We start from the raw sequence: 57,671 nt of genomic DNA, 5'->3' as shown, positions 1-57,671 counted from the left end.
TATGGCTCGCGTAAAACGTGGTGTGATTGCACGTGCACGTCATAAGAAAATTTTGAAACAAGCTAAAGGCTACTACGGTGCGCGTTCACGCGTATACCGCGTTGCCTTCCAGGCTGTTATCAAAGCAGGTCAGTACGCTTACCGTGACCGTCGTCAACGTAAGCGTCAGTTCCGTCAGCTGTGGATTGCACGTATCAACGCAGCAGCACGTCAGAACGGTATTTCTTACAGCAAATTCATCAACGGCCTGAAAAAAGCCTCTGTTGAAATCGACCGTAAGATCCTGGCTGACATCGCGGTATTCGACAAAGTGGCATTCACTGCCCTGGTTGAAAAAGCGAAAGCAGCTCTGGCGTAAGCCAGTTGAAAGAGGGAGCTTGTCTCCCTCTTTTAATTTCTGCCATATCAATCTGTTGACATTTTTACTGGTGGGCTTTTCAATAGTGAAATTCGCCATTAAGCCTCAGGGTAACGCAAGCATGAACGCTGCCATTTTCCGCTTCTTTTTTTACTTTAGCGCCTGAATCAGAGGGGCTTTGCGCGTAAGAAAAGAAACGGAAAATCAACGCCAGAAGCCTCCATCAGGAGGCTTTTTTTATATCTGCCGTTTATGGGTCTGTTTCAAGTGGCAGGCGACACAGCGCCCGGCCGGCTCCGGTAAGCGCCATGCGTGTCACCTGAAACAGAAGAATAACAAGACAGAGTTCAACAAACCGGCGCAAGCGCCGAATAACGAGGAAAACCATGCCACATCTCGCAGATCTGGTTGCCAGTGCAAAGGCGGCCATAACCAGCGCCCAGGATGTTGCCGCGTTAGATAACGTACGCGTCGAATATTTAGGGAAAAAAGGGCATCTGACCCTTCAGATGACCACCCTGCGCGAGCTGCCGCCAGAAGAGCGTCCGGCCGCGGGCGCCGTTATCAACGAAGCCAAAGAGCAGGTGCAGCAGGCACTGAACGCGCGTAAAAACGAACTCGAAAGCGCGGCGCTGAACGCCCGTCTGGCCGCGGAAACCATTGACGTTTCGCTCCCAGGCCGTCGCGTTGAGAATGGTGGTCTGCACCCGGTCACCCGCACCATCGACCGTATCGAAAACTTTTTCGGCGAGCTCGGTTTTACCGTGGCGACTGGCCCGGAAATCGAAGATGACTACCACAACTTCGACGCGCTGAATATTCCAGGTCATCACCCGGCGCGTGCCGACCATGACACCTTCTGGTTCGACGCGACGCGCCTGCTGCGCACCCAGACCTCCGGCGTGCAGATCCGCACCATGAAAAACCAGCAGCCGCCGATCCGCATCATCGCGCCGGGCCGTGTATATCGTAACGACTACGATCAGACCCACACCCCGATGTTCCACCAGATGGAAGGGCTGATTGTTGATAAAAACATCAGCTTCACCAATCTCAAAGGCACCCTGCACGACTTCCTGCGCAACTTCTTTGAAGAAGATCTGCAGATTCGTTTCCGTCCGTCTTACTTCCCCTTCACCGAGCCTTCCGCGGAAGTGGACGTGATGGGTAAAAACGGCAAATGGCTGGAAGTGCTGGGCTGCGGCATGGTGCATCCGAACGTCCTGCGTAACGTCGGCATCGACCCGGAAGTTTACTCCGGTTTCGCCTTCGGTATGGGCATGGAGCGTCTCACCATGCTGCGCTATGGCGTGACCGATCTGCGCGCTTTCTTCGAAAACGATCTGCGTTTCCTCAAACAGTTTAAATAAGGGCAGGACAGAACAATGAAATTTAGCGAACTGTGGTTACGCGAGTGGGTTAACCCGGCCCTTGACAGCGATGCGCTGGCGAATCAAATCACCATGGCGGGCCTTGAGGTTGACGGCGTTGAGCCGGTCGCAGGCGCGTTTCACGGTGTGGTTGTGGGCGAAGTCGTGGAGTGCGGTCAGCATCCGAACGCCGATAAACTGCGCGTCACCAAAGTGAACGTCGGCGGCGAGCGCCTGCTGGATATCGTCTGTGGCGCGCCGAACTGCCGCCAGGGCCTGAAAGTGGCGGTGGCGACCATTGGCGCGGTGCTGCCGGGCGATTTTAAAATCAAAGCGGCGAAACTGCGCGGCGAGCCGTCTGAAGGCATGCTGTGCTCCTTCTCCGAGCTCGGGATTTCCGACGATCATAACGGCATCATCGAATTGCCGGCAGATGCGCCGATCGGCACTGATATCCGCGAATATCTGAAGCTTGACGATAACACCATCGAAATCAGCGTTACTCCGAACCGCGCCGACTGCCTCGGCATTATCGGCGTGGCGCGCGATGTCGCGGTGCTGAATGCGCAGGCCCTGAGTGCGCCGGAAATCGCGCCAGTCGCCGCGACCATCAACGACACGCTGCCGATTCAGGTTGACGCCCCCGACGCCTGCCCGCGCTATCTGGGCCGCGTCGTGAAAGGCATTGACGTGACCGCGCCGACCCCGCTGTGGATGCGTGAAAAACTGCGTCGCTGCGGTATCCGCTCTGTCGACGCCGTGGTTGACGTTACTAACTACGTACTGCTTGAGCTGGGTCAGCCGATGCACGCCTTTGATCTCGACCGTATAGATGGCGGCATCGTGGTGCGCATGGCGAAAGAGGGCGAGACGCTGACGCTGCTCGATGGCAACAACGCGACCCTGAACGCCGATACGCTGGTCATCGCGGACCATAACAAAGCGCTCGCGATGGGCGGTATTTTCGGCGGCGAACACTCGGGTGTGAACAGCGAAACCCGCAACGTGCTGCTGGAATGCGCGTTCTTCGCGCCGCTCGCCATCACTGGTCGCGCGCGCCGTCACGGCCTGCATACCGATGCCTCTCACCGCTACGAGCGCGGCGTTGACCCGCAACTGCAATTCCAGGCGATGGAACGCGCGACGCGTCTGCTGCTGGACATCTGCGGCGGCGAAGCCGGCCCGGTTATCGATGTGACCAGCGAGACGAATCTGCCGACGCGCGCCACCATCACGCTGCGTCGCAGCAAGCTTGATCGCCTGATCGGCCATCACATTGCGGATGCGCAGGTGACGGATATTCTGACGCGTCTGGGTTGCCAGGTGACCGAAGGGCAGGGCGAATGGCAGGCTGTCGCGCCGTCATGGCGTTTTGACATCGCCATTGAAGAAGATCTGGTAGAAGAAGTCGCCCGCGTCTATGGCTACGACAACATCCCGAACGAGCCGGTACAGGCGTCGCTGGTGATGGGCGACCATCGCGAAGCAGATCTCTCGCTCAAGCGCGTGAAGACGCTGCTTAACGATCATGGCTATCAGGAAGTGATCACTTACAGCTTCGTCGATCCGAAAGTCCAGCAGTTGCTGCATCCGGGCGAGGACGCGTTGATTTTGCCAAGCCCTATCTCCAGCGAAATGTCGGCGATGCGCCTCTCTCTCTGGACCGGCCTGCTCACCACGGCGGTTTATAACCAGAATCGTCAGCAGAGCCGCGTACGTATCTTTGAAGCGGGTCTGCGCTTTGTGCCTGATACGCAGGCAGACCTGGGCATCCGTCAGGATCTTATGCTGGCAGGCGCCCTGTGCGGCAACCGCTATGAAGAACACTGGGATCTGGCGAAAGGCGGCGTTGACTTCTACGATTTGAAGGGGACGCTGGAGTCGGTTCTGGAACTTACCGGTAAATTATCTGAAATTGAGTTCCGTGTGGAAGCCAATCCGGCCTTGCATCCTGGTCAAAGTGCTGCCATTTATTTACAAGGCGAACGTATTGGTTTTATTGGCGTTGTCCATCCAGAGCTTGAGCGCAAGCTCGACCTGAATGGTCGCACCGTGGTGTTTGAGCTGCTCTGGAGCAAGGTTGCCGACCGTGTCGTACCGCTGGCGCAGGAGGTTTCCCGCTTCCCGGCGAACCGCCGCGACATCGCGGTTGTGGTGGCGGAAAACGTACCGGCAGCAGATATTTTGGCCGAATGTAAGAAAGTTGGCGCAAATCAGGTAGTTGGCGTAAACTTGTTTGACGTGTACCGCGGTAAGGGTGTTGCGGAGGGTTATAAGAGCCTTGCCATCAGCCTGATCCTTCAGGATACCGGCCGTACACTCGAAGAAGACGAGATTGCCGCTACTGTTGCGAAATGTGTAACGGCACTAAAAGAGCGATTCCAGGCATCATTGAGGGATTGAACCTATGGCGCTTACAAAAGCTGAAATGTCAGAATATCTGTTTGATAAGCTTGGGCTTAGCAAGCGGGATGCCAAAGAACTGGTAGAGCTGTTTTTCGAAGAGATCCGTCGCGCTCTGGAAAATGGCGAGCAGGTAAAACTCTCCGGTTTCGGTAATTTTGACCTGCGTGATAAGAACCAACGTCCCGGACGCAACCCGAAAACCGGTGAAGATATTCCCATTACGGCTCGCCGTGTGGTTACCTTCCGCCCGGGGCAGAAGTTGAAAAGTCGCGTAGAGAACGCTTCGCCGAAAGAAAGCTAATCTGACCTGACCAAAAAGGCCGCATCGCGCGGCCTTTTTTCTTTGCCCTGCGTAAAGAGAGCCGTAAAATCAAAGGCATGAAATCTCAACTGGCCTCACTTCCCCTCTGTATTCGCACCCAACGTCGCCGCGAAAAACGCGTGCTGGCGGCGCTTTCGCTTGCGCTCATGCTGGCAATCGTCGTCAGCCTCTGCGCGGGCGATCTGTGGCTCTGGCCGACCGCATGGGCTGGCGAGGCGGGAAAACTGTTCGTCTGGCAGATTCGCCTGCCGCGCACGCTCGCGGTGGTGCTGGTCGGCGCGGCGCTGGCGCTCTGCGGCGCTATGATGCAGGCGCTTTTTGAAAACCCTCTGGCAGAGCCAGGCCTGCTTGGCGTCTCAAACGGCGCGGGCGTTGGGCTGGTGGCGGCGGTAATGCTTGGCGGCGGCGCGCTGCCGGGCTGGACGCTCGGGCTGTGCGCTATCGCAGGCGCGCTTCTTGCCACGTTGATACTACTGCATTTTGCCAGGCGTCATCTCTCCACCAGTCGAGTACTGCTGGCGGGCGTCGCGCTCGGCATCGTCTGTAGCGCGCTGATGACCTGGGCGGTTTACTTTTCTACCAGTCTTGATCTGCGCCAGCTGATGTACTGGATGATGGGCGGCTTCGGTGGCGTCGACTGGCAGCAGGGCTGGCTGATGCTGGCGCTGCTGCCAGCGCTGGCGTGGGGCGGCCTGCAGGCGCATGCGCTCAACCGGCTGGCGCTCGGCGAAACCTCCGCGCGTCAGCTCGGCCTGCCGGTCTGGCTGTGGCGTAATCTGCTGGTTATCGCCACCGGCTGGCTTGCGGGCGTCAGCGTGGCGCTGGCGGGCGCCATCGGTTTTGTCGGTTTAGTGGTGCCGCATGTGCTGCGGCTGTGCGGCATCGCCGATCACCGGGCGCTGCTGCCCGCCGCGATGCTCGCAGGCGGCGGGGTGCTGCTGGTCGCCGATATTCTCGCGCGCCTGACGCTGAGCGCCGCGGAATTGCCGATAGGCGTGGTTACCGCCACCCTGGGCGCACCGGTATTTATCTGGCTATTATTAAGGGCTGGACGCTAGTTCCATAACACCATCCTTCTAAGGGGAAGCTATGCAACACGACATTCTGAATACCGAAGTGACCACCATTGACGGTGAAACCATTTCGCTTGAGCAGTACAGAGGTAAAGTGCTGCTTATCGTCAACGTGGCCTCGAAGTGCGGCCTGACGCCGCAATATGAGCAACTGGAAAATATCCACAAGGCGTGGGAGCCATCCGGTTTCCGCGTGCTTGGCTTCCCGTGCAACCAGTTCCTGGGCCAGGAGCCGGGCAGCGAAGACGAAATCAAAACCTTCTGCAGCACCACTTACGGGGTGACGTTCCCGATGTTCAGTAAAATCGACGTCAACGGCGAAAACCGTCATCCGCTGTACCAGAAGCTTATCGCCGCAGCGCCCAAAGCCGTCGCGCCGGAGCAGAGCGGTTTCTATGAGCGTATGGCGAGCAAAGGCCGCGCGCCGCTCTACCCGGACGATATTCTGTGGAATTTCGAGAAATTCCTCGTGGGTCGTGACGGGCACGTTATCCAGCGCTTCTCGCCGGATATGACGCCGGAAGATCCTATTGTGATGGAAGCGATTAAGCTGGCGCTGGCGAAATAATGCCGGCATTGCTGCAGCTGTGCGACGTCGCGGTGGGTACCCGTCTGGGGCCTGTCACCGCGACGCTTGAGGCAGGCGATATCGTCCATCTCGTCGGCCCCAACGGGGCAGGTAAAAGCACGCTGCTGCATCGCATGGCGGGCCTGGCGGACGGCGGTGGCGATATTCTCTTCGACGGCAAACCGCTCGCGTCTTTCAGCGCTCCTGCGCTCGCCTGCAAGCGGGCGTATCTCTCCCAGCAGCAGACCCCGCCCTTCGCGATGCCGGTCTGGCACTACCTCACGCTGCACGGCGGTGCGCAGTGCGGCGCGGCGCTGGAAGCGGTCGCCCGGTGCCTGATGCTCGACGACAAGCTGACGCGTCCGGTCAATACGCTCTCCGGCGGCGAATGGCAGCGCGTACGCCTGGCCGCCGTGATCGTGCAAATTCACCCGCTTAATCACGCTGAAGGCAGGGTGCTTATCCTTGATGAGCCGATGAACAGTCTCGACGTTGCGCAGCAGGCGGCGTTAGACCGGCTGCTCGTTACGCTCTCCCGGGCAGGCATCGCGGTCGTGATGAGCAGTCACGATCTTAACCATACCCTGCGCCACGCATGCCGCGTCTGGCTGCTTTGCGAAGGAAAATTGCTGGCGCACGGGCCGCGTGACGAGGTAATGACGCCCGCAAGGCTCGGTGCGGCCTACGGGCTGCCGTTTCGCCGGTTACAGGTGGACGGCCACAGCCTGCTTATCGATACACTCTGAGCGCGGCCATCTTGCCAGCCGGCGCGCTGGCGGCTACATTAGCGAAAAATCATAAGGCCAGAGGATTTGCCTGAAAAATGCGGCTATGGATCTTTCTTGTTGCGACGCTGCTGCTGGCGGGATGTAGCTCCCACCGCGCGCCGCCGCCGAACGCACGACTTTCCGACTCCATCACCGTGATTGCCGAACTCAACGACCAGTTGAACCACTGGTACGGCACGCCTTACCGCTACGGCGGCATGAGCCGCGGCGGGGTAGACTGTTCCGGCTTCGTGATGATGACCTTCCGCGATCGCTTCTCGCTGATGCTACCGCGTGAAACGCGCCAGCAGGCGGAAATCGGCACAGAAATCGATAAAGACGATTTGCTGCCGGGCGATTTAGTCTTTTTCAAAACCGGATCGGGGCAGAACGGCCTGCACGTCGGGATCTACGACACTGACAACCAGTTTATCCACGCCTCCACCAGCCGCGGCGTCATGCGCTCATCGCTCGATAACGTCTACTGGCGCAAAAAATTCTGGCAGGCGCGTCGCATTTAGCGCCCACCCGCCGCGCCCGCGGCGGGTGTACCCTTCCACGCCCCGAGCGGGCTTTTTAGCCATTCTGCGAAGCCTTTCACGCCGGTCTGCACGGTTTCCCTTCTATAGTCTGTAGGCTTGAGCGCGCGCTCATAACCATGCGGGCAGAGATAACAGGGGGAAAGGCATGACCGAACGGACGATGAAAATAGCGATTATCGGCGGCGGCAGCAGCTACACGCCGGAGCTGGTGGAAGGGCTGATAGCCCGCAAAGAAACCATCGCGCTGCATGAGCTGGCGCTGGTGGATGTCGAAGCCGGGCGCGAAAAGGTGGAGATTATCGCGGGCCTGACGCGCCGGATGCTGGCGAAAAACGGATTGTCGCAGGTGTGTGTATCCGTTCATTTTACGCCGGATGAGGCGATCCGCGGCGCGAGTTTTGTGCTGACGCAGCTGCGCGTCGGTCAGTTGCCCGCCCGCGCCGCCGATGAACGCCTGGGTCTGAAATACGGACTGATTGGCCAGGAGACCACGGGCGTCGGCGGGTTCGCCAAGGCGCTGCGCACCATTCCTGTCATGCTCGATATCGCCCGTAAAGTGGAGACGCTCGCGCCGCAGGCGTGGATCATTAACTTCACCAACCCGGCGGCGATCGTCACCGAGGCGGTACAGCGCCACAGCAAGGCGAAAATTATCGGGTTGTGTAATGTGCCCGTCACCATGCATCACATGATAGCCGCCATGCTGGGCGAGCCGTCAGCCGAAGTGGCGCTGCGCTTTGCCGGGCTTAATCATATGGTGTGGGTGCATCAGGTGACGGTGCGCGGCGAAGACCGAACGCAAACGGTGCTCGATAAACTCTGTAACGGCGCGACCCTCACCATGAATAACATTCAGGAGGCGCCGTGGCCCGCGCCGCTGCTGCGCGCGCTTGGCGCTATTCCGTGCCCGTATCACCGTTATTTCTACTTAAGCCGCCAGATGCTGGAAGAAGAAATCGACGCGGCGCGCGGTCGCGGCACTCGCGCGGAGCAGGTAATGGCGGTCGAGCGCGAACTGTTTGCGTGCTACCAGGATCCGCAGCTGGCGCACAAACCGGAGCAGCTCAGCTTTCGCGGCGGTGCCTTCTACTCTCAGGTGGCGCTGGAGCTTATCGATGCAATTCATAACCACCGTGGCGCGATGCTGGTCGTCAACACGGCTAACCGCGGCGCCATTCACGGCCTGCCGGATGACGCCGTGGTGGAGACCAACTGCGTGGTGGACGCGCAGGGCGCCCATCCGCTGGTGTTTGGCGCGCTGCCGCCCGCCATGCACGCCTTAACGACCCAAGTGAAAACCTATGAGCGGCTCACCATCAAGGCGGCGGTCGAAGGCGACCGCGCCAGCGGTCTGCTGGCGCTTATTACCAACCCGCTGGTGGGCGACGCGACGCTTGCGCAGGCGCTGCTGGACGAGGTGCTGGCGCTCAACCGCGACTACCTGCCGCAATTTCGGGAATAACCCCCCGGCGCGATAATCGCCACTCATGAAATGCGCAGCAAATTTGGCGCGTCAGTGACCACCGCGACTATCGCGCCGATTTTGTTCGTGCACGGTTAACCCACCTCCACTTTCCCATTAGCAAAATGTCCCGGTTCAACGCGTAAAAATTACCGGCTTGTGAGTGTCAGCCGTAAATATTAATGTCAAAAATGACGGGGCGCGATTCTGTAAAGGATCGACCCGGCACTGGTGCCAAATGAAATACCAGGATAAGCTCTTTCTGTAAGGAGTATTCTGAAATTGGCACCGAAACGGCTGGATAAATAGTTTAACAGAATCAATCAGGTTGCACGTGGTAGTAACTTAATCCAGTATAGCGGGCTCCTATTAATAACGCGCAGGGCAGACAATATGATTGTTTCGCTCGATACACGGTATCAGTCTCATCTGCTGTTCGCCCCGATCGCCCATCCGTCAGGGGGGCTGCTGGGGATGGAAGTTATCGCCAATTTCACCAGCCTGAATGCGCAGGTGCGCTTCCCCACGGAATTCATTATCCCGCGAATTAATGCTGAAGAAAGATTAATGCTTTTTTACGAAAAAATAAGTTTGATCGAAAAATGGCGCGAGGCATTTATAAAAAACGCGCTGTTCGCGGTGGTAAAGATTGATCATAAGATAGCCAGCGCTATTTTATCCAGCCCGACATTACGGGCGCGTCTCGCGCAATTACCGTTTCTGGAATTAGGCATTAATGAGAATTTTCCTGAACTTAATAAAGGTAAAGAAAATAAAGCCATCTTTTCTTTATCTCGTTATTTTCCGTTAATGCTATGTAACTTCGGTGCCGGCGCCGCGACAGGACGTGCCATTTTCGACGGACTGTTCCGGCGCGTGGCGCTCGACAAAACCTTTGTCCAGAAACGGCGCGCAGGCGGCATGTTTGAGCCTTTTATGTACGCTATCGCCAACCAGGTCGGGCCCTGCTGCCAGACGCTGATCCTGCCCGGCGTCGATAACGACGAAGCGCTCCATGAGGCACGCAGCCTCGGCTTTAACGGCGTGCAGGGCGCGCTGTGGCCCGCTATGGATGGTGAAACGCTGGTCCTCACCCTTGCGATGACGCAATAACCTTAAACCTGCGCTGTGTTTAAGGCCTCCATAACGCACTACACTTAGTGCAGGAGGAGCCATGAGCCAAAATCCCCACTTTACCGCCACCTGGCGCGATGAACTGCCAGGTTTTTATACTGAACTCACCCCTACGCCGCTCAGTAACAGTCGCCTGCTGTGCCACAACGCACCGCTGGCGCAGGCGCTGGAACTCCCGGATACGCTGTTTGACTATGAGGGGCCGGCGGGCGTCTGGGGCGGCGAAACGCTGCTGCCCGGTATGGCGCCGCTGGCGCAGGTTTACAGCGGTCACCAGTTCGGCGTCTGGGCCGGTCAGCTCGGCGACGGTCGCGGCATCCTGCTCGGCGAGCAGCAGCTCAGCGATGGCCGCAAGGTTGACTGGCACCTGAAAGGCGCGGGGCTGACCCCGTACTCCCGCATGGGCGATGGCCGCGCGGTGCTGCGCTCCACGGTGCGCGAGTTTCTCGCCTCCGAAGCGATGCACGGGCTCGGTATTCCCACCACGCGCGCGCTCAGCATCGTCACCAGCGACACCCCGGTGCGGCGCGAAACCACCGAGCGCGGCGCGATGTTAATGCGCATTGCCGAAAGCCACGTACGCTTCGGGCATTTCGAGCATTTTTATTACCGTCGCGAGCCGGAACAGGTACGCGAACTCGCGCAATATGTTATCGCGCACCACTTTGCGCATCTGGCGCAGGAGGAAGACCGCTTCGCGCTCTGGTTTGGCGAAGTGGTGACGCGCACCGCAAAGCTGATGGCGAGCTGGCAGTGCGTCGGTTTCGCCCACGGGGTAATGAACACCGATAATATGTCGGTGCTCGGGCTGACGATGGACTACGGCCCGTACGGTTTTCTCGACGACTACAACCCGGGCTTTATCTGCAACCATACCGACTATCAGGGCCGTTACGCGTTCGACAACCAGCCGGGCGTCGGGTTGTGGAATCTGCAACGTCTGGCGCAGGCGCTCTCACCGATTATTCCGGCGGAGCGGCTTAACGCGCTGCTGGATGAATACCAGCCCGCGCTGCTGCGCGAGTGGGGCAAACAGATGCGCGCGAAACTCGGCTTCACCGTCGAGAAAGAGGGCGACAACGACTATCTGCGCGAGTTACTGACGCTAATGGCGCGCGAGGGGAGCGACTACACGCGCACCTTCAGAATGCTGAGCGTCACCGAGCAAGGGGCGACGGCCTCGCCGCTGCGCGATGAGTTTATCGATCGCGCGACGTTTGACGCCTGGTTTGCGCGTTATCGCGCGCGGTTGCAGGAAGAGGGCGTGGAAGATGACGCCCGCCAGCGGCTGATGAAATCCGTCAATCCGGCGCTGGTGCTGCGCAACTGGCTGGCTCAGCGTGCTATCGAGGCGGCGGAGCGCGACGACGCGAGCGAACTCTCGCGTCTGCTTGACGCGCTGCGTAACCCCTTCGCCGATCGCGACGATGACTACACGCATCGTCCGCCGGACTGGGGAAAACATCTCGAAGTGAGTTGTTCAAGCTAGGCACATAAAAAAGGGAAACCCGTCGGTTTCCCTTTTTATTTCGCGTGGAAGGCTCCGCGCTCAGAGGCGGCTTTCAACCGCGTCGGCAAGGCGCTCCAGCAGGATTTCGCTCTCCTCCCAGCCGAGGCACGGGTCGGTAATCGACTGACCGTAGGTCAGCGGCGTGCCGGGAACGATTTTCTGGGTGCCTTCGGCGATAAAGCTCTCCACCATCACGCCCGCCACCTGTGTTGAGCCTGCGCGGATCTGCCGGCAGATATCGTCACAGACGTCGAGCTGACGCCGGTGCTGCTTCTGGCAATTACCGTGGCTGAAATCCACCACCAGCCGCTCCGGCAGGTTAAATTCGCGCAGCGCTTCGCAGGCATCGTTAATGGCCTGCGCGTCATAATTCGGCGTTTTGCCGCCGCGCATGATGATATGACCGTAGGGGTTGCCGCTGGTCTGGTAAATCGTCATCCGGCCATGTTTATCGGGTGAGAGGAACATATGGCTGGTGCGCGCCGCGCGGATGGCGTCCACCGCGATACGGGTGTTGCCGTCGGTGCCGTTTTTAAAGCCCACCGGGCAGGAGAGCGCCGAGGCCATTTCACGGTGGATCTGGCTCTCGGTCGTGCGTGCGCCGATGGCGCCCCAGCTGATGAGATCGGAAATATACTGCCCGACCACCATATCGAGAAACTCGGTAGCTGTCGGCACGCCCAGCGCGTTGACCTCCAGCAGCAGGCGGCGTGCCTGCTCAATACCGTGATTCACGCGGTAGCTGCCGTTAAGATCCGGATCGGAAATCAGCCCCTTCCAGCCGACCACCGTGCGCGGCTTTTCAAAATAGGTGCGCATGACGATTTCCAGCCGGGAATCATATTTTTCCCGCAGTTGCGCCAGGCGGCCTGCGTAATCGACCGCCGCGCGGGTGTCGTGAATCGAGCAGGGCCCGATAACCACCAGCAGGCGCTGATCGTCGCCATTAAGAATTTTTTCAATACGGCGGCGGGCGTCAAGCACATGGCCTGCGACCGCCTCCGTGACGGGATAGCGCGCGGCAAGCTCAGCGGGTGTCACCAGGCTGTCGATGCGTGCCGTACGAAGTTCATCGGTTTTAATCATGGGTGTCTCAGAATCTGTTGCTTCATCGGCATCAGCGCCGGAAGTGATGGGCATCACGATAAACCAATCTGCCCTGAATTCAAGGCTATTGACGGATTCATCAGGCCACGTAACGCCACCGTAACACAGATTGTTGCACCTTTGTACTAGTTTATCAGTACATGCGTCGGCTAAGACCCATGATGTCGAGAATTTTGGTCGCTATCTCTTCTACCGAATAGTTAGTGCTGTTGAGGTAGGGGATCTGGTGTTTGCGATAAAGCGCTTCGACTTCAGCCACTTCCAGACGGCACTGGCGCATGGAGGCATACCGGCTGTTTTCACGCCGCTCCTCACGAATAGCCGCCAGCCGCTCAGGGTTAATCGTCAGGCCGAACAGCTTATGCTGGAAGGGGCGCAGCGCTGCGGGCAGGTTCAGGTTATCCATGTCGTCGGCAATAAAGGGGTAGTTGGCGGCCCGGATGCCGAACTGCATGGCGAGATAGAGGCTGGTGGGCGTTTTACCGCAGCGCGACACGCCAAGCAGGATCACCTGCGCCTGGTCGAGATTACGCATTGAGATGCCGTCGTCGTGGGCGAGCGTGTAATCGATCGCCGCGATGCGTGCGTCATATTTGGTGATATTGGCCGGGTTAAGGCCGTGGGTGCGGTGAGCGACCGGCGTCGGGTCGAGCCTTAACTCTTCCTGAAGCGGAGCGACCAGCGCCTGAACGATATCCTGGCAAAACCCCTGGCTTTGCAGAATGATGTCGCGCACTTGCGGCAGCACGATGGAGTAGAACACCAGCGGGCGCACGCCGGTCTGCTGGTAGATGGCGTCGATCTGCTCTTTTACCGCTCTGGCGCGGCTTTCATTTTCCACAAACGGCAGGGTAATGCTGTTGATGCTGACGGGAAATTGCGACATCACCGCATGGCCTAATACCTCAGCGGTAATCGCGGTGCCGTCGGAAATATAAAAAACCTGGCGATCAACAACACTATCCATGGTATCTGTCCTTAATTCAGGTTGAGTATCGTCTCAAGCATAAAATAATGCCCGAGCGTGAGGCATGGCATTTCTCTCATTTTTTGAAATGAAACGCTGTTTTTATTTCTGCCAGAAGACGCGTTTCATCTCATGAATATCACTGAAAATCATAGACCAAAAGAGTATCCCAGCCTAATCAATCAGTTACCAAATGCAGAATTTGTCTGAAAATTTGAAATTTTCAATTTGCTTGAACGATTCACCGTTTTTCCCGCCGCCTTTTCTATGCCAGGCTAAAACGGCTGTCAGGTGTTTCTTAATCCCGTTCATATATCATAAAAGGATTGCTTCGATGTCCAACAATGGCTCGTCATCGCTCATACTTTGGTATAACCAGCTCGGCATGAATGATGTAGACAGAGTTGGGGGCAAAAACGCCTCCCTCGGTGAAATGATTACTAACCTGTCCGGTATGGGCGTCTCTGTGCCAAACGGGTTTGCGACCACCGCCGAGGCGTTTAATCAGTTCCTCGAAAGCCGTGGCGTCAACCAGCGCATCTATGAACTGCTGGATAAAACCGATATCGACGACGTGACCGAACTGGCGAAAGCCGGCTCGCAGATCCGTCAGTGGATAGTCGATACCCCTTTCCAGCCGGAACTGGAGCAGGCTATTCGCGACGCCTACGCCCAGCTTTCCGCCGATGACGCCGAAGCCTCCTTTGCGGTGCGCTCCTCCGCCACCGCCGAAGATATGCCGGACGCCTCGTTCGCCGGTCAGCAGGAAACTTTCCTTAACGTGCAGGGTATCGACGCCGTCATGGTGGCGGTGAAGCACGTCTTCGCCTCGCTGTTTAACGACCGCGCCATCTCCTATCGCGTGCATCAGGGCTACGATCACCGCGGCGTGGCGCTCTCGGCGGGTGTGCAGCGCATGGTGCGCTCGGATCTCGCCGCCTCAGGCGTGATGTTCTCCATCGACACCGAATCGGGCTTCGATCAGGTGGTGTTTATCACCGCCGCGTATGGCCTTGGCGAAATGGTAGTGCAGGGCGCAGTCAACCCGGACGAATTCTACGTACATAAGCCGGGCCTGGCGGAAGGCCGTCCGGCGATTGTGCGCCGCACGATGGGCTCGAAAAAAATCCGCATGGTTTACGCCGACACGCAGGAGCACGGCAAACAGGTGCGCATCGAAGATGTGCCGCAGGCCGATCGGGACCAGTTCTGCATCACGCCGGACGAGGTGCAGGAGCTCGCTAAACAGGCGGTGCAGATTGAGAAACACTACGGCCGACCGATGGATATCGAGTGGGCTAAAGACGGCCATACCGGCAAACTCTTTATCGTGCAGGCGCGCCCGGAAACCGTGCGCTCGCGCGGCCAGGTGATGGAGCGCTACACGCTGCATTCGCAGGGCAAAGTGGTGACCGAGGGTCGCGCTATCGGGCATCGCATCGGCGCGGGCACCGTGAAGGTTATCCACGACATCAGCGAAATGAACCGCATTCAGCCGGGTGATGTGCTGGTCACCGATATGACCGACCCGGACTGGGAACCTATTATGAAAAAAGCGGCGGCTATCGTGACTAACCGCGGCGGGCGCACCTGTCATGCGGCGATTATCGCCCGTGAACTGGGCATTCCGGCGGTTGTTGGTTGCGGCGACGCCACCGAGCGCATTAAAGACGACGAGAAAGTCACGGTCTCCTGCGCCGAAGGGGACACCGGCTATGTCTACGCCGATCTGCTGGATTTCAGCGTGAAAAGCTCAAGCGTAGATACCATGCCGGATCTGCCGCTGAAGGTGATGATGAACGTCGGCAACCCGGATCGCGCGTTTGACTTCGCCTGTCTGCCCAACGAGGGTGTCGGCCTGGCGCGTCTCGAATTTATCATTAACCGCATGATTGGCGTGCATCCGCGCGCGCTGCTGGAGTTCGACCAGCAGGAGCCGGCGCTGCAAAACCAGATCCGCGAGATGATGAAAGGCTTCGACAACCCGGTTGAGTTTTATGTCGGGCGTCTCACCGAAGGTATCGCGACGCTCGGCGCGGCGTTCTGGCCAAAGCGCGTTATTGTGCGTCTGTCTGACTTTAAATCCAACGAATACGCAAATCTGGTGGGCGGCGAGCGTTATGAGCCGCATGAAGAGAACCCGATGCTGGGTTTCCGCGGCGCGGGGCGTTACGTGGCCGACAGCTTCCGCGACTGCTTCGCTCTGGAGTGCGAGGCGGTGAAACGCGTGCGTAACGACATGGGCCTCACTAACGTTGAAATCATGATCCCGTTCGTGCGCACCGTGGATCAGGCGAAAGCGGTGGTGGACGAGCTGGCGCGACAGGGCCTTAAGCGCGGTGAGAACGGGCTGAAAGTGATTATGATGTGCGAAATCCCGTCTAACGCGCTGCTGGCCGACCAGTTCCTTGAGCACTTTGACGGCTTCTCGATTGGCTCCAACGACATGACACAGCTGGCGCTCGGTCTTGACCGCGATTCTGGCGTCGTCTCGGAACTGTTCGACGAGCGCAACGAGGCCGTGAAAGCGCTGCTCTCCATGGCGATTCGCGCCGCGAAAAAGCAGGGCAAATATGTCGGCATCTGCGGTCAGGGGCCGTCAGATCACGAGGACTTCGCCGCCTGGTTAATGGAAGAAGGGATTGATTCGCTCTCGCTCAACCCGGATACGGTGGTGCAAACCTGGTTAAGCCTGGCAGAGCTTAAGCACTAGTAGCAATATATTTTAAAAACCCGCCTGATGGCGGGTTTTTTATTTTGGGCGAGTAATTTGCACCCCATCACAAATACGGGAAAAAGCAAAAAATCATAAACTGGCTGTGGATTTCTGCAATTGTTGGGGGGCGACGCGTTCACAATACTTAGGCCTGATATCGCACCCGTGGTTTGCGTGCGAGACAACACGCTTTCTAACGTTGATAAGGCCAATAATAATGAACCTCACCTCTGCTCTTACGACAAAAGATAAAATAGGATACGGCTTAGGCGATATGGCGAGCGCGCTGGTCTGGCAAACCGCGACGCTATTTCTCGCCTATTTTTATACGGATGTTTTCGGTCTGCCCGCAGCGATTATGGGCACCATGTTTTTACTGGTCAGGGCGGTGGACGCGTTTGTCGATCCCTGCATCGGCGCGCTGGTGGACCGCACCCGTACTCGCTATGGCCGTTTCCGCCCCTGGCTGCTCTGGTTCGCCATTCCTTTCGGCGTGAGTTGTCTTATTACTTTCTATGTGCCACAGGCTGGCGAAACCACGAAAATCGTTTACGCTTGCGTCACTTACAGCATCCTGAGCCTCGTTTACTCTGCCATTAACGTGCCCTATTGCGCCATGCCCGGCTCGCTGACCATGGACCCACGCGAGCGCCATTCGCTGCAATCCTGGCGCTTCGGGCTCTCTTTTATCGGCGGGCTTATTGTTACCGTGATTGCGCTGCCGATGGTCGACTGGCTCGGCAGCGGCAACGCGCAGAAAGGCTATTTCTACGCAATGGGCCTGATGGGCGCGCTCGGCGTGGTACTTTTCTTTTGCTGCTTTTTTATGACCCGCGAGCGTTATCTGCCGGTGAATGACGCCAGCAGCTCCATGCTGAAAGATTTAAAACTGCTGGCGGCTAACAGCCAGTGGCGCATCATTTTCCTGTTTAATATTTTACTATTAACCGCTGTGGTCACGCGCGGCTCCGCGACAATGTATTACGTGAAGTATGTGCTGCTGCGCCCGGATCTGGTGTTTTTATTTATTGTCGCCGGCATGGTGGCGAATCTGACCGGCGCGTTATTATCAGAACGCCTGCTCGGAAAATATGACCGCGTGCGTTCTTATCAGTGGACCATTATTAGCTTTGTGGCGCTCGCGGCGCTGATCTTCTTTATTCCCCCAACCGCCGTCTGGTTAATTTTCGCTATCAATATTGTCTTCAGCTTTATTCAGAACCTCACCACACCGCTGCAATGGACCATGTTTTCCGACGTGGTGGACTATGAAGAACACCGCAGCGGACGCCGCCTTGACGGGCTGGTGTTCTCAACCGCGCTCTTCGCCATCAAGCTCGGCCTGGCGCTCGGCGGCGCGGTGGTGGGCTGGATCCTCGGCATGGTCGATTACCTGCCAAACCAGGCCACGCAAAGCGCCAGCGTGCTGACCACCATTAACGCGCTGTTCACGCTTATCCCCTGCGCGCTGTTTTTACTGATGGCGCTACTGCTCTGCTTCTATCAGCTCAGCAGCCGTCGCGTGGCCGCTATCGCCGCGGAGCTGGTGCAAAAGCGCCAGGTGCGCGAAGACACCGCCTCTCTCAAGCCTGCAATTCAGGAGTAACCGATGACTATCTATAAGGACCCAACCCGTCCGGTGGCTGAACGCGTCGCCGATTTGCTCGCCCGCATGACGCCGGAGGAGAAATTCGCCCAGATGCACGCTTACTGGCTGGTGCTGTCGCCGGAGGGCGACCACCGGGAGCGCACCGATCTTAGCGATGAGTTTTCCGGCGCGACCCAGCAGGCGGCGCTGGCCGAGCGCCTGAAACGCGGCGCGGGGCAGATAACCCGCCCGCTCGGCACCCATATCGTCGCGCCGCAGGAGGGCGTGCGCGCCGCCAACCGGTTGCAGAAAATGCTGGTGGAAGAGACGCGGCTCGGCATTCCCGCCATGTTTCATGAAGAGTGCCTGGTGGGGCTGTTATGCAAAGACGCGACGCTGTTCCCGTCGTCGCTTAACTACGGCTCGACCTGGGATCCGCAGCTGGTGGAGCAGGCGGCGCAGGCGATAGGGCGCGAAGCGCGCGCCGTTGGCTGTCATCAGGGCCTCGCGCCGGTGCTCGATGTGTCCCGCGACGTGCGCTGGGGCCGCACCGAAGAGACCTTCGGCGAAGATCCGTGGCTGGTGGGCGTGATGGCGACGCACTACGTAAAAGGACTTCAGGGGCCGCAGCGGGATCTGCTGGCGACGCTCAAACATTATGTGGGGCACTCTTTCAGCGAAGGGGCGCGCAACCATGCGCCGGTTCACCTCGGCTTTTGCGAACTTAACGACACCTTCCTGCTGCCGTTCGAAATGGCGATTAAGCTGGCGCAAGCGGGCTCCGTAATGCCCGCTTATCACGATATCGATAATGTGCCGACCCACGCCGATGATTTTCTGCTCACGCAGGTGCTGCGCGAGCAGTGGGGCTTCGACGGCATTATCGTCGCCGACTACGGCGGCGTGAGCCTGCTGCATCAGCATCACGGCGTGGCGCAGGACGCGGCGCACTCGGCGGCGCTCGCCTTTAACGCGGGGCTTGATATCGAACTGCCGAAGGATGACTGCGCGCGCCATCTGGCGGACGCGCTGGCGCGTGGGCTTATCACGATGGAAAAAGTAGATGAGATTGTGGCGCGCGTCTTAACCGAGAAATTCCGTCTCGGGCTGTTTGAACATCCGTATGCCGATGAAAACAGCATTACGCTGCAGAGCGACGAGACGCGGCGCACCGCCCGCGAGGTGGCGGCGCGTTCGCTGACGCTGCTTGAAAATAACGGCGTGCTGCCGCTTCAGGGCGCGCCGCGCGTGGCGGTCGTCGGGCCGACCGCGGACGATCCGCTGGCGCTGCTGAGCGGCTACAGCTTCCCGGTGCATCTCATCATCAGCGATATGCTGGAGCAGACAAGCCAGGTGACGACGCCTCTTGCCGCACTGCGCGAACAACTCGGCAGCGCGCTCACGGGCTATGCCAAAGGCTGTCATATTATTGAGAAACGTATGGCAGGCGCGCCGGTGTTCCCTGGCGACAGCGGCGAAAAACCGATGCAGCAATCGCCGGTCTCAGACGACGTGTCGCTCATCCCCGAGGCAGCGGCGCTCGCTGCGGAAAGCGACGTGGTGCTGGCGTTTGTGGGCGATCTTTCCGGGTTGTTCCAGAGCGGCACTGTAGGTGAAGGTTCCGACACCGACAGCCTGCAACTGCCGGGCGTGCAGCAACAGCTACTGGAGGCGCTGGTGGAGACCGGCAAACCGGTGGTCGTGGTGATGACCGGCGGGCGGCCCTATCATCTTGGCGGGCTGGAGCCGCGTGTGGCCGCCTGGGTAATGGCCTGGGCGCCAGGCCAGGAGGGCGGACATGCCATTGCCGATCTGCTTACCGGCAAGGCAGAGCCGCAGGGTCGGTTAGTGGTATCGGTACCGAAAAGCGCAGGCGCGATGCCTTACTACTACAACCATAAGCTGAAAAGCGGCGGCACGCCGTATGCGTTTCACTTCGGCTCGCGTTACCCGTTCGGCTACGGCAAAACCTGGACCGAATTCCGCTACGGCGCGCTGGAGATAGCCCGGTCGCGGGTGCCGATGACAGGCGAGGTTGATGTATCGGTCACTGTAACCAACAGCGGTGCTCAGGCGGGCAGCGAGGTGGTGCAACTGTATGTACGCGATAAAGTGGCGTCACTGGTGCGCCCCGTACAGGAGTTGAAGGCCTTTGGGCGTGTCTCGCTGGCGCCTGGCGCCACGGCACGGATGACGTTTCGCGTGCCGGTCGATATGCTCAATTTCACCCGTCGCGATGGCGCGCGTATCGTCGAGCCTGGCGAGTTTGAAATACGCGTTGGGGCTAATAGCGGCGATATTCGCAGCTGCGGCACCATTATCGTTGAAGGCGAAACTCAGGAGCTTGGAAATAGCTGGCGGATGCTGAGCGAGTGCTTTATTGAACAATAATTAGCCAGTTAAAGAATAAAAAAAAGCCCATCGTGGGAGATGGGCAAAGACTACACACAGCAATTCGTTGTTTCACTCAGGGGATTTCCATGTTTATAAATCAAGGCGTTGATTTATAACCGTGGATTAATAGTAGGCTTATCCATTTTTTGCGTCGATCAGATTCGTCTCAATAGTTCAGCGTTAATGAATTATTAACGCGGCAAAGGACGGAATTTACGATAAATCACGGGTCTGACCAGTAGGGATGTGAAATAATTAATAAGTAATACTTAAGTAAAAGGCGGGTTTCCCCGCCTCCATTTATTTATTTACTTTCTCTTTCTCACTTTCTTCCAGCGCCTCGATCACAATTTCCGAATTATTCTCCGGGAGCGGGGCTTCACGCACCCACACCGAGAACAAGCGCCAGGAAACCGCCAGCAGCACCGGGCCGATAAACAGGCCAATCATCCCGAACGCGATAAGCCCGCCGATAACGCCCGACAGGATCAGCACCATCGGCAGATCCGCACCCATGCGGATAAGCACCGGACGAATAACGTTGTCGAGCGTGCCGACGACCGCGCTCCAGACCAGCAGCACGGTGCCCCAGGTGGCATCGCCGCTCCAGTAAAGCCAGATAATCGCCGGCACCAGCACCGGCAGCGGGCCAAGCTGCACCAGACAGCTTAAGATCATCACGACGGTCAGGAGCGTGGCGTAAGGGATGCCAGAAATCGCAAGCCCGATACCGCCAAGCACGCCCTGCACCAGCGCCGTGACCACCACGCCGAGCGCCACGGCGCGGATCGCCTGGCCTGCCAGCACCACCGCCGCGTCGCCGCGTTTTGAGGCCAGGCGGATAGCGAAGTGGCGAATGCCAAAGGCCACCTGCTCGCCGCGCCAGTAGAGGAGGGCGCTGAACAGCAGCATCAGGCCGCAATGCATCAGCAGTCTGCCGATATGCGCGGCCTGGCCGATAAACCAGCCGGTCGTCGTGCCCAGATACGGCCGCACTTTCGCCATGATGGCCGAGCCGCCGCTCTCCACCAGGTTGTGCCAGCCGAGATACAATTTATCGCCCACATACGGGATGCTGTTGAGCCACGCCAGTTCCGGAATGGTCATCTGGCCGGAGGTCAGCCAGTGAATAAACGGCGCGCTGTTATCCACGAGGCTGTTAACCAGCAACGCTACCGGAATCACAAACAGCATAATGAGCATCAGAACCATCACCACTACGGCCAGTGAGCGTCTGCCCCACAGCATCTTCTGCAGCCGCAGCAGCAGCGGCCAGGTGGCGATGACCACCGTGCCTGCCCACGCAAACCCCAGAATAAAGGGCTGCACAATCCACAGGCAGGCGATGATCATGACCGAAAGAAACAACACGGACAGCAGAATTTGCGGCACGTCCATGGGCTGTCGAAGTTTTACCATAAACCACATTCACCTTTTGTCATACGCGTTACGCCCAAAGCGGCGTTCCCGCCCCGGTCGGGGCGCTCATATGATGAGTGATTTCCGGGCGTTTGGATAGCCGCTGCCCCGGCGCATTTCTGGCGGGCGTGACATATAAAAATGTGATACAACCTTGAATGCGCAACGCAAACGATAACTTCCAACATCTAAATGTCAGGCAGGGTCAAGATCCATGATCCCACAAATTTCTCAGGCGCCAGGGCTGGTACAGGTGGTGCTGAACTTTTTGCAGGCACTGGAGCAACAAGGTTTTACCGGCGATACCGCCACGAATTACGCCGATCGCCTCACGATGGCGACCGACAACAGTATCTATCAGCTCCTTCCCGATGCGGTGATTTTCCCCCGCTCAACCGCTGACGTGGCGCTGATGGCGCGCCTCGCCGCCGAACCCCGTTTTACATCGCTGATTTTCACTCCGCGCGGCGGCGGCACTGGCACCAACGGCCAGTCCCTGAACCAGGGGATCGTCGTTGATATGTCGCGCTATATGAACCGCATCATCGAAATCAACCCGGAGCAGGGCTGGGTGCGGGTCGAGGCTGGCGTCATTAAAGATCAGCTCAATGAATACCTGAAGCCCTATGGCTACTTTTTTTCGCCGGAGCTCTCCACGAGCAACCGCGCCACGCTTGGAGGGATGATCAACACCGACGCCTCCGGGCAAGGCTCGCTGGTTTACGGCAAAACGTCCGATCATGTTCTCGGCGTGCGGGCGGTGCTGCTGGGCGGCGATATCCTCGACACCCAGGCGATGCCGACCGCCCTTGCCGAAGAGCTGGGCCGCGCGCAGACCACGCTCGGGCGTGTCTACCACACCGTGCTGGAGCGCTGCCGCGAGCAGCGCGCGCTGATCCTTGAGAAATTTCCAAAGCTCAACCGCTTTCTCACCGGCTACGATCTGCGCCACGTTTTTAATGACTCACTTTCAGAATTCGACCTGACCCGTATTCTGTGCGGATCGGAAGGCACGCTGGCGTTTATCACCGAAGCGCGGCTCGACATCACGCCGCTGCCGAAAGTGCGCCGTCTGGTGAACGTGAAATATGATTCGTTTGACTCGGCGCTGCGCAGCGCGCCGTTTATGGTCGAGGCGCAGGCGCTCTCTGTCGAGACCGTCGATTCGCGCGTGCTGAACCTGGCGCGCGAAGATATCGTCTGGCATTCGGTGCGCGAGCTGATTACCGACGTGCCGGATAAAGAGATGCTCGGGCTCAACATCGTCGAGTTCGCCGGGGATGACGAAGCGCTTATCGACGGGCGCGTTGCGGCACTCTGCGCGCGTCTGGATGAACAGATGGCCGGCGGGCAGAGCGGCATTATCGGCTGGCAGGTTTGCCAGGAACTCGCGGGCGTCGAGCGCATTTACGCCATGCGTAAAAAGGCGGTCGGTCTGCTGGGCAATGCAAAAGGGCTCGCCAAGCCGATTCCTTTTGCCGAGGATACCTGCGTGCCGCCGGAGCATCTGGCTGATTACATCGCCGAGTTCCGCGCGCTGCTGGATAGCCACGGCCTGAGCTATGGCATGTTCGGCCACGTTGACGCGGGCGTGCTGCACGTACGCCCGGCGCTGGATATGTGCGATCCGCAGCAGGAGATGCTCATGAAGCGCATCTCCGATGACGTCGTCGCGCTCACTGCCCGCTATGGTGGGCTACTGTGGGGCGAACACGGCAAAGGTTTTCGCGCCGAATACAGCCCGGCGTTTTTTGGCGACACGTTGTATGACGAGCTGCGGCGCATCAAGGCGGCATTCGATCCGGATAACCGGCTGAACCCCGGTAAAATCTGCGCGCCGTATGGCCTGGACGCGCCGATGATGAAAGTGGACGCGGTGAAGCGCGGCACGTTCGACCGGCAGATCCCGCTTGCGGTACGCACTTCCTGGCGCGGCGCGATGGAGTGCAACGGCAACGGCCTGTGCTTTAACTTCGACGTGAAAAGCCCGATGTGTCCGTCGATGAAAATCACCAGTAACCGTATTCATTCGCCGAAAGGGCGCGCTACGCTTGTGCGCGAATGGCTGCGGCTGCTCTCGGATCGCGGCCTCGACCCGCTACAGCTTGAGAAAGCGCTGCCGCAAAAGCGCGCGAGCCTGCGCTCACTGATTGAGCGCACCCGCAACAGCTGGCACGCGGGGCGGGGCGAGTACGATTTTTCGCACGAGGTCAAAGAGGCGATGAGCGGCTGCCTCGCCTGTAAAGCCTGCTCCACCCAGTGCCCGATCAAAATCGACGTGCCGGAATTCCGCTCGCGCTTTTTGCAGCTCTACCACACGCGTTATCTGCGTCCGATGCGCGATCATCTGATAGCGACCGTCGAGAGCTACGCGCCGCTGATGGCCCGCGCGCCGAAAACGTTTAACTTCTTCATGAGCCAGCCGTGGGTGCGCACGCTTTCCGAGCGCCATATCGGCATGGTCGATTTGCCGTTGCTCTCGACGCCAACGCTCCAGCAGCAGCTGGTGGGGCATCGCAGCGCCGGGATGACGCTTGAAGAGCTGGAGCGGCTGCCGGAGGCGGACAAAGCCCGCACGGTGCTGGTGGTGCAGGATCCGTTCACCAGCTATTACGACGCGCAGGTGGTGGCTGATTTTGTTCGATTGTGCGAAAAGCTCGGCTTCCAGCCGGTCGTGCTGCCGTTTTCACCTAACGGTAAAGCGCAGCACATCAAAGGTTTTCTCCAGCGCTTCGCGAAAACCGCGCGTAAAACGGCCGATTTCTTAAACCGCGTGGCGGCGCTTGGAATGCCGCTGGTGGGCGTCGACCCGGCGCTGGTGCTCTGTTATCGCGATGAATATAAGCAGACGCTTGGCGCGGAGCGCGGCGATTTTCACGTGCAGCTGGTGCATGAGTGGCTCACCACGGCGCTGGCGGCGCGTCCGGCTGCGCCGGTTGCTGGCGAGCCGTGGTATCTCTTCGGCCACTGCACCGAAGTGACCGCGTTGCCAGCCACTGCCGGACAGTGGGCGGCGATTTTCGCGAAGTTCGGTGCGAAACTTGAAGGCGTGAATGTCGGCTGCTGCGGGATGGCGGGCACTTACGGGCATGAGGTGAACAACCATAAGAATTCGCTCGGCATCTATGAGCTCTCCTGGCATCAGGCGATGCAGCGGCTGCCGCGCGCCCGCTGCCTTGCGACCGGCTATTCGTGCCGCAGCCAGGTAAAACGTATCGAGGGCAGCGGCGTGCGCCACCCGCTCCAGGCGCTGCTGGGGATGATTGTATGATCTGGCGGCGCACCGCCACGCTTGAGGCGCTGAACGCCATGGGCGCCAATAACATGGTCGGGCTGCTGGATATCCGCTTCACCCGGCTTGATGACGCGGAGCTTGAAGCCACCATGCCGGTGGACAGCCGTACCCACCAGCCATTCGGCCTGCTGCACGGCGGTGCGTCAGTGGTGCTGGCGGAAACGCTCGGTTCGGTAGCGGGCTACCTCTGCTGCGAGGGCGAGCAAAACGTTGTCGGGCTTGAGGTCAACGCTAATCATCTTCGCAGCGTGCGTAGCGGCCGCGTGCGCGGCGTCTGCCGCGCGGTGCATGTCGGGCGTCGTCATCAGGTGTGGCAGATAGAAATCTTTGACGAGCAGAACCGGCTCTGCTGTTCATCACGGCTCACCACGGCAGTGGTGTAATGATCTCCTGACCCGGCGCTCGCCGGGTTTTCTTTCTCCTTATTACCAGCCATAACCGCCCTTTACGCAAACCGCCTCTCCACAGGGGCGCTATTATATAAATAGGTATAAACGATACATCTTTTGTTGCGGCGCTATCGTCACGTGTTAATTTCTGCGTTTCGTTTAATAAGACATTGATAAAAAACATTTTTCAGGCGTCATTTTTGCCTGCTGCAGGCTCTCAGGGAGGGTCTATGCTTAATAAAAGTGTTCAAAAAGTGCCTTTAACGGGAATACCCCTGATCCGCAGAGGTTGAAGTGATAATTATTATCACTAACATAGCGTTATCGCCTGACAGGCAATCACTCCAGGAGGCAGACCTATGGAATCACAAGCAGGTACGTTCAACCCCGCAGAGTTCAGCTGGCAGGGCCTGACGATGACGCCAGACGCGGCGAAACATATTCGCGACTTAATGGCGCAGAAACCGGGTCTGCTGGGGGTGCGTCTTAGCGTGAAACAGAGCGGCTGCGCCGGGTTTGGCTATGTGCTGGACACGGTCAGCGATCCTAAAGACGACGATCTTGTTTTTGAGGCGGAAGGCGCGCGCCTGTACGTTCCGCTTCAGGCGATGCCGTTTATCGACGGCACCGAAGTGGATTACGTGCGCGAAGGCTTAAACCAGATTTTTAAATTCAATAACCCTAAAGCGCAGCACGCGTGCGGCTGCGGTGAAAGTTTTGGGGTCCAGGCGGAGTAATTATGTCCCGTAACAGTGAAGCAACTGACGATGTCAACACCTGGAGCGGCCCCCTGAACTATAAAGAGGGCTTTTTTACCCGGCTTCAGACCGATGAACTGGCGCACGGCATCAACGAAGAGGTAGTGCGCGCCATTTCCGCTAAACGCAACGAGCCTGAGTGGATGCTTGAGTTTCGCCTGAACGCCTACCGCGCCTGGCTTGAGATGGAAGAGCCCCACTGGCTGCATGCGCATTACGACAAGCTCAATTATCAGGATTACAGCTATTATTCCGCGCCGTCCTGCGGTCATTGCGACGATGCCTGCGCGTCCCAGCCGGGCGCCGTTCAGCAGCCGGGCGGCAACAGCAATAGCTACCTGACACAGGAAGTGGAAGAGGCGTTTAACCAGCTCGGCGTACCGGTACGCGAAGGCCGTGAAGTGGCGGTGGACGCAATTTTTGACTCCGTTTCCGTTGCCACAACTTACCGCGACAAACTGGCGGAGCAGGGGATTATCTTCTGTTCCTTCGGCGAGGCTATCCACGATCATCCGGAGCTGGTGAAGAAATACATCGGCACCGTCGTGCCCTCGAACGATAACTTCTTCGCCGCGCTGAATGCTGCGGTCGCCTCCGACGGCACCTTTATCTATGTGCCGAAGGGTGTGCGCTGCCCGATGGAGCTTTCCACCTATTTCCGCATCAACGCGGAAAAAACCGGCCAGTTCGAGCGCACCATCCTGGTGGCGGATGAAGGCAGCTACGTAAGCTATATCGAAGGCTGCTCGGCGCCGGTGCGCGACAGCTACCAGCTGCACGCGGCGGTGGTGGAAGTCATCATCCATAAAGATGCCGAAGTGAAATACTCCACGGTGCAGAACTGGTTCCCTGGCGACAACAACACCGGCGGCATTCTCAACTTCGTTACCAAGCGCGCGCTGTGCGAAGGCGAAAACAGCAAGATGTCCTGGACTCAGTCGGAAACCGGCTCGGCGATCACCTGGAAATACCCGAGCGTCATCCTGCGCGGCGACAACTCCATCGGCGAGTTCTACTCGGTGGCGCTGACCAGCGGCCATCAGCAGGCCGATACCGGCACCAAGATGATCCACATCGGCAAAAACACGAAATCGACGATTATCTCGAAGGGCATTTCGGCCGGTCAGAGCCAGAACAGCTATCGCGGGCTTGTGAAAATCATGCCGACCGCCACTAACGCCCGTAACTTTACGCAGTGCGACTCAATGCTGATAGGCCCGGACTGCGGCGCGCATACATTCCCGTATGTCGAGTGCCGCAACAACAGCGCCCAGCTTGAACATGAGGCGACGACCTCGCGCATCGGTGAAGATCAACTGTTCTACTGCTTACAGCGCGGGATCAGCGAAGAAGACGCTATCTCTATGATTGTTAACGGCTTCTGTAAGGATGTCTTCTCAGAGCTGCCGCTGGAATTCGCGGTCGAAGCGCAAAAATTATTAGCCATTAGCCTTGAGCACAGCGTCGGCTAAGGCGAGAAAAAGGATAAGACATGTTAAGCATTAAAGATTTACAGGTCAGCGTGGAAGAGAAGGCTATCCTGCGCGGTTTAAACCTTGAAGTAAAACCAGGGGAAGTGCACGCCATTATGGGGCCGAACGGCTCCGGGAAAAGTACGCTCTCCGCGACGCTCGCCGGGCGTGAGGATTATGAAATCACCGGCGGCGAAGTGCAGTTTAAAGGTAAAGATCTGCTGGCGCTGTCGCCGGAAGAGCGCGCGGGCGAAGGCATCTTTATGGCGTTCCAGTATCCGGTGGAGATCCCGGGCGTCAGCAACCAGTTCTTTCTGCAAACCGCGCTGAACGCCGTGCGCGAATACCGTGGCCAGGAGGAGCTTGACCGCTTCGACTTCCAGGATCTGATGGAAGAGAAAATTAAGCTGCTGCAAATGCCTGAAGATCTGCTGACCCGTTCGGTAAACGTCGGCTTCTCCGGCGGTGAGAAAAAGCGTAACGACATCCTGCAAATGGCGGTGCTGGAGCCGGATCTGTGTATTCTTGACGAAACCGACTCCGGGCTTGATATCGACGCCCTGAAAATCGTCTCCGAAGGGGTGAACGCGCTGCGCGACGGCAAACGCTCGTTTATCATCGTCACCCACTACCAGCGCATTCTGGACTACATCAAGCCCGATGTCGTCCATGTGCTGTATCAGGGGCGGATCGTGAAGTCTGGCGACTTCTCTCTGGTCAAACAGCTGGAGGAGCAGGGCTATGGCTGGCTTACCGAACAGCAGTAACGCGCTGCAACAGTGGCATCGCCTGTTTGAAGCGCAGGGCGGGGAGCGCTCCGAAGAGGCGCGCGAGCATCTGCAACAGCTGCTGCGCCTCGGTCTGCCCACCCGCAAGCATGAGAACTGGAAATACACGCCGCTCGACGGTTTGCTGAAGCATGATTTCGTGACGCCTGCGCCGCAGTCGCTTGACCGCGCCGCGTTCGACGCGCTGGCGCTGCCAGTCGACGCGCTGCGGATGGTGTTTATCGATGGCCGCTTCGCGCAAGAATTCAGCGATACGCTTGATGAGAGTGGTTTTGAGATTAGCGTCAACGACAGCCGCGGCGGGCTGCCCGCGCCGGTACAGCCGGAGGCGTTTTTGCACCTCACCGAGAGCCTCGCGCAGAGCGTGACGCACATTCGCGTGGCGCGTAACCAGCAGCCGTCCAAAGCGCTGCTGCTGATGCATATCAGCGCGGGTCGCGCGGACGATGAGATGAACACCGTGCACTATCGTCATCATCTGGAACTGGCGGAAGGCGCGCAGGCCACGGTTATCGAGCATTATGTCAGCCGCGACGCGCAGCCGCATTTTACCGGCGCGCGTCTGACCATGCAGGTGGGCGCCAACGCGCAGCTAAACCACTATAAGCTGGCGTTTGAGAACCCGCAGAGCTGGCATTTCGCGCATAACGATATGTTGGTCGCACAGGATGCGCAGGCCGCCAGCAGCAGTTATCTGCTTGGCGCGGGCGTCTTGCGCCACAACACCAGCACCCAGCTTAACGGCGAAAACATTACGCTGCGGGTCAACAGCCTGGCGCTGCCGGTAAATAACGAAGTGTGCGATACCCGCACCTGGCTTGAGCACAACAAGGGTTACTGCAACAGCCGTCAGCTGCACAAAACCATCGTGCGCGACAAAGGCCGCGCGGTGTTTAACGGGCTGATCAAAGTCGCGCAGCACGCCATTAAAACTGACGGGCAGATGACCAACAACAACCTGCTGCTGGGCCGGCTTGCGGAAGTCGATACCAAACCGCAGCTGGAAATTTACGCCGATGACGTGAAATGCAGCCACGGCGCGACCGTAGGCCGCATCGACGATGAGCAGATGTTCTACCTGCGTTCGCGCGGCATCAGTGAACAGGCGGCGCAGCAGATGATTATCTACGCGTTCGCCGCGGAGCTTACTGAAAGCATCCACGACGAGGCGCTCAAACAGCAGGTGCTGGCGCGTATCGGCCAGCGCTTCGCAGGGGGAGAGGCATGAGTTTTTCTCTACAGCAGGTGCGCAGTGACTTCCCGGTGCTGGCGCGCGAGGTGAACGGCCAGCCGCTGGCCTATCTCGACAGCGCCGCCAGCGCGCAGAAGCCGACGGCAGTAATTGAGGCCGAGGCGGAATTCTACCGCCACGGCTACGCGGCCGTGCATCGCGGCATTCACACGCTGAGCGCAGAAGCGACTCAGCGCATGGAAGCCGTACGCACCCGGGCGGCGCAGTTTATTAACGCGCGCCTGCCGGAAGAGATCGTTTTCGTACGCGGTACGACCGAGGGGATCAACCTCGTGGCAAACAGCTGGGGCAACAGCCAGCTGCGCGCAGGCGATAACCTGATCATCACCGCGATGGAGCATCATGCCAATATTGTGCCCTGGCAGATGCTCTGCGCGCGTACCGGCGCGCAGTTGCGCGTGCTGCCGATTAATCAGGACGGCACGCTGCAGCTCGACATACTGCCGTCACTTATCGACGAGCGCACCCGTCTGGTGGCGGTGACGCACGTCTCCAACGTGCTCGGCACCGAAAACCCTATCGCGGAGATAATCGCGACGGCGCATCAGGCGGGCGTGAAAGTGCTGGTAGACGGCGCGCAGGCGGTGATGCATCACAAGATTGACGTCCAGGCGCTGGACTGCGATTTCTACCTCTTCTCCGGCCACAAGCTCTATGGGCCTACCGGCATCGGCATTCTGTACGTCAAAGAAGATATCCTCCAGGCGATGCCGCCGTGGGAAGGAGGCGGTGCGATGATCGCCACTGTCAGCCTGACGGAAGGCACCACCTGGGCGGCGGCGCCGTGGCGCTTTGAAGCCGGCACGCCCAATACCGGCGGGATCATCGGGCTTGGCGCGGCGATGGATTATGTCGATGCTATTGGTCTTGAGAATATTCACGACTATGAGCGCACGCTGATGACTTACGCGCTGCGCGAGTTGCAGGCGGTGCCGGAATTAGAGATTTACGGCCCGGCGGAGCGGCTCGGTGTTATCGCCTTTAACCTCGGCAAACACCACGCCTATGACGTGGGCAGTTTTCTGGATAACTATGGCGTCGCGGTGCGCACCGGCCATCATTGCGCGATGCCGCTGATGGAGTTTTACGGCGTGCCTGCGATGTGCCGCGCGTCCCTCGCGATGTACAATACCGAAGATGAAGTGGACCGGCTGGTGGCCGGGCTTATCCGCATTCATCGTTTGTTAGGCTGAAAGGAGCGTCAATGGCTGGTTTGCCGGAAAAAGAGAAACTGCTGCGTAACTTTAACCGCTGCGCCAACTGGGAAGAAAAATACCTCTATATCATCGAGCTCGGCCAGCGGCTGGCCCCGCTCAATGATGCGGAGCGCGCGCCGCAATACCGTATTCAGGGCTGCCAGAGCCAGGTCTGGATCGTCATGACGCCGCGTGACGACGGCGTGATTGAGATGCGCGGCGACAGCGACGCGGCTATCGTCAAAGGGCTTATCGCCGTGGTGTTCGCGCTCTATCAGCAGATGACCGCGCAGGACATCTTGAATTTCGACGTGCGCCCCTGGTTTGAGGAGATGTCGCTGACGCAGCATCTCACCCCGTCCCGCTCGCAGGGCTTAGAGGCGATGATCCGCGCCATTCGCGCGAAAGCCGCCGACCTGAGCTAATCTTTAAGCACGGCTTTTCCCTGTCACGCGCGGCCCTTGCGGGCTGCGCGGATGTTCAGCATTCCGGCTCCTGCCGGTGAAAACAGGTCGTGCTTATGAAACGCAACTGCTCCTTCCCGATGTTCGCGCTGCTGATGATGGGCGCAACGCAGGCCTGTGCCGTCGATTATCCACTGCCGCCGCCCGGCAGTCGCCTCATTGGCCAGAACCAGACCTATGTCGTGCCCGCCGTGAGTAAAAACCTGGAGAAAGTCGCGGAAGAATTTCAGACCGGCGTGCTGTTGCTGCTGGAGGCCAATAATACGGTCGATCCGTTTCTGCCGATGCCGGGGAGCGAGCTGACTATCCCGACGCAGATGCTGCTGCCGGACACGCCGCGCGAAGGCATCATTGTCAATCTGGCCGAGTTGCGGCTCTATTACTATCCGCCCGGCGAAAACCGCGTACAAGTGTATCCCATCGGCATCGGCCTGAACGGGCGTGAAACGCCGGTGATGTCGACGCGCATTATCCAGAAAATCCCCAATCCGACCTGGACGCCGACGGCCGCCATGCGCGCCCGCTCGCAGGCGCAGGGCGTGACGCTGCCTGCCGTGGTGCCCGCCGGGGCGAATAACCCGCTGGGGCGCTTTGCGCTGCGTTTACAGCAGGGCGGGGGCGAATATCTTATTCATGGTACCAATGCCCGTAGCAGTATCGGTCTGCGGGCCAGCTCCGGCTGTATCCGCATGCGCGCGGCGGATATCAAAGCGCTGTTTAATCAGGTGGCCTGGGGCACGCGCGTGCAGATAATCAACGAGCCGGTGAAATATTCCAGTGAGCCAGACGGTAAGCGTTATGTGGAAGTGCATCAGCCGCTCTCGCGCAGCGATGCGGATAACCCACAAACCATGCCAGTCGCCATTACTGCCGCTTTCGGGCAGTTTATTGATGACGCGGGCACTGACGCGCAGGCAGTTGATAATGCGCTGACGCGCCGTGCGGGCTATCCGGTGACGGTAAGCGCGCCGGACGCGCTGTCAGCGCCGGTAACGACGCTTCAGAGCGTCAGGACGACGGTTGCGCCGCCTGCGAGCGCGCCGCTCTCAGCGGCTGCGGTACACGTTACGGTGCAGTAAAAATCAGGCAGGATGCGCAGACGAGAGGGCGAAGTAAATCGTTCTGCAAACCAGTAATCAGTGAAACGAACGGGGAAGGCGGTGAAAGCGGGAAGGCGGGGCGGAGAAGAGGCAAAAAAAATGGCGCACAATGTGCGCCATTTTTCTTTCACACGGTACTATTACTTACGGTATTTAGTAGCCATGTTGTCCAGACGCTGGTTAGCGCGAGCTGCGTCGTCTTTAGCAGCCTGAACGTCGGAACGCATTGCGTTCACGTCGTTGCTCAGCTGGTCAACTTTAGCGTTCAGAGTCTGAACGTCAGAAGACAGCTGATCGATTTTAGCGTTGCTGGAGCAACCAGCCAGCAGAGTAGAACCCAGGATTACCGCGCCCAGTACCAGTTTAGTACGATTCATTATTAATACCCTCTAGATTGAGTTAATCTCCATGTAGCGTTACAAGTATTACACAAAGTTTTTTAGGTTGAGAATATTTTTTTGATGGGAATACGCTTAATTTTGATCGTTCGCTCAAAGAAGCATCGACATTTCGCGGATCATTAAAAAAAATGAAGGAAAACAGCAGACTTTCATCGGATTCATCTTAGAAAAAAACAGCGTTAAATAGTGAAATCCGATTTGCTTTTTTATTCACAGCGTCTATTTAAGCCAAATTAAAAGGCGCCTTTCGGCGCCTTTTTAATCGACCTTAAAAAAAGGTGGATATTATTACAGGACGTGTACAGAAGCGGTGTTGGTCGTTCCGCTCGGCACCAGCGCGCCGGAAACCATGACGACCACATCGCCCTTTTTCGCAAGACCGCTTTCCAGCGCCGCTTCTTTGCCCAGACGATAGAAATCGTCCGTAGAGGAGATCTCTTTCACCAGCTGCGGCACAACGCCTTTGCTCAGTACCAGCTGACGCGCGGTCAGTTCATTGGTCGTCAGCGCGAGGATAGTGGCGTCCGGGAAGTATTTACGCACGGACTTGGCAGATTTACCGCCTTCGGTCGCGACGACAATCAGCGGCGCTTCCAGTTTCTCGGCAGTTTCTACCGCGCCGCGGCATACGGCCTCGGTGATGCGCAGTTTACGGCTGTCGTTGTTGAACTCCAGACGGCTGGTCATCACGCGGTCGGTACGCTCGCAGATGGTCGCCATAATAGTAACGGCTTCCAGCGGGTATTTGCCCTTAGCGGATTCGCCAGAGAGCATCACGGCGTCGGTGCCGTCCAGAATGGCGTTCGCCACGTCGCCGGCTTCCGCACGGGTCGGACGCGGGTTTTTAATCATGGAGTCCAGCATCTGGGTCGCGGTGATAACCACTTTGCGCGCGCGGATGCATTTCTCGATCATCATCTTCTGCGCGAAAATAACTTCTTCTACCGGGATTTCTACACCCAGGTCGCCACGCGCAACCATGATGCCATCAGACGCTTCGAGGATTTCGTCGAAGTTGTTCAGGCCTTCCTGGTTTTCGATTTTGGAGATGATCTGGATATGTTCGCCGCCGTGCGCCTTCAGGTGCTGGCGAATTTCTTCTACGTCGGAACGTTTACGAATAAAGGAAGCCGCCACAAAGTCGACGCCCTGCTCGCAGCCAAAGATGAGGTCTTTCTTGTCTTTTTCCGCCAGCGCCGGCAGTGCGATAGAGACGCCCGGCAGGTTAACGCCTTTGTTCTCGCCCAGATCGCCGTTATTCAGCACTTTACAGATGACTTTGTTGCCTTCGATGGCGGTGACTTCCATGCCGATCAGGCCGTCGTCCACCAGCACGGTGTTGCCGACAGACAGATCTTTGGTGAAGCCTTCATAGGTCACTGCTACGGTTTCGCTGTTACCGACGACAGATTTGTCGGTAGTGAAGGTAAAGGTCTGGCCCGCTTTCAAAGAGACGTCGTTGCCGCCTTCCAGTTTGATGGTGCGGATTTCCGGGCCTTTCGTGTCCAGCAGGATAGCGGCTTGCTTGCCGGTTTTCGCCAGAACGTTGCGCAGGTTTTTGATGCGCTGACCGTGTTCTTCGTAGTCGCCGTGGGAGAAGTTAAGGCGCATCACGTTCATGCCCGCGTCGAGCATTTTGGTCAGCATTTCTTCGGATTCGGTTTTCGGGCCGATGGTGCAAACAATTTTCGTCTTTTTCATGACAGTCTTAATCTTTAGTTGAAGGATATGGAAATCATGCCCTGCGGCGTACTCTGCCGGTCGGGTAAACTTGTGTTGCGAAAGTTGTGATGCCACAGCCTAAGGATAGGTGACATCAAAAAAGCGTGCAGGAGAAAGTGTGCTTGTGGTTCAGCCAGATGGCGGGAGAGCGATTGTTCGACGGTAAAGGCGATATCCAATGTGCTGAAACCATTCAAGTTAGAATGCCCGCATTATAGCTTCCGTCCGCGCAGAAAGGAATTAAAAACGCTGTTTCATAATGGAAAAGCGCTCACCGCTTCGTTTCTGTTGCTTATCCGTTAAGGAAGCATGACAAAACGTTATCACTCCGCTTTTATTGTACAGGTTACTTGTGAAGCTTGTCGCAATAATCCAGGCAATCGTCCAGATTATATTCACCCGGCCAAAACGTTTCGGAATATAAATTAAAGTTTATTTGTGAGTCCGGGAATAGCGTTATTTATCGGCGAAATTAACTCCACAGCGTTTAATTTTTATTCGCTAATAAAATTGGATATCAGAAAATCCCTACTAATATTTGTCTGAAGCGTGGCGGAAAGCCTGCCGATTTTCCTATTGAAAATTAACAAAGAGTATGTTTTCAGCGTCTAGCTTGTGGCGCAAAAATATATTCTTCCCGCCCCGAAATAGCCTGATCTGCGTATTGCAAGGTGAGGATAATCCTAAAGTGCTGTCTCTATAGGAGAGCTAAATGCTTGTAAAGTTTAGCTTTAGTGAAAAGTCACTTACAGTGACATTTGTCCAAGTTGCTGATTTTAAAGAAAATTTATATTTGGTAAAAATTTGCAATAAGTAACGATGTAGCTACACTAAAACCATCATTTTGACGGCTCAATGGATGGGCAATATGTCGGATAAATAACAGCCTCGGACATCGCTTGTTCGAGTGTTGACGCGTGTCTGAAACGCGTCGGGTTAATTATTTAATAGCAGCATAACCCTGATACTGATAATTAAGGTAGGTATGGCGATGACGGTGACTTCATCTGCCAGTAATGGCTACGCCTTTATTTTACCCCCGGAAAAACCCACACAGCAGGGGCCGGAAGGCATTTTGTACGATTTCAACGACGGCGCGCGGCTGCTTTTACCCGCAGGCGACTGGCGCGTTGAAATAAGCGACAACGAAACAGGAAATATACTTTTCGCGAGCGACATCGCGGAAGGCTGGGTGATTAGCACCAAAAAGTATTATGTGCCTTTTCGCCTGCAAGTCTGGAAGAAAGGGCACAGCGAGCCGCTGCTCGATCACGCGCTGGATATGCGCGACAAACCCGTATTAATCTCCTTTCCGACCGGCACGCTGGGCGACCTGGTCGGATGGGTGCCTTACGCAGAGCGCTTTCGCCAGACCTTCGGCTGCCAGGTGGAATGCACCATGGCGCAGCCGATTATCGATCTTTTCGCGCCAGTCTACCCGCAACTGCAGTTTTACGCGCCGGACCGCTGGGCAAGCGAGCGCACTCACCATGAGCTGCCTTACGCCACCTGGCGCGTCGGGCTTTTCTTTCAGGGCGATCTCGACAAACAGCCGTTTGATTTTCGCACCGTCGGCCTGCACCGCACCGCCGGGCATATTCTCGGCGTCGACCCGAGTGAAATCGTCCCCGATCTGCGCCTGAACGCCCCGCGCCAGATAGCCGAACCCTACGTCTGCATCGCCACGCAATCCACAAGCCAGGCCAAATTCTGGAATAACGGCACCGGCTGGCATGAGGTTATCGAATTTCTCAAAGCGCAGGGCTATCGCGTCCTGTGTATCGACAAAGAGCGCGTCGTCGGACGCGGCTACGTCTGGAACAAAATCCCGCACGGCGCGGAAGATTTCACCGGCAATCTGCCGCTGCGCGACCGCGTGGCGCTGCTTGAGCACGCGGAATTTTTTATCGGCCTCGGCAGCGGTCTCTCCTGGCTTGCCTGGGGCTGCCGCATCCCGGTGGTGCTGATTAGCGGCTTCAGCCTGCCCGGCAGCGAGTTTTATACCCCCTGGCGCGTCATCAACACCCACGTCTGCAATGGCTGCTGGGATGACGTGCGCCTGAATTTTGATCATCAGGACTATTTCTGGTGTCCGCGCCACAAAGGCACGGACCGGCAGTACGAGTGCACGCGTTTTATCACGGGTAAACAGGTGATAGGCCACTTACGGCGGCTTATCTCCCTGAAAAGCAACCCATTCGACATCAAAACAACAGCATTGGCTAACCCAAATCAACATGCCGCGTGACGGTTTGTGAGCGGGTTTCGAGGACATTAACATGAAGAAAAGTCTTAACTGCAGTTACCGGCTGGTGTGGAGCGAAGTCCAGCGCGCGTTTATCGTGGTCTCTGAGCTCACCCGAGCGAAGGGCAAGCGCGCCAGCGGTGCGGTGTTGTTGACGGCGGCGGTAGGGAGTTCGCTCGCCAGCGGCGGGGCGTTCGCATTCACGCCCGATGTCACCTCGTCGGTGCAGGATGAGCGGGTGCAAAACGGCACTCAGCAGGTTCTGGTCGGCGGGACTACCACCAATCATATTATCGGCACGCTGGGCAACCAGATTGTTGCAGGCGGCCTGGCGCAGAAAACCACGCTGAACGACGGCGGCGTGCAGATAGTCCGCCAGCAGGGCGTGGCGACCAGCACGACTATCAACGACGGCCTGCAGGTGGTTGAGCAGGATGGCCAGGCGCAGCGCACCGTTATTCTCAACGGCGGCGTGCAGGGTGTCGGCGGTTCGGCGGTACATACCGTCGTCGGCAACGGCGGCGAGCAACATGTGCTGGCGAGCGGCACCGCGACCACCACACTTATCAACAACGGCGGCACCCAGTCCGTTGACGGCACGGCCATTTCCGCCGTGGTCAACGACGGCGGCCATCAGATCGTTGAGCGCGGCGGTTTCGCCCGCGACACCACCGTCAATAACGGCGGCATCCAGTACATCAGCGCGGGCGGCTCATCGTCCGACGGCGTTATCTTCGGCGGCGGCATTCAGCAGGTATCCGGCACGGCGTCCGGCACCAGCATTAACGACGGCGGCACCCAGCAGGTGCAGGTCACGGGCCAGGCCCGCGATACGCAAATCAACTACCGCGGCACCCAGGCCGTTGACGGCACGGCGATCTCCGCCATCGTCAAAGACGGCGGCACCCAGATGGTCAACAGCGGCGGCCTTGCGAAAAACACCCAGGTCAACAGCGGCGGTCTGCAACACGTGGCGCTCGGCGGCGCGTCGGCAGATGCCCATCTCTTCGGCGGCACCCAGCAACTGGCGGGCACGGCCTCCAACACCCAGATTGACGCAGGCGCGCAGCAGCATATCGAAGCGACCGGTAAATCGGTCAGCGCCACGGTCAACAGCGGCGGCTTACAGAATGTCGACGGCACCGCGAATTTCGCCACCGTGAAAGCGGGCGGCACCCAGCTTATCCAGACAGGCGGCCACGCCAACAGCACCGTGGTGCGTAAAGACGGCGTGCAGGATGTGAAACTCGGCGGCTCGGCGTCCGGCTCCATTCTGCTTGGCGGCACGCAGGAGCTGGCGGGCACGGCGGGCGATACCGTGATCGGCGACGGCGGCGTACAGCATGTTCAGGTCGGCGCGAACGCTTCCGGCTCGCTGATTAACGCAGGCGGCCTGCAGCGCGTCGATGGCACGGCAAAAACCACCACCATCAACGACAAAGGCATTCAGCTGGTTAACCGCGGCGGCAAAGCGAACAGCACCGCTATCAACGACGGTGGCCTGCAATATGTGGCAGAAGGCGGCTCAGCGTCCGACAGCGTGATTTTCGGCGGCGGCATCCAGCAGGTGTCCGGCACCGCGTCCGGCACCAGCGTTAACGCTGGCGGCTCTCAGCAGGTACAGGTCAGCGGAAACGCGACCGGTACGCAGATTGGCAGCGGCGGCACCCAGGCCGTTGATGGCACCGCGATCGCGGCAGTCGTGAAAGACGGCGGCGTTCAGCAGGTGAACAAAGGCGGTCTGGCGAAAGACACCCAGGTTAACAGCGGCGGTCTGCAACACGTGGCGCTCGGCGGCGCATCGGCCGACGCGCACCTTTTCGGCGGCACCCAGCAACTCGCGGGCACGGCCTCTAACACCCAGATTGACGCGGGCGCGGAGCAGCATATCGAAGCGACCGGCCTGTCTGTCAGCGCCACGGTCAACAGCGGCGGCTTACAGAATGTTGACGGTACGGCGAACTACGCGACCATCAACGACGGCGGCGTCCAGCTGGTGCAGACTGGCGGCCACGTCAACAGCACGGTCGTGCGTGACGGCGGCATCCAGGATGTGGCGTTCGGCGGCTCGGCGTCCGGCTCCATTCTGCTTGGCGGTACCCAGCAGCTCGCCGGCAATGCAGGCGAAACGGTGATCGGTGATGGCGGCGTGCAGCACGTAAAAGTGGGCGGTTCCGCGTCCGGCTCGCTGATTAACGCAGGCGGCCTGCAGAATGTTGACGGCACCGCGAAAAACACCACCATCAACGACAAAGGCATCCAGCTGGTTAACAGCGGCGGCCTTGCGGATAACACCGCTATCCACAGCGGCGGCCTGCAATACATTGCTCAGGGCGGCGCGGCATCTGAAGGCGTCGTTTTCGGCGGCGGCATCCAGCAGGTGTCCGGCACCGCGTCCGGCACCAGCATCAATGACGGCGGCTCACAGCAGGTGCAGGCCACGGGTAAAGCCATCGGCACCCAGATCAACTACCGCGGCACTCAGTCTGTCGACGGCACGGCGATTTCCGCCGTCGTAAAAGACGGCGGCACCCAGATGGTGAACAGCGGGGGGCTCGCGAAAGACACCCAGGTCAACAGCGGGGGTCTGCAACACGTGGCGCTCGGCGGCGCATCGGCCGACGCGCATCTTTACGGCGGCGTGCAGCAGCTGGCGGGCACGGCCTCCAACACCCAGATCGATTCCGGCGCGGAGCAGCATATCGAAGCGACCGGCCTGTCTGTCAGCGCCACGGTCAACAGCGGCGGCTTACAGAATGTTGACGGCACCGCGAACTACGCGACCATCAACGACGGCGGCACACAGCTGGTGCAGACCGGCGGCCACGCTAACAGCACTATCGTGCGCAGCGGCGGCGTCCAGGATGTGAAGCTGGGCGGCGCGGCTTCCGGCTCTCAACTGCTGGGCGGTACCCAGGAGCTGGCGGGCACGGCGGGCGATACCATTATCGGCGAGGGCGGCGTGCAGCATGTTCAGGTCGGCGCGAACGCCTCCGGAACGCTGATTAACGCAGGCGGCCTGCAGCGCGTTGACGGCACGGCAAAAACCACCACCATCAACGACAAAGGCACCCAGCTGGTTAACCGTGGCGGCCTTGCGGATAACACCGCTATTCACAGCGGCGGTCTGCAATATGTCGCTGAAGGCGGCGCGGCTTCAGAAAGCGTGATTTTCGGCGGCGGCATCCAGCAGGTGTCCGGCACCGCGTCCGGCACCAGCGTTAACGACGGCGGCTCGCAGCAGGTGCAGGTCACCGGTAAAGCCATCGGCACCCAGATCAACAACCGCGGCACTCAGGCCGTCGACGGCACAGCGATTTCCGCCGTCGTGAAAGATGGCGGTACGCAACTGGTGAACAGCGGGGGGCTTGCGAAAGACACCCAGGTCAACAGCGGCGGCCTGCAACACGTGGCGCTCGGCGGCGCATCGGCAGATGCTCATCTTTACGGCGGCGTGCAGCAGCTGGCGGGCACCGCCTCCAACACCCAGATCGATTCCGGCGCGGAGCAGCATATCGAAGCAACCGGTCTGTCTGTCAGCGCCTCGGTGAACAGCGGCGGCTTACAGAATGTTGACGGCACGGCGAACTTCGCCACCATCAACGACGGTGGCGTCCAGCTGGTGCAGAACGGCGGTCACGCGAACAAAACGGTCGTGCGTGACGGCGGCGTCCAGGATGTGAAATTCGGCGGCGCGGCTTCTGACTCCATTCTGATCGGCGGCATTCAGTCCGTTTCCGGTACGGCGGGCAGAACGGTGATTGGCGATGACGCCATCCAGCATGTGAAAACCGGTGGCCTGGCCTTTGGTTCGCTGGTCAACGCGGGCGGCTTGCAGAATGTCGACGGCACGGCGACCTCTACGGTCGTGAATGACGACGGTATCCAGCTGGTGAACAGCGGCGGCCTGGCGCGCGCCACCACCGTTAACAGCGGCGGTCTGCAGCATATCAACCTCGGCGGCGCCTCCTCTGACGGCGTTATTTTCGGCGGCGGCGTGCAGGTGGTCGCGGGCATGGCGTCCGGCACCAGCATCAGCGATGGCGGTCTGCAACTCGTCACCAAAACCGGTACGGCGAACGACACCCACGTTAACCGTGGCGGCGTCCAGAGCGTCGACGGCACCGTGACGTCCGCTATCGTGAAAGACGGCGGTACGCAGATTGTCAATAACGGCGGTCTGGCGCGCGGCTCTGTCGTCACCAACGGCGGTCTGCAACACATCAATAAAGGCGGCGCGTCGTCCACCGCGAAAATCTTCGCCGGCGGCACGCAGGTCGTGGCAGGTACGGCCTCCGGCACCAGCATCGGCGACCGCGGCACCCAGCTTGTGCAGGAAACCGGTAAAGCGATTGACGCGCAGATCAACAGCGGCGGCACCCAGTCCGTTGACGGCTCGGCGATTTCGGCGGTCATCAACGACGGCGGTCTGCAAATCGTTAACGTTGGCGGTCTGGCGGCAGGCTCTATCGTGCACAGCGGCGGCGTACAGCATGTGAAACTCGGCGGCGCGGCGTCTGACGGCACCGTGTTTGGCGGCGGTACGCAACTGGTGGAAGGCACCGCGTCCGGCACCAGCATCAGCGAAGGCGGCGTACAGCTCATCGCGGCAAGCGGCCAGGCGAAAGGCACGCTGGTCAATAACGGCGGCGTACAGCGCGTCGATGGCCAGTCCTTTGACGCGGTCATCAACACCGGCGGCCAGCAGATTGTCGACCCGTACGGTCGCGCGGCGGGCACCGTGATTAACGCAGGCGGCACCCAGCACCTGAGCAACGCGTCGCTGGCTATCGCAACCGTCATGAACGGCGGCGAACAGCACGTCAACAGCGGGGCGAAAGCGCTGGATACGCGCCTGCTCGGCGGCAGCCAGAACATCGGCAGCGGCGGGTACGCTCAGGGAACGCGTCTGGAAGGCGGCGTGCAGAACATCAACGCGGGCGGCAGCGCGGTGAAAACCACCGTTAACAGCGGCGGCATCCAGAATGTGGAGAGCGGCGGTAAATCGTTCGAAAACGCGGTGCTGAACGGCGGCGTGCAGAATATCGCCTCCGGCGGTTATGACACCAACGGCACGGTGGCGTTTGGCGGCCTGCAGAATATCAGCGCGGGCGGCGTCACGGACTTCACTATCGTTGAAGGCAAGCAGATCCTGAGCGGTCGTTCTGTCGTCACCATTTTGCAAAACGGCGGCTACCAGCGCGTGAATCAGGGCGCCACGGCTGACGTCACCATGATCAATGATAACGGCGTTCAGGATGTTTACGGCACCACGACCGGCACCGAAATCTATGACAATGGTGAGCAGCGTGTTTACCAGGGCGCGAACGTCAACTCCACCTGGCTGAATGACGATGCGAAACAGACGGTCTATAACGGCGCGGTAGTGTACGGCACGCGCAACCGCGGCGCTGAGCAGAATCTGCTGAGCGGCGGGCGTGCGGTGAGCACCATTATGGATACCGCCGCCGTGCAGAACATCGGCGCGGGCGCGACGGCAGAAAGCACGGTGCTTATCAACGAGTCGGTGCAGAACGTGCGCGGTACCGCTGACGGCTCCGAACTCGCGGCCAACGCGGTACAGAACGTTTATGAGGGCGGCGTGGCGAAAAACACCAGCCTTTATGAGCGCAGCGTGCAGAACATCTATAACGGCGGCCAGACGTTCAACACCAATATCGCTAACGGCGGTGTGCAGAACGTCCTGACTGGCGGTACGGCGACCAGCACGAACATCAATCTGGGCGGTACGCAAAACGTCAACAGCGGCGGTACGGTTATCTCGACCATCATCCAGGCGGGCGGGGTGCAGAACGTCAATGACGGCGCGATTGTTATCGACAACACCGTGGTCGGCGATCAGGTGGTGAATCAGGGCGGTACGGTGGCCTCGTCAACCGTCAGCGAAAATGGCAGCCAGAGCGTGACGCTCGGCGGCACCGCTATCGCGACCACGGTGACCAAAGGCGGCGTGCAGTATATCCGTAAAGGCGGCGTGGCCGACCAGACCATCATTCACCAGGGCGGTATGCTGGCCGTGGCGGATGAGGCCGAGGCGACCAACATCGACCTGAACAGCGGCGCGGGCATTATCGCCGGCACCGACACCACGGTTGACGGCACGAACGCGCTGGGTCAGTTCTCTATCGCCAATAAGCTCGCAAACAACCTGCTGCTGGAAAGCGGCGGTCTGCTCACCGTGGCGGCGGACGGCATCGCCAACAACACCGTGGTGCAGAACGGCGGTAAGCTCAGCGTGGCGGATGGCGGTATTCTGACCGGCACCACCGCGCTGAACGACGGTTCGACCATTTCCGGCAACGTGACCAACACCGGCAAACTGAGCGTAACCACCGATGAGAGCGACAACACCATCGCGGCCAACATCAGCGGCACCGGTAGCCTGTATAAAGAAGGCGAAGGCACGCTGACCGTAAGCGGCGTACTTAACCAGACCGGCGGCACCTGGCTGCAAAGCGGCACCCTGGTATTCAGCGGCCTGGAGGCGGTCACGGATATCATCGCGCAGCTCGGCACATCGTTGCAGTTGACCAACGGCACCACCCTGACCGGTATGATTGACCCGACCGACCTGACCGTTGACGCAGGCTCGACCTGGCTGATGACGGATGACTCCCTGCTCAATAACCTGACGCTGGGCGGATCTGTCGATTATCAGGCGCCGACCGGTGCGTTTGTACCGAAAACCCTGACGGTCACTAATCTGACGGGCAACGGCGGCACCATCACCCTGAACACCCTGTTCCAGGGCGGGACGGCCACCACCGACAGCCTGATCCTCGACGGCGGCACCGCCACCGGCAACACCCGCATCGCCATCCGTAACCAGGGCGGTCTGGGCGCACGCACCACCGGCGACGGTATCCAGGTGGTAAACGCTATCAACGGCGCGACCACCACCGATGACGCGTTCAGCCTTGCGGGTAACCTGCAGGCGGGGGCGTATAACTACAGCCTGCGTCAGGGCGCTGGCAGCGAAAGCTGGTATCTGACCACGGCAGCCGGCAACGGCGACGAGAATGGCCCGCAGAACTACCGTTCGGCCATGTACCTCTACAGCTCGCTCTATGCGCAGGCGATGGACTACGACAGCGCGCTGCTCGGTTCACTCGACAGCCGTCGTTATGCCGCGCGTACTCCGACGGAGGATGGCAGCAACCTGTGGGCTCGCTTCCAAGCCGGTCAGCTGAGCCACGATCACGGCGCGTCTGACCTGCGTAACGGCAACACGCCGGAAAGCAAAGGCGGCTACACCTTCCTGCAGATCGGTAGCGACCTGTGGAGAGCGACAGCATCCTCCATGGAATGGGGCGTGGGCATCTACGGTGCGGCGGGCCTCTCAGCCGTAGACGTACAGCGCAGCGAGAAATCGAAAGCGGGTACGGTGCGTGATGACGCTTACAGCGCCGGTCTGTATGTGAACGGCGTACATGAAAGCGGCTGGTGGGTTGACGTGGTGGCGCAGGGTACGCGTCATAACTTTGACACCGACCCGCGTGACGGCGACGGCCTGAAAACCCACGGCTGGGGCTATGTCGGCTCCTTCGAAACGGGTCTGCCGTTTGATATCGGCAGCGGCCTGGTGCTTGAACCGCAGGTGCAATACCAGTACCGCGGCGTGAACCTGAAAGATGGCGATGACGATGCCGCCGACGTGCAGTTCGGCGACGGTCACAGCCAGCAGGTGCGTGCCGGTCTGCGCTTTGGCAACAACGCGACGCTGAAGACGACAGGCAACCCGCCGCCGGTTAGCTGGTGGGTCCGTCCGTCCTTTATTCAGACGTTCGACTCCAAAGGCGATGTGAACGTGAGCGCGCCGGGTGTGGCAGGCAGTGAAGTGTCCTTCAATCCGGATCAGGACGGCACCGCCGCCGCGCTGGATGTGGGCATTGACGGCCAGATCCGCGACAACGTGACGCTTGGCGTTCGCGCCGGTTACACCAAAACCATCGATGACGCCGGTACCGGCGGCTACGGCGGTCAGGTGACGCTGAAAGTCAGCTTCTGATAACAGGCAATGAGAACAGCCGCCCCACACGGGGCGGCTTTTTTTTGCGTGTAATAAAGGGTGGGGGAGATGGCGGGGTGCGATAGCGGGGAATGGTAGGGTGGGTAAGCGCAGCGCACCCACCATTTGCGTTTTGGGAAAATACCGGGGAAGAGAAATATATCAGGTTGGGGAATACGTTCCGTTCGCCATAACGCCGCGTTTATGTGTGCGTCTTCCTCACGCGAACGTGCAAAGGGGGCTCGCCGCCGCCCCCTTTGCAATCCCGGCTCCCGGCATAAAATCGCCCCTGCGGGGAAGCCGCGCCTTATTCCCTCCGGCCACGGGTCGGGCATGACAATACGTCCCTGTATTGTCATGCCCTCGCACCGGGTCCTTCCGGTGCGTCCCGGCCTGCGGCGAAACGGCGCGGCCGATTTTTTTAAGCCGGAGCAAAACCATCGCCTTAGCGTCCCATATCTCAAACGGCGGGTGCGCTGCGCTTACCCGCCCTACGATATTGGGCCTCACGTTTGATGTAGGGTGGGTAAGCGAAGCGCACCCACCATGACACTCACACGCCCAGCCGATCCCGCAGGCTGTAATACGCGGCACCCATCGCGGTAAACGGGATCTGGAACGAGCGCCCGCCGGGGAACGGGTAATGGGGGAGGGTGGCGAACGCGTCGAACCGCTCGGCGTCGCCGCGCAGCGCCTCGGAGATGAGCTTCCCGGCAAGATGGGTACAGGTCACCCCGTGGCCGCTGTCGCCCTGCATATAATAAATGTTGTTCTCAAGCCGTCCGAACTGCGGCATGCGTGACAGCGTCAGCAGGAAATTCCCGGTCCAGCGGTAATCGATTTTCACGCCTTTCAACTGTGGGAAGGTCTTCAGCAGCTTCGGCATAATCAGCCGGTCGATATCATCCGGGTCGCGCGCGCCGTAGACCACGCCGCCGCCGTAAAGCAGCCGGTTGTCGGCGGTGAGGCGGTAATAGTCGAGCAGATAATTGCAGTCCTCGACGCAATAATTATTCGGCAGCAGCGACGCGGCCACCTCGGGGGCCAGCGGCTCGGTCGTCACCACCTGGGTGCCGCACGGCATACTGCGCCGCGCGAGCGCGGGCTCCAGCCGGGTGCCGAGATAGGCGTTGCCCGCCACAATCACATAGCGCGCCGTTACCTGGCCTTTGTCGGTTTTCACCACGGCAGGCTGACCGTGGGTGATACTTACCGCCGCCGACTGCTCAAAAATTTTCCCGCCCTGCTGGCGAATCGCCTCGGCTTCGCCTAGCGCCAGATTCAGCGGATGAATATGGCCGCCGTTGCGGTCGAGCAGCGCGCCGGTGTAACGCTGGCTTGCGATCTCGCCACGTACCGCATCGGCGTCCAGCAGCTCCAGGCCGTTATTGCCGTAGCGCTCCCAGTTCGCCTTCTGCTCCATCAGGCCCAGATACTGCTTGCGGTTAAGCGCCACAAACAGCCCGCCGGGGCGATAGTCACACTGGATATCGTAACGCGCAATGCGCTCGCGGATGATCTCGCCGCCTTCAAACATCATGCTGCCGAGCATCCGCGCGGTGTCGGTGCCGTAGCGCGCTTCGATAACGTCGATATCGCGGCTGTAGGAGTTCACCACCTGGCCGCCGTTGCGCCCGCTCGCGCCGTAGCCGATGCGCGCCGATTCCAGCAGTACCACGTCATAGCCTTGCTCCACCAGATGCAGCGCTGAAGAAAGCCCGGTATAGCCGCCGCCGATAATACAGACATCGCACTGCACCGACTCCGTCAGCGTCGGGAAGGGCGCGTGTGGGTTAGCGCTTGCGGCATAGTAACTGTTTACATGTTCAGTCATGGTTCTGCTCCAGGCTCATCCAGATGGTTTTCAGTTCAGTAAATTTTTCCAGCGCGTGCAGCGATTTGTCGCGCCCGTTGCCGCTCTGCTTATAGCCGCCGAACGGTACGGTCATATCGCCGTCGTTGTAGTTGTTGATAAACACCGAGCCGGCTTTCAGGCGGCGCGCCATGCGGTGCGCGCGGGAGAGCGACCGCGTCCAGACCGCCGCGCCCAGCCCGTAGTCGCTGTCGTTGGCGAGCCGCAGCGCCTCCTGCTCGCGGGTGAATGTCGTTACCGCCAGTACCGGGCCGAAGATCTCTTCACGGGCGATGCGCATCTGGCCATCGACGTCGGTAAAAATCGTCGGGCCGACGCTCGCGCTATGCGGCTGGGTGCGGCCATCCAGCCACAGCGTCGCGCCCTGTTCCTGCCCAAGCTCGATATAACGGCGCACGCAGGCGGCGTGTTCGTCGTCAATCAGCGTGCCCATGACGGTGTCAGGGTCGAGCGGATCGCCGGGCGTATAGCTTTGGGCATGGGCTTTAAGCCGCGCCAGAAACGCGTCTTTAACCGACGCCTCCACCAGCAGACGGGTGCCCGCGATACAGACCTGGCCCTGGTTATAGAAGATCCCGGCAGCGGTTGCGGCGGCGGCCTGGTCGAGGTCCGGACAGTCGGCGAAAACGATATTGGCGCTCTTGCCGCCCGCTTCGAGCCAGACGCGTTTCATGTTGGAATCCCCCGCGTCTTTCAGCAGCTGTTTTCCGGTGCGGGTTGATCCGGTAAAGGTCATCACGTCCACATCCGGGTGGAGGGAGAGCGCCTGGCCTGCCTCATGGCCGAAGCCGGGGATCACATTCAGCACGCCGTCCGGCAGCCCCGCCTCCTGAGCGAGCCCGGCGAGACGCAGCGCGGTCAGCGGCGATTTCTCCGAGGGCTTTAGCACCACGCTGTTCCCGGCGGCGAGTGCCGGGCCGAGCTTCCAGCAGGCGAGCAGCAGCGGGAAATTCCACGGCACCACCGCCGCCACAACTCCGACAGGCTCACGCACGATCATCGCCAGCGCCTCCGGGCCGGTTGGGGCTACCTCGCCATAGCATTTATCGACCGCTTCGGCGTACCAGCGCAGGGCGCGGGCGGCACCCGGAATATCATCACGCAGGGTATGGCGAATCGGTTTGCCGGTGTCGAGCGACTCCAGCAGCGCCAGCTCCTCGTGATGCTGCTCCATCAGGCTCGCCAGGCGCAGCAGCACCGCTTTACGGGTGCCGGGCGACGCCTGCGACCAGTCGCCGCGCTCAAACACTGCGCGAGCGCTGGCGACCGCGTTATCGACATCGGTTTGCGCGCCGCGCGCCACGTTCGCCAGCGCCTGACCGGTCGCCGGGTTAAAGACCGTGAATGTGTCGCCGCTGGCCGCCCGGCGATACGCGCCCTGATAAAACAACCGGCCTTCGATGGACAGACGCTCTGCGTTCTCCTGCCAGTAACGTAAATGATGAAATTCCATAGCCTCTCCTGTGATAACAAAGGGTTAGCGCGTAATGAACGGGGCGTTTCGCCCAAATTTGCGACGCACAAGCCCGCAGGCGAAATCGCCCGTGAAGCTCAGGTCAGATGCGGCCCGTGTCAGGCGCGCCCGGCGTCTTCTGCTAACCGAACGCGCTGAACGGTTGTCAGAAGGTGGTGGGCGTATGCGCGCTGATAATGCGGCAGATCCCGGCCGAGGTATTGCTGAAGCTGTGAGGTATGCCGGTGTTGATGGCATAGCTCTGGCCTGCGGTCAGGTGGAACGTCTGGCCATTGACGGTCAGCACGATTTCCCCTTCCAGCAGGGTGCCAATCTCTTCACCCTGATGTTTGATCCTCTCCCCGGTCGTGGTGCCGGGCTGGTAGGTTTCAAAAAGCATCGCCAGCGTGCGATGGGGGTTCCCGTTATGAATCAGCTTCATCGAAACGCCCTGACTGCCAATCTCAATCAAATCGTCCTGATTGATGACGACCTGGGGTTCGTCCGGTTTTTCTGGTTCGGCGAAAAATTCCGACAGCGAAAGCCCGTAAACCTTCAGCAGCTTTTGCTGGGTGCTGATGGCCGGACTGACTTTGTCCTGTTCAATGGTGCTGATAGCGCTATGCGTTAGCCCGGAAAGCTCAGCGACGCGGCGCTGCGACAAACCCAGTTGCTGGCGGATCTGCGCTAAACGCTTCCCCGGCGCCAGGGTGACATCGCTCATAGATTTTCTTCCTTTATAGTAACGTCAGGCGGGTCGGGGCTTTTCTTCCCGATACCCCCGACAGGCGGTAATAAAACCCTCAAACAACAGCCGCGAGAGTGCGTATTCGCTGCTGTTCCATTCCGGGTGCCACTGCACCCCCAGTGCAAACGGATGTTCGACGACGCTTGCGGCTTCCACCAGGCCATCCGGCGAGCGCGCCTCGACGCGCAGCTGCGCGCCCAGCGTGCGGGCGCCCTGACCATGCAGTGAATTTACCCAAAACGTATTGCAGCCCGGTATCAGTTTGCTGATAAGTCCGCCCGGCACGACCTGCACTTCGTGGGATGGGGCGTATTGCTGCTCCAGCGGAAGCTCGGGATCTTCCCGGTGCTCCAGCAGCTCCGGTTGATCGAACAGCCGACGATACAGCGTCCCTCCTGTCGCGACAACCAGTTCCTGAAGCCCGCGACAGATGGCGAAAAGGGGGATGCGCCTTTCCAGCGCGCGCTCTATCAGCGCGATGCTCAGAGTGTCCCGCCCGGGGTCGGCGGCAGGCTCATCGCCGTTTTCACCATACAGGTGCGGCTGGACATTGCTGGGGCTGCCGGGGAGCACTATCCCGTCGAGTTCGGCCAGCAGCTGATCGAGAAGAACAGGCTCAGCGACGATATGAGGCAGGGGCACCGGCAAGCCGCCGGCGTTAAGCACGGCGTTAATGTACTTCTCTTGCAACGTCTGGCTCGGGTGCCCCTTAATACTGTTTCTGCACATCACTACGCCAATCAACGGCCTGTTAAATATAATGCCCATACTTTCCTCTCGCGCTGGACTAAATTATGTACAAATTACGCCTTTGTACCGCCTTGCTGTTCAATATTTTCTCAATCTAGCAGCGCTGTAACCAAAATTCAAACCACATTTAACATTTGAAAAACATTTCTGTTGCATCTAGATTCTAAAAGTGGAAATTATATCGAACGGTCTGACTGCGCAGACCGGCATCTGCAACAACGGCGGTAAATCATGGAAACCAATATCGTGGAAGTAGAGAATTTTGTGCATCACAGTGAAGAGAGGCGAACCAGTGCGTTTGCCCGCGAAGTTAATGCCTACCTGGAGCGTTACCCGTTGACGGAGTATGTCGACGTGATGCTCACCGATCTTAACGGCGCTTTTCGCGGCAAACGCATCCCGGTGGCAGGTCTGCTGAAAGTCGAGAAGGGCTGTTACTTCCCGGCCTCGGTTTTTGCGATGGATATCCTGGGTAATGTGGTGGAAGAGGCGGGGCTGGGACAGGATCTCGGCGAGCCGGACCGCCGTTGCGTACCCGTGGCGGGCAGCCTTGTGCCGTCGGCGACTGACCCGGAATATCTCGGGCAGCTCCTGCTGACCATGCAGGATGAAGATGGTACTCCCTTTGACGTTGAGCCGCGCAATGTGCTTAACCGGCTCTGGCAGCAGCTGCGCCAGCGCGGTCTGCACCCGGTGGTAGCGGTAGAGCTGGAGTTCTATCTCATTGACCGCCAGCGCGACGCGGAAGGCTATCTCCAGCCGCCGTGCGCGCCCGGCACGCAGGATCGCAACACCCAAAGCCAGGTCTACTCGGTGGACAATCTCGACCGCTTCGCCGACGTATTAAGCGATATCGACGAGCTGGCGCGGATGCAGAGAATCCCGGCCGACGGTGCCGTGGCGGAAGCCTCGCCGGGCCAGTTTGAAATCAACCTCCACCATACCGACAATGTGTTACAGGCCTGCGATCACGCGCTGGCGCTCAAGCGTCTGGTGCGGCTGGTGGCTGAAAAGCATGGCATGCAGGCCACCTTTATGGCCAAACCCTATGAAGAACACGCCGGCAGCGGCATGCATATTCATATCAGCATCGTCGATGACAACGGCCAGAACGTGCTGGCGCTGCCCGACGGCGACGACTCCGCGCTGCTGAAGCAGGCGCTCGCCGGGATGATCGATATGCTGCCCGCCTCCATGGCGTTACTGGCGCCGAACGTCAACTCCTACCGCCGTTTCCAGCCGGGCATGTATGTGCCGACCCAGGCCTCATGGGGCCACAACAACCGCACCGTGGCGCTGCGCATTCCCTGCGGCGATCGCGACAGCCACCGCGTGGAATATCGCGTGGCGGGTGCCGATGCGAACCCTTATCTCGTGATGTCTGCGGTGCTTGCAGGTATAGTGCACGGCCTGGAAAACGACTTGCCGCTGCCCGAGGCTGTGGAAGGCAACGGTCTGGAGCAGGAAGGAACGCCGTTTCCTATCCGTCAGAGCGATGCCCTGTACGAATTCCAGGTTCATCCGGCGATGCGCGAGCGGCTGGGCACGCGTTTTTGCGAGGTGTTTCACGCCTGTAAAAACGACGAGCTTATCCAGTTCGAACGGCTCATCACCGAAACGGAAATTGAGTGGATGCTGAAAAACGCCTGACGGCCAGACGGAAACCTTCCCCGCTTTTATGGCAGGCGGGCGTTATCCAGGCTACAGGTAGTTGATACCCGCAGCGGTTCAGCACGCACCGCGCCGCGCCACAGAAGGCTGCGGCGAAAGCTCGCCGGGCCTGTCGCGCCGGCTTTCCGGTGTCGCGCGAAGGAAAGGGCGCGACAGCGGTTTACAGACGACGTTCAGGATACGTTACGAGGATAATGAGATGGTGCCACTTTATGTCTGTCCGCTGCGCGCGGGCGTCCGCCTGAGCCGCAGCCATTACGGGCCAGCGCCAACTGTGTGTGTTAACCCGCTGACTCAGCGCGCGCTACGACGACCCCCTCCGGCCTCTGTTTCGCCATGCCTCACAGAGACGAAAGGGGGAACGCGCGATGGCGATTAACGTCGATCTCAATGTGGCCGCGGCGCGTCCGCAGCTGCGCAAATCGCTTAAACTCTGGCAGGTGGTGATGATGGGCCTCGCCTATCTGACCCCGATGACCGTGTTCGACACCTTCGGCATTGTCTCCGGCATCAGCAACGGCCACGTCCCGGCCTCCTATTTGCTGGCGCTCGCAGGCGTACTCTTTACCGCCATCAGCTACGGCAAGCTGGTGAAGCGCTTCCCGACGGCGGGCTCCGCCTACACTTACGCCCAGCAGGCGATTAACCCCCACGTCGGTTTTCTGGTGGGCTGGTCGTCGCTTCTCGATTATCTGTTCCTGCCGATGATCAATGTTCTGCTGGCGAAGCTCTATCTCTCCGCGATGTTCCCGGATGTGCCCCAGTGGATCTGGGTAGTGCTCTATGTCGGGATCATGACCATCGCCAACCTTAAAAGCGTCAACCTGGTGGCGAACTTCAATACCCTGTTTGTGACGGTACAGGTGGCTATCATCGCGGTGTTTATCTTTCTGGTGATCCACGGGCTGCATAACGGCGAAGGGGCGGGCACCGTCTGGTCGGTACAGCCCTTTATCAGCGAAAATGCGCAGCTACTGCCGATTATTACCGGCGCGACCATCGTCTGTTTCTCGTTCCTTGGCTTTGACGCGGTGACGACGCTCTCTGAAGAGACGCCGGACGCCGGGAAAACCATTCCGCGCGCGATTTTTCTCACCGCGTTATATGGCGGCGTGATTTTCATCGCCGCCTCATTCTTTATTCAGCTCTTTTTCCCGACGATGGGACGCTTTAAAGAGCCGGACGCGGCGCTGCCGGAAATAGCGCTGTACGTGGGCGGCAAGCTGTTCCAGTCGGTGTTCCTGTGCTGTACGTTTGTGAACACGCTGGCGTCGGGGCTGGCGTCGCACGCGAGCGTGTCGCGCCTGCTGTATGTGATGGGGCGCGACAATGTCTTTCCGGAAAAAGTGTTCGGCTATGTGCACCCGAAATGGCGCACGCCGGCGCTGAACGTGATTCTGGTGGGCGTGGTGGCGCTAAGCGCGCTGTCGTTCGACCTCGTGACGGCGACGGCGTTGATTAACTTCGGCGCGCTGGTGGCCTTTACGTTTGTGAACCTGTCGGTGGTGAACCATTTCTTCCTGCGCGAAGGGCGTAACAAAGGGTGGAAGGACCGGGTGAACTATCTGATCCTGCCGCTGGTCGGCGCGCTGACGGTGGCGGTACTCTGGCTGAATCTGGAGAAAAGCTCGCTGACGATGGGGCTCATCTGGGCGGCGCTCGGGCTCGCGTACCTGACGTGGCTTACGCGCCGCTTCCGCCAGCCGCCGCCGATGTTTAAAGGCGAGTGAGCCAGGCGGGTAGCATAAGGCGGGCATGGCGGGTAAGCGCAACGCACCCGCCACCCCCACGCTTACAACGCGTCCTTATCGATCCCCAGCCGTTTCATGCGGGAAAGCAGCGTGGTGCGCTTCACGCCAAGACGCGCGGCGGCGCCTTTTGGCCCGGCGATAACGCCGTTGGTTTCTTTTAATACCCGGATAATCCGCGCCACCTCGTCTTCGCCGTCGCGCACATCAACGGGCGGTGCGGCCGGTTTTTTCGCCGGGCGCAGCGTCAGCTCCGGCAACGAGAGCTGCAACACATTGCCGCGCGTCAGCAGCACGGCGCGCTCAATCACGTTCTCCAGCTCGCGCACGTTACCCTGCCACTCCATCTGGCTTAACGTGTGCAGCGTTTCGGCGGGAATACTGTCGATGCTGCGCCCCAGGCGACGGGCGATTTTAAAGGTGAACGCCTTCACCAGCAGCGGGATATCCTCCGGGCGTTCGCGCAGCGGCGGCAGTTGAATGGGGAATACGTTCAGGCGGTAGTAGAGATCGCTGCGAAACTCGCGGTCGGCCACCATCTGGCGCAAGTCACGGTTAGTGGCGGCGATAAGCCGCACGTCGGTCTGGATAACTTTATTGCTGCCGAGCCGCTCGAACTCCTGCTCCTGCAAGACGCGCAGCAGCTTCGGCTGTAGCTCCAGCGGCATATCGCCCACTTCATCGAGAAACAGACTGCTCTTGTCGGCAAGCTCAAAACGACCAATGCGCTGGGCGCTCGCGCCGGTAAAGGCGCCGCGCTCGTGGCCGAACAGATCGCTCTCCAGCAGGCCTGCGGGCATCGCCGCGCAGTTGAGTTTCACCATCCGCCGTCCGTTACGGTCGCTCAGGTTATGGATAGCGCGCGCGATAAGCTCTTTCCCGGTGCCGGTTTCACCAAGGATCAGCACCGTACTGTCGCTTTTCGCCACCATCTCTACCTGTTTCATCACGGCCATCATGGCGTCCGAACGGCCGATGATTTCACCGAAATCCGCCGGTACGTTGTTGATTTGCTCGGTCAGCGCCAGGTTTTCATCCACCAGACGCTCTTTCAGGCGATGGATCTCCTGATACGCCAGCGCGTTATCCACGGCGATGGCGATACGCTCGGCGATCTGGCGCAGCAGTTTTAAATTGGCGGCGGTGAAAATGTGCTCCTCGCACTGCGCGAGCTTCAGCACGCCGAGCATTTTCTCGCCAAACATCAGGGGCAGCAGGCAGATGGTCTGGATCTGGTCGTTCCACATCTCAAACAGCATCTGCTCGTAAGGCGCGAGCTCATCGCGCTGGTGCAGTTTCACCAGCAGCATTTCGCGCGTGCTGAATACTCTGGCGGAGAGCGTGCCTTTCTCCTGTACCTCACTGTGATCGTGCAGCGGCGCGGCTTCGTCAACGTAGTGCGTGGAATAGACCGTCAGTTTGCCCTTGCGCGCAGACGGCAGCACGATGCTTATCGAGTCGATATTGAAATAGCGGTGGATCTCGTGCGAGATCTCGGTCACCAGTTCGTCGAGATGCAGCTTGGAGAGCACCGCATTGGTAATGGCGACAAGGATGCGAAAGTCGTCGCGCTCGCGACACAGCAGCGCGTAATCCTGGCTGTTGCCAAGGCGCGTCTGGATCTGCTCCGCCGCCACGCTCACTATCTGCGTCAGCGTCTGTAGCCGGGAGAACTCCTTTTCGCTGAAGCTTTCGCGCGCGTCGCGGATAAACTCGCAGCCGCCGAAAATATGCCCTTCGGCGGCGAGCGGCGCCAGGCAGTAGTGGCCAAACGGCGGGTAGAGCGGCAGGGCGGCGAGCTGCGGCCAGGTCTCAGCGAACTCCTCATACCGGCAGTGCAGTACCTCCGGGCGCGACAGCAGCCGCCGCACCGGGCCGTGGGAAAGCACCGTTTCGTCTTCATATGTCACTGCATTGCCGACGCCGTCGACGCTGTAAAAGCAGGTGCGCTGATGCCTGGGGTGATAAAGCAGAATGTTGACCCGATCCGCCATGCCTGAGGCGGTAAGCAGCGATTGCAACGCCTCCGCCAGCGCGCACAGATCGGGCTGGCGCATCAGAGTACGAGTGATATCGAACAACCCTTGCTGGCCGAGATCGCTCATGGGTGTGTATGACATTAGGCTCATCCAGAATGATTTCGCAACGGGCGAAAACGTAAATCAATATTGTATCCGCAGCCTGTTTATCAGGTTCTTGCGCAGGAACAGGGTTTAGCAAATCCGGGGTAAAGGTTCGCTGTGCGGCAGATCAAGCGTGCGCTTCACGCCATACAGCCCGGCGACGCGCACCCCTTTCTGCGCCACCACCTCGCCAATAACCGCCGCCTCGCGCCCCAGCGGGTGCGCGTGCAGCGCCGAAAGCGCCGTCGCCACGGACTCTCGCGCCACGCCGATGACCAGTTTGCCCTCATTGGCGAAGTTCAGCGCATCAAGGCCGAGCAGTTCGCAGACGCCGCGCACTGCGGGCTTCAGCGGCAGCGCGCGCTCCTGGAGTTCTATTCCGCAGCCCGCGCTTGCCGCAAACTCATGCGCTACGGCATTGACGCCGCCGCGGGTGGCGTCGCGCAGCGCCTTCACGCCCGGCACGTCGCGCAGGCGCTGAATGAGCGGCGAAAGCAGGGCGCAGTCGCTCGCGAGCTCGCCCTCAAGTCCCAGGTTTTCACGCAGGTTGAGGATAGTCGCGCCGTGGTCGCCAAGCGTGCCGGAGACCAGCAGCACATCGCCGGGCGCAAGCTGCCGCGCGCCCCAGTGCAGGCCGGCAGGGATAGCGCCCAGCCCGGCGGTGTTAATGAAAATTTTATCTGCCGCGCCGCGCGGCACCACTTTGGTGTCGCCGGTGACAATCTGGATGCCCGCCGCGCGCGCGGTGGCCGCCATGCTCTGCGCCACCTGCTCAAGCGTCGCCATCGGCAGACCTTCTTCTATGATAAACCCGCAGGAGAGCCAGCGCGGCAGCGCGCCGCTGACCGCCACGTCATTGGCGGTGCCGCAGATGGCGAGCTTGCCGATATCGCCACCGGGGAAAAACAGCGGGTCAATCACGTAACTGTCCGTGGAGAAGGCGATCCGATCGCCGCTCGCGGCCAGCTCGGTGACCGGCAGACGCGCCTGATCTTCCTGCTCGGCGAGCCACGGGTTGTCGAACGCCTGCATAAACAAGCGGTTGATCAGCAGCTGCATCGCCTGCCCGCCGCTGCCGTGGGCGAGGGTAATCGTGTTCATGCTTCGCATTCCTCTGAACGATATTGATACCACGCCGCGCAGGCGCCCTCCGAAGAGACCATCAGCGCGCCGAAGGCGTTTTGCGGGTTGCAGCGCGTGCCGAACAGCGGGCACCCGGCAGGTTTGCAGCGCCCGGTTAACACATCGCCGCAGCGGGCGAGCGGCGAATCATTGACCTGCTGCGGCGCAGGCGTGAAATGCGCCTCGGCGTCAAAAGCGCGGTATGGCGCGCGTAGCCGCACACCGGAGTGGGGGATAACACCGAGGCCGCGCCATTCGCTGTCGCCTTCGACGCAAAACACCGCGTCGATCGCCTGTTGCGCCGCCGGGTTGCCCGCATCCGGCACCACGCGGCGGTACTGGTTCTCCACAAGGCTTTTCCCGGCGATGCGCTGCTCCACCAGCATCAGTACGCCCTGCAGCAGATCCAGCGGCTCGAAACCGGCGACCACCAGCGGGCGGGCGAAACGTCCGGCGATAAAATCGTACGGCCCGGTGCCGATCACCATGCTGACATGCCCCGGCGCCAGAAAGGCGTCGGTCTGGTTATCGGGCTGCTCCAGCAGGCTTTGCAGGGTCGGGATCAGCGTGATGTGCTGGCAGAAAAAGTAAAAGTTCCCGACGCCGCGCGCTTTCGCCTGCATCAACGTCAGCGCGGTGGCGGGCATGGTGGTTTCAAAGCCTAAACCAAAGAACACGACCTCACGCTGCGGATGCTGTTCGGCGATGCGTAGCGCATCCATCGGCGAGTAGACGATACGCACATCCGCGCCCTGCGCGTTAGCCTGTAACAGCGAGCCGTTTTTACCGGGTACGCGCATCGCGTCGCCGAAGGTGCAGAAGATAACGCCGGGGCGGCGGGCAATTTCGGTGGCGTTATCGATGCGTCCCATCGGCAGCACGCAGACCGGACAGCCCGGCCCGTGTATGAATTCGATGTTCTCCGGCAGCAGGCGGTCGAGGCCGAATTTAAAAATGGCGTGCGTATGGCCGCCGCACACCTCCATGATGTGCAGCGGATGCTGCGCGGTAGTGGAGAGCAGGGCCGCGCGCTCGCGCAGCCGGTCAACTAAGCGCAGCACCTGGTCGGGGTTGCGGTATTCATCAACAAAGCGCATCAGCGGTTCTCCTCGCCATACAGCAGCGCGCCGACATCCGGCTCCACCTCAAACATGTTTTGCAGCGCCTCTAACGTCTCGCGCGCGTCGCGCTCGTTAATCAGGCTCATGGCGAAGCCGACATGCACCAGCACCCACTGACCAAGACGCGGCGCGCCCGCGTCGTCATGCGTGCCCACCAGCGTCAGATCCACTTCGCGCGTGACGCCGCACACCTCGACGCGGGCGAGATTGCCCGTAAGCAGTTCGCAGACCTGCCCCGGAATGCCTAT

43 protein-coding genes, 1 other RNA gene and 1 other annotated feature (2 of these 45 cut by a window edge) are annotated in these 57,671 nt (G+C 59.5%); of the genes, 28 read left to right on the top strand and 16 right to left on the bottom strand.

The window, feature by feature from the left end:
* Position 1 precedes the first annotated feature (1 nt).
* The 12 genes from rplT to selO all read left to right on the top strand — a co-directional run bounded on the left by rplT (position 2) and on the right by selO (position 11,491).
* Complete coding sequence (rplT, locus tag AFK63_RS10010) at positions 2 to 358, top strand: 50S ribosomal protein L20 (protein ID WP_000124850.1); 357 nt, start codon at positions 2 to 4, stop codon at positions 356 to 358.
* 116 nt (positions 359 to 474) lie between these two features.
* Positions 475 to 599, top strand: a sequence feature (Phe leader region).
* Entirely contained in the window at positions 480 to 524 is a 45-nt protein-coding gene (gene pheM, locus AFK63_RS21565; protein WP_106120997.1) for a pheST operon leader peptide PheM, read from the top strand. (Overlaps the previous feature by 45 nt.)
* Positions 600 to 744: 145 nt before the next feature.
* Positions 745 to 1,728 carry a phenylalanine--tRNA ligase subunit alpha gene (gene pheS / locus AFK63_RS10005; protein ID WP_007747462.1) on the top strand — a complete coding sequence of 328 codons (984 nt, stop codon included), beginning with the start codon at positions 745 to 747 and terminating at the stop codon, positions 1,726 to 1,728.
* 15 nt (positions 1,729 to 1,743) lie between these two features.
* Positions 1,744 to 4,131 (top strand): phenylalanine--tRNA ligase subunit beta, encoded by a 2,388-nt coding sequence (pheT, locus tag AFK63_RS10000; protein ID WP_038863342.1) that lies wholly within the window; start codon positions 1,744 to 1,746, stop codon positions 4,129 to 4,131.
* 4 nt (positions 4,132 to 4,135) lie between these two features.
* Positions 4,136 to 4,435 carry an integration host factor subunit alpha gene (ihfA, locus tag AFK63_RS09995; protein ID WP_007676383.1) on the top strand — a complete coding sequence of 100 codons (300 nt, stop codon included), beginning with the start codon at positions 4,136 to 4,138 and terminating at the stop codon, positions 4,433 to 4,435.
* 77 nt (positions 4,436 to 4,512) lie between these two features.
* Positions 4,513 to 5,514 (top strand): vitamin B12 ABC transporter permease BtuC, encoded by a 1,002-nt coding sequence (gene btuC / locus AFK63_RS09990; RefSeq protein ID WP_038863340.1) that lies wholly within the window; start codon positions 4,513 to 4,515, stop codon positions 5,512 to 5,514.
* A 31-nt stretch (positions 5,515 to 5,545) separates the two neighbouring features.
* Positions 5,546 to 6,097: a glutathione peroxidase gene (locus tag AFK63_RS09985; protein WP_038863338.1), complete on the top strand. Its 552-nt coding sequence runs from the start codon at positions 5,546 to 5,548 to the stop codon at positions 6,095 to 6,097.
* Positions 6,097 to 6,843 carry a vitamin B12 ABC transporter ATP-binding protein BtuD gene (gene btuD, locus AFK63_RS09980; protein WP_038863336.1) on the top strand — a complete coding sequence of 249 codons (747 nt, stop codon included), beginning with the start codon at positions 6,097 to 6,099 and terminating at the stop codon, positions 6,841 to 6,843. The genes AFK63_RS09985 and btuD overlap by 1 nt, the downstream gene beginning before the upstream one ends.
* A gap of 77 nt (positions 6,844 to 6,920) precedes the next feature.
* Entirely contained in the window at positions 6,921 to 7,385 is a 465-nt protein-coding gene (locus AFK63_RS09975) for an NlpC/P60 family protein (RefSeq protein WP_038863335.1), read from the top strand.
* Positions 7,386 to 7,551: 166 nt separating this feature from the next.
* Entirely contained in the window at positions 7,552 to 8,868 is a 1,317-nt protein-coding gene (locus tag AFK63_RS09970) for a 6-phospho-beta-glucosidase (RefSeq protein ID WP_038863333.1), read from the top strand.
* Positions 8,869 to 9,261: 393 nt separating this feature from the next.
* Entirely contained in the window at positions 9,262 to 9,981 is a 720-nt protein-coding gene (locus AFK63_RS09965; RefSeq protein ID WP_038863330.1) for an EAL domain-containing protein, read from the top strand.
* A 61-nt stretch (positions 9,982 to 10,042) separates the two neighbouring features.
* Positions 10,043 to 11,491 (top strand): protein adenylyltransferase SelO, encoded by a 1,449-nt coding sequence (gene selO / locus AFK63_RS09960; protein ID WP_038863325.1) that lies wholly within the window; start codon positions 10,043 to 10,045, stop codon positions 11,489 to 11,491.
* A 60-nt stretch (positions 11,492 to 11,551) separates the two neighbouring features.
* On the opposite strand, the gene AFK63_RS09955 is transcribed toward selO, so the two are convergent.
* Positions 11,552 to 12,598, bottom strand: a complete 1,047-nt coding sequence (locus tag AFK63_RS09955) for a 3-deoxy-7-phosphoheptulonate synthase (RefSeq protein WP_038863323.1) — start codon at positions 12,596 to 12,598, stop codon at positions 11,552 to 11,554.
* A gap of 154 nt (positions 12,599 to 12,752) precedes the next feature.
* Positions 12,753 to 13,586, bottom strand: a complete 834-nt coding sequence (gene ppsR / locus AFK63_RS09950; RefSeq protein ID WP_038863322.1) for a posphoenolpyruvate synthetase regulatory kinase/phosphorylase PpsR — start codon at positions 13,584 to 13,586, stop codon at positions 12,753 to 12,755.
* A gap of 334 nt (positions 13,587 to 13,920) precedes the next feature.
* Here ppsR and ppsA point away from each other — a divergent pair, with 334 nt between their 5' ends.
* The 3 genes from ppsA to AFK63_RS09935 all read left to right on the top strand — a co-directional run bounded on the left by ppsA (position 13,921) and on the right by AFK63_RS09935 (position 20,281).
* Positions 13,921 to 16,299, top strand: coding sequence for a phosphoenolpyruvate synthase (ppsA, locus tag AFK63_RS09945; protein WP_038863320.1), 2,379 nt, complete (start codon positions 13,921 to 13,923; stop codon positions 16,297 to 16,299).
* Positions 16,300 to 16,519: 220 nt separating this feature from the next.
* Positions 16,520 to 17,908, top strand: a complete 1,389-nt coding sequence (locus tag AFK63_RS09940) for an MFS transporter (protein ID WP_038863319.1) — start codon at positions 16,520 to 16,522, stop codon at positions 17,906 to 17,908.
* A 3-nt stretch (positions 17,909 to 17,911) separates the two neighbouring features.
* Positions 17,912 to 20,281 carry a glycoside hydrolase family 3 N-terminal domain-containing protein gene (locus tag AFK63_RS09935; protein ID WP_038863316.1) on the top strand — a complete coding sequence of 790 codons (2,370 nt, stop codon included), beginning with the start codon at positions 17,912 to 17,914 and terminating at the stop codon, positions 20,279 to 20,281.
* A 15-nt stretch (positions 20,282 to 20,296) separates the two neighbouring features.
* Here the strand turns inward: AFK63_RS09935 and rprA are convergent.
* Positions 20,297 to 20,404, bottom strand: an RNA gene (gene rprA / locus AFK63_RS20430) — antisense sRNA RprA.
* 180 nt (positions 20,405 to 20,584) lie between these two features.
* Positions 20,585 to 21,703: an AI-2E family transporter YdiK gene (gene ydiK, locus AFK63_RS09930; protein ID WP_038863384.1), complete on the bottom strand. Its 1,119-nt coding sequence runs from the start codon at positions 21,701 to 21,703 to the stop codon at positions 20,585 to 20,587.
* A 214-nt stretch (positions 21,704 to 21,917) separates the two neighbouring features.
* Here ydiK and ydiJ point away from each other — a divergent pair, with 214 nt between their 5' ends.
* The 9 genes from ydiJ (at position 21,918) to ldtE (ending at position 32,396) form a co-directional block, all read left to right on the top strand.
* The gene (gene ydiJ / locus AFK63_RS09925; RefSeq protein ID WP_053531572.1) at positions 21,918 to 24,974 is read left to right on the top strand and encodes a D-2-hydroxyglutarate dehydrogenase YdiJ; all 3,057 of its coding nucleotides are present in this window, start codon (positions 21,918 to 21,920) and stop codon (positions 24,972 to 24,974) included.
* Positions 24,971 to 25,381 carry a 1,4-dihydroxy-2-naphthoyl-CoA hydrolase gene (gene menI, locus AFK63_RS09920; protein WP_038863315.1) on the top strand — a complete coding sequence of 137 codons (411 nt, stop codon included), beginning with the start codon at positions 24,971 to 24,973 and terminating at the stop codon, positions 25,379 to 25,381. The genes ydiJ and menI overlap by 4 nt, the downstream gene beginning before the upstream one ends.
* A gap of 365 nt (positions 25,382 to 25,746) precedes the next feature.
* On the top strand, positions 25,747 to 26,124 hold the full coding sequence (gene sufA, locus AFK63_RS09915; RefSeq protein ID WP_038863314.1) for a Fe-S cluster assembly scaffold SufA: 378 nt from the start codon (positions 25,747 to 25,749) through the stop codon (positions 26,122 to 26,124).
* A gap of 2 nt (positions 26,125 to 26,126) precedes the next feature.
* Positions 26,127 to 27,617 (top strand): Fe-S cluster assembly protein SufB, encoded by a 1,491-nt coding sequence (sufB, locus tag AFK63_RS09910; RefSeq protein ID WP_038863312.1) that lies wholly within the window; start codon positions 26,127 to 26,129, stop codon positions 27,615 to 27,617.
* A gap of 20 nt (positions 27,618 to 27,637) precedes the next feature.
* Positions 27,638 to 28,384: a Fe-S cluster assembly ATPase SufC gene (gene sufC, locus AFK63_RS09905; RefSeq protein WP_038863311.1), complete on the top strand. Its 747-nt coding sequence runs from the start codon at positions 27,638 to 27,640 to the stop codon at positions 28,382 to 28,384.
* Positions 28,359 to 29,633 carry a Fe-S cluster assembly protein SufD gene (gene sufD, locus AFK63_RS09900; protein ID WP_038863310.1) on the top strand — a complete coding sequence of 425 codons (1,275 nt, stop codon included), beginning with the start codon at positions 28,359 to 28,361 and terminating at the stop codon, positions 29,631 to 29,633. Before sufC ends, sufD begins: the two co-directional genes overlap by 26 nt.
* Positions 29,630 to 30,850, top strand: a complete 1,221-nt coding sequence (gene sufS, locus AFK63_RS09895; protein WP_038863307.1) for a cysteine desulfurase SufS — start codon at positions 29,630 to 29,632, stop codon at positions 30,848 to 30,850. The genes sufD and sufS overlap by 4 nt, the downstream gene beginning before the upstream one ends.
* Positions 30,851 to 30,861: 11 nt before the next feature.
* Positions 30,862 to 31,278 (top strand): cysteine desulfuration protein SufE, encoded by a 417-nt coding sequence (sufE, locus tag AFK63_RS09890; RefSeq protein WP_038863306.1) that lies wholly within the window; start codon positions 30,862 to 30,864, stop codon positions 31,276 to 31,278.
* 95 nt (positions 31,279 to 31,373) lie between these two features.
* The gene (ldtE, locus tag AFK63_RS09885) at positions 31,374 to 32,396 is read left to right on the top strand and encodes a L,D-transpeptidase LdtE (RefSeq protein WP_038863304.1); all 1,023 of its coding nucleotides are present in this window, start codon (positions 31,374 to 31,376) and stop codon (positions 32,394 to 32,396) included.
* Between the two features lie 161 nt (positions 32,397 to 32,557).
* Here ldtE and lpp read toward each other — a convergent pair whose 3' ends face one another.
* The 3 genes from lpp to AFK63_RS21835 all read right to left on the bottom strand — a co-directional run bounded on the left by lpp (position 32,558) and on the right by AFK63_RS21835 (position 34,635).
* The gene (lpp, locus tag AFK63_RS09880) at positions 32,558 to 32,794 is read right to left on the bottom strand and encodes a murein lipoprotein Lpp (RefSeq protein WP_002443218.1); all 237 of its coding nucleotides are present in this window, start codon (positions 32,792 to 32,794) and stop codon (positions 32,558 to 32,560) included.
* A gap of 312 nt (positions 32,795 to 33,106) precedes the next feature.
* Positions 33,107 to 34,519 carry a pyruvate kinase PykF gene (gene pykF, locus AFK63_RS09875; RefSeq protein ID WP_038863303.1) on the bottom strand — a complete coding sequence of 471 codons (1,413 nt, stop codon included), beginning with the start codon at positions 34,517 to 34,519 and terminating at the stop codon, positions 33,107 to 33,109.
* Positions 34,520 to 34,533: 14 nt separating this feature from the next.
* Positions 34,534 to 34,635, bottom strand: a complete 102-nt coding sequence (locus tag AFK63_RS21835) for a hypothetical protein (RefSeq protein ID WP_426368995.1) — start codon at positions 34,633 to 34,635, stop codon at positions 34,534 to 34,536.
* Between the two features lie 890 nt (positions 34,636 to 35,525).
* On the opposite strand from AFK63_RS21835, the gene AFK63_RS09870 reads away from it, so the two are divergent.
* Together AFK63_RS09870 and AFK63_RS09865 are read left to right on the top strand one after the other, a co-directional pair.
* A complete protein-coding gene (locus AFK63_RS09870) occupies positions 35,526 to 36,788 on the top strand; it encodes an autotransporter strand-loop-strand O-heptosyltransferase (protein ID WP_038863300.1) in 1,263 nt (420 codons plus the stop codon).
* Between the two features lie 31 nt (positions 36,789 to 36,819).
* Complete coding sequence (locus AFK63_RS09865) at positions 36,820 to 44,814, top strand: AIDA repeat-containing protein (RefSeq protein ID WP_038863299.1); 7,995 nt, start codon at positions 36,820 to 36,822, stop codon at positions 44,812 to 44,814.
* A gap of 553 nt (positions 44,815 to 45,367) precedes the next feature.
* On the opposite strand, the gene AFK63_RS09860 is transcribed toward AFK63_RS09865, so the two are convergent.
* The 4 genes from AFK63_RS09860 to puuD form a co-directional block, all read right to left on the bottom strand.
* Positions 45,368 to 46,648 carry an NAD(P)/FAD-dependent oxidoreductase gene (locus tag AFK63_RS09860; protein WP_038861156.1) on the bottom strand — a complete coding sequence of 427 codons (1,281 nt, stop codon included), beginning with the start codon at positions 46,646 to 46,648 and terminating at the stop codon, positions 45,368 to 45,370.
* Complete coding sequence (gene puuC / locus AFK63_RS09855) at positions 46,641 to 48,140, bottom strand: aldehyde dehydrogenase PuuC (protein ID WP_053531571.1); 1,500 nt, start codon at positions 48,138 to 48,140, stop codon at positions 46,641 to 46,643. The genes AFK63_RS09860 and puuC overlap by 8 nt, the downstream gene beginning before the upstream one ends.
* 166 nt (positions 48,141 to 48,306) lie before the next feature.
* On the bottom strand, positions 48,307 to 48,864 hold the full coding sequence (puuR, locus tag AFK63_RS09850) for an HTH-type transcriptional regulator PuuR (RefSeq protein ID WP_053531570.1): 558 nt from the start codon (positions 48,862 to 48,864) through the stop codon (positions 48,307 to 48,309).
* Positions 48,865 to 48,888: 24 nt separating this feature from the next.
* On the bottom strand, positions 48,889 to 49,656 hold the full coding sequence (gene puuD, locus AFK63_RS09845; RefSeq protein ID WP_038863291.1) for a gamma-glutamyl-gamma-aminobutyrate hydrolase: 768 nt from the start codon (positions 49,654 to 49,656) through the stop codon (positions 48,889 to 48,891).
* Positions 49,657 to 49,869: 213 nt separating this feature from the next.
* Between puuD and AFK63_RS09840 the strand changes: the two genes are divergently transcribed.
* Both AFK63_RS09840 and AFK63_RS09835 read left to right on the top strand, forming a co-directional pair.
* Entirely contained in the window at positions 49,870 to 51,288 is a 1,419-nt protein-coding gene (locus tag AFK63_RS09840; protein ID WP_038863290.1) for a glutamine synthetase family protein, read from the top strand.
* Positions 51,289 to 51,677: 389 nt separating this feature from the next.
* Entirely contained in the window at positions 51,678 to 53,039 is a 1,362-nt protein-coding gene (locus tag AFK63_RS09835) for an APC family permease (protein WP_038863288.1), read from the top strand.
* A 62-nt stretch (positions 53,040 to 53,101) separates the two neighbouring features.
* Here the strand turns inward: AFK63_RS09835 and flhA are convergent, their stop codons facing one another.
* Positions 53,102 to 55,177: a formate hydrogenlyase transcriptional activator FlhA gene (gene flhA / locus AFK63_RS09830; RefSeq protein ID WP_038863287.1), complete on the bottom strand. Its 2,076-nt coding sequence runs from the start codon at positions 55,175 to 55,177 to the stop codon at positions 53,102 to 53,104.
* A gap of 93 nt (positions 55,178 to 55,270) precedes the next feature.
* A complete protein-coding gene (gene hypE / locus AFK63_RS09825; protein WP_038863285.1) occupies positions 55,271 to 56,281 on the bottom strand; it encodes a hydrogenase expression/formation protein HypE in 1,011 nt (336 codons plus the stop codon).
* Positions 56,278 to 57,399 carry a hydrogenase formation protein HypD gene (gene hypD, locus AFK63_RS09820; protein ID WP_038863284.1) on the bottom strand — a complete coding sequence of 374 codons (1,122 nt, stop codon included), beginning with the start codon at positions 57,397 to 57,399 and terminating at the stop codon, positions 56,278 to 56,280. Before hypD ends, hypE begins: the two co-directional genes overlap by 4 nt.
* Positions 57,399 to 57,671 carry the 3' portion of a HypC/HybG/HupF family hydrogenase formation chaperone gene (locus AFK63_RS09815; RefSeq protein ID WP_038863283.1) on the bottom strand. It continues 6 nt past the right edge of the window, so only the last 273 of its 279 coding nucleotides appear in the window; its start codon lies beyond the right edge, outside the window — the gene reads right to left on this strand; the stop codon is at positions 57,399 to 57,401. Before AFK63_RS09815 ends, hypD begins: the two co-directional genes overlap by 1 nt.
* Positions 57,668 to 57,671: the 3' portion of a hydrogenase nickel incorporation protein HypB gene (gene hypB, locus AFK63_RS09810; protein ID WP_038863282.1), read on the bottom strand. 869 nt of this gene lie beyond the right edge of the window; the window shows 4 of its 873 coding nt (coding positions 870–873); the start codon falls outside the window, past its right edge; the stop codon is at positions 57,668 to 57,670. The genes AFK63_RS09815 and hypB overlap by 10 nt, the downstream gene beginning before the upstream one ends.

The sequence above is a fragment of the Cronobacter muytjensii ATCC 51329 genome (genome assembly GCF_001277195.1).
Classification (GTDB): Bacteria; Pseudomonadota; Gammaproteobacteria; order Enterobacterales; family Enterobacteriaceae; genus Cronobacter; species Cronobacter muytjensii.
This window is presented reverse-complemented; position numbering and strand designations above follow the sequence as displayed.

What these genes read in the sequence shown, in the direction of transcription:
- AFK63_RS09935 (WP_038863316.1), top strand. Translation starts at nt 17,912, where the DNA reads ATGACTATCTATAAGGACCCAACCCGTCCGGTGGCTGAACGCGTCGCC.
- flhA (WP_038863287.1), bottom strand. Translation starts at nt 55,177, where the DNA reads ATGTCATACACACCCATGAGCGATCTCGGCCAGCAAGGGTTGTTCGAT.
- puuR (WP_053531570.1), bottom strand. Translation starts at nt 48,864, where the DNA reads ATGAGCGATGTCACCCTGGCGCCGGGGAAGCGTTTAGCGCAGATCCGC.
- AFK63_RS09835 (WP_038863288.1), top strand. Translation starts at nt 51,678, where the DNA reads ATGGCGATTAACGTCGATCTCAATGTGGCCGCGGCGCGTCCGCAGCTG.
- hypD (WP_038863284.1), bottom strand. Translation starts at nt 57,399, where the DNA reads ATGCGCTTTGTTGATGAATACCGCAACCCCGACCAGGTGCTGCGCTTA.
- sufE (WP_038863306.1), top strand. Translation starts at nt 30,862, where the DNA reads ATGGCTGGTTTGCCGGAAAAAGAGAAACTGCTGCGTAACTTTAACCGC.
- AFK63_RS21835 (WP_426368995.1), bottom strand. Translation starts at nt 34,635, where the DNA reads ATGTCACCTATCCTTAGGCTGTGGCATCACAACTTTCGCAACACAAGT.
- ldtE (WP_038863304.1), top strand. Translation starts at nt 31,374, where the DNA reads ATGAAACGCAACTGCTCCTTCCCGATGTTCGCGCTGCTGATGATGGGC.
- sufC (WP_038863311.1), top strand. Translation starts at nt 27,638, where the DNA reads ATGTTAAGCATTAAAGATTTACAGGTCAGCGTGGAAGAGAAGGCTATC.
- hypE (WP_038863285.1), bottom strand. Translation starts at nt 56,281, where the DNA reads ATGAACACGATTACCCTCGCCCACGGCAGCGGCGGGCAGGCGATGCAG.
- selO (WP_038863325.1), top strand. Translation starts at nt 10,043, where the DNA reads ATGAGCCAAAATCCCCACTTTACCGCCACCTGGCGCGATGAACTGCCA.
- ppsA (WP_038863320.1), top strand. Translation starts at nt 13,921, where the DNA reads ATGTCCAACAATGGCTCGTCATCGCTCATACTTTGGTATAACCAGCTC.
- AFK63_RS09940 (WP_038863319.1), top strand. Translation starts at nt 16,520, where the DNA reads ATGAACCTCACCTCTGCTCTTACGACAAAAGATAAAATAGGATACGGC.
- btuD (WP_038863336.1), top strand. Translation starts at nt 6,097, where the DNA reads ATGCCGGCATTGCTGCAGCTGTGCGACGTCGCGGTGGGTACCCGTCTG.
- ppsR (WP_038863322.1), bottom strand. Translation starts at nt 13,586, where the DNA reads ATGGATAGTGTTGTTGATCGCCAGGTTTTTTATATTTCCGACGGCACC.
- AFK63_RS09860 (WP_038861156.1), bottom strand. Translation starts at nt 46,648, where the DNA reads ATGACTGAACATGTAAACAGTTACTATGCCGCAAGCGCTAACCCACAC.
- ydiK (WP_038863384.1), bottom strand. Translation starts at nt 21,703, where the DNA reads ATGGTAAAACTTCGACAGCCCATGGACGTGCCGCAAATTCTGCTGTCC.
- AFK63_RS09870 (WP_038863300.1), top strand. Translation starts at nt 35,526, where the DNA reads ATGGCGATGACGGTGACTTCATCTGCCAGTAATGGCTACGCCTTTATT.
- AFK63_RS09840 (WP_038863290.1), top strand. Translation starts at nt 49,870, where the DNA reads ATGGAAACCAATATCGTGGAAGTAGAGAATTTTGTGCATCACAGTGAA.
- AFK63_RS09985 (WP_038863338.1), top strand. Translation starts at nt 5,546, where the DNA reads ATGCAACACGACATTCTGAATACCGAAGTGACCACCATTGACGGTGAA.
- AFK63_RS09975 (WP_038863335.1), top strand. Translation starts at nt 6,921, where the DNA reads ATGCGGCTATGGATCTTTCTTGTTGCGACGCTGCTGCTGGCGGGATGT.
- pheT (WP_038863342.1), top strand. Translation starts at nt 1,744, where the DNA reads ATGAAATTTAGCGAACTGTGGTTACGCGAGTGGGTTAACCCGGCCCTT.
- puuC (WP_053531571.1), bottom strand. Translation starts at nt 48,140, where the DNA reads ATGGAATTTCATCATTTACGTTACTGGCAGGAGAACGCAGAGCGTCTG.
- lpp (WP_002443218.1), bottom strand. Translation starts at nt 32,794, where the DNA reads ATGAATCGTACTAAACTGGTACTGGGCGCGGTAATCCTGGGTTCTACT.
- sufS (WP_038863307.1), top strand. Translation starts at nt 29,630, where the DNA reads ATGAGTTTTTCTCTACAGCAGGTGCGCAGTGACTTCCCGGTGCTGGCG.
- btuC (WP_038863340.1), top strand. Translation starts at nt 4,513, where the DNA reads ATGAAATCTCAACTGGCCTCACTTCCCCTCTGTATTCGCACCCAACGT.
- sufD (WP_038863310.1), top strand. Translation starts at nt 28,359, where the DNA reads ATGGCTGGCTTACCGAACAGCAGTAACGCGCTGCAACAGTGGCATCGC.
- sufB (WP_038863312.1), top strand. Translation starts at nt 26,127, where the DNA reads ATGTCCCGTAACAGTGAAGCAACTGACGATGTCAACACCTGGAGCGGC.
- ydiJ (WP_053531572.1), top strand. Translation starts at nt 21,918, where the DNA reads ATGATCCCACAAATTTCTCAGGCGCCAGGGCTGGTACAGGTGGTGCTG.
- rplT (WP_000124850.1), top strand. Translation starts at nt 2, where the DNA reads ATGGCTCGCGTAAAACGTGGTGTGATTGCACGTGCACGTCATAAGAAA.
- AFK63_RS09965 (WP_038863330.1), top strand. Translation starts at nt 9,262, where the DNA reads ATGATTGTTTCGCTCGATACACGGTATCAGTCTCATCTGCTGTTCGCC.
- pheS (WP_007747462.1), top strand. Translation starts at nt 745, where the DNA reads ATGCCACATCTCGCAGATCTGGTTGCCAGTGCAAAGGCGGCCATAACC.
- sufA (WP_038863314.1), top strand. Translation starts at nt 25,747, where the DNA reads ATGGAATCACAAGCAGGTACGTTCAACCCCGCAGAGTTCAGCTGGCAG.
- ihfA (WP_007676383.1), top strand. Translation starts at nt 4,136, where the DNA reads ATGGCGCTTACAAAAGCTGAAATGTCAGAATATCTGTTTGATAAGCTT.
- AFK63_RS09955 (WP_038863323.1), bottom strand. Translation starts at nt 12,598, where the DNA reads ATGATTAAAACCGATGAACTTCGTACGGCACGCATCGACAGCCTGGTG.
- AFK63_RS09970 (WP_038863333.1), top strand. Translation starts at nt 7,552, where the DNA reads ATGACCGAACGGACGATGAAAATAGCGATTATCGGCGGCGGCAGCAGC.
- pykF (WP_038863303.1), bottom strand. Translation starts at nt 34,519, where the DNA reads ATGAAAAAGACGAAAATTGTTTGCACCATCGGCCCGAAAACCGAATCC.
- AFK63_RS09865 (WP_038863299.1), top strand. Translation starts at nt 36,820, where the DNA reads ATGAAGAAAAGTCTTAACTGCAGTTACCGGCTGGTGTGGAGCGAAGTC.
- menI (WP_038863315.1), top strand. Translation starts at nt 24,971, where the DNA reads ATGATCTGGCGGCGCACCGCCACGCTTGAGGCGCTGAACGCCATGGGC.
- puuD (WP_038863291.1), bottom strand. Translation starts at nt 49,656, where the DNA reads ATGGGCATTATATTTAACAGGCCGTTGATTGGCGTAGTGATGTGCAGA.